The 46,328-nt window shown below is 68.9% G+C and carries 41 protein-coding genes; 21 read left to right on the top strand and 20 right to left on the bottom strand.

Features of this window, described 5'->3' with window-relative positions; translation table 11 throughout:
* Positions 1 to 118: 118 nt before the first annotated feature.
* The 9 genes from cmdF to ACZ3HL_RS30100 all read right to left on the bottom strand — a co-directional run bounded on the left by cmdF (position 119) and on the right by ACZ3HL_RS30100 (position 10,525).
* Positions 119 to 1,729, bottom strand: coding sequence for a tyrosine 2,3-aminomutase (cmdF, locus tag ACZ3HL_RS30140; protein WP_034321446.1), 1,611 nt, complete (start codon positions 1,727 to 1,729; stop codon positions 119 to 121).
* Positions 1,730 to 2,034: 305 nt separating this feature from the next.
* Positions 2,035 to 2,769 (bottom strand): class I SAM-dependent methyltransferase, encoded by a 735-nt coding sequence (locus tag ACZ3HL_RS30135; protein WP_034324463.1) that lies wholly within the window; start codon positions 2,767 to 2,769, stop codon positions 2,035 to 2,037.
* A 25-nt stretch (positions 2,770 to 2,794) separates the two neighbouring features.
* Positions 2,795 to 3,949, bottom strand: a complete 1,155-nt coding sequence (locus tag ACZ3HL_RS30130) for a DegT/DnrJ/EryC1/StrS aminotransferase family protein (RefSeq protein WP_465534933.1) — start codon at positions 3,947 to 3,949, stop codon at positions 2,795 to 2,797.
* Positions 3,949 to 4,944, bottom strand: a complete 996-nt coding sequence (gene rfbB, locus ACZ3HL_RS30125) for a dTDP-glucose 4,6-dehydratase (protein WP_126733803.1) — start codon at positions 4,942 to 4,944, stop codon at positions 3,949 to 3,951. Before rfbB ends, ACZ3HL_RS30130 begins: the two co-directional genes overlap by 1 nt.
* A 16-nt stretch (positions 4,945 to 4,960) precedes the next feature.
* Entirely contained in the window at positions 4,961 to 6,325 is a 1,365-nt protein-coding gene (locus ACZ3HL_RS30120) for a nucleotide disphospho-sugar-binding domain-containing protein (RefSeq protein WP_465418980.1), read from the bottom strand.
* A gap of 109 nt (positions 6,326 to 6,434) precedes the next feature.
* Entirely contained in the window at positions 6,435 to 7,199 is a 765-nt protein-coding gene (locus ACZ3HL_RS30115) for an FkbM family methyltransferase (protein ID WP_465534932.1), read from the bottom strand.
* A gap of 4 nt (positions 7,200 to 7,203) precedes the next feature.
* Positions 7,204 to 7,452 carry a phosphopantetheine-binding protein gene (locus ACZ3HL_RS30110; RefSeq protein ID WP_126733806.1) on the bottom strand — a complete coding sequence of 83 codons (249 nt, stop codon included), beginning with the start codon at positions 7,450 to 7,452 and terminating at the stop codon, positions 7,204 to 7,206.
* Positions 7,442 to 8,830, bottom strand: coding sequence for an FAD-dependent oxidoreductase (locus tag ACZ3HL_RS30105; protein ID WP_465418985.1), 1,389 nt, complete (start codon positions 8,828 to 8,830; stop codon positions 7,442 to 7,444). The genes ACZ3HL_RS30110 and ACZ3HL_RS30105 overlap by 11 nt, the downstream gene beginning before the upstream one ends.
* 102 nt (positions 8,831 to 8,932) lie before the next feature.
* The gene (locus tag ACZ3HL_RS30100; protein ID WP_465534931.1) at positions 8,933 to 10,525 is read right to left on the bottom strand and encodes an MFS transporter; all 1,593 of its coding nucleotides are present in this window, start codon (positions 10,523 to 10,525) and stop codon (positions 8,933 to 8,935) included.
* A 149-nt stretch (positions 10,526 to 10,674) separates the two neighbouring features.
* Between ACZ3HL_RS30100 and ACZ3HL_RS30095 the strand changes: the two genes are divergently transcribed.
* From ACZ3HL_RS30095 to ACZ3HL_RS30070, 6 genes are all read left to right on the top strand, one after another.
* Positions 10,675 to 12,009, top strand: coding sequence for an extracellular solute-binding protein (locus ACZ3HL_RS30095; protein WP_465534930.1), 1,335 nt, complete (start codon positions 10,675 to 10,677; stop codon positions 12,007 to 12,009).
* Positions 12,010 to 12,020: 11 nt separating this feature from the next.
* A complete protein-coding gene (locus tag ACZ3HL_RS30090) occupies positions 12,021 to 13,556 on the top strand; it encodes an amino acid adenylation domain-containing protein (protein ID WP_465534929.1) in 1,536 nt (511 codons plus the stop codon).
* Positions 13,557 to 13,558: 2 nt separating this feature from the next.
* Entirely contained in the window at positions 13,559 to 14,446 is an 888-nt protein-coding gene (locus ACZ3HL_RS30085) for a phytanoyl-CoA dioxygenase family protein (RefSeq protein WP_465418994.1), read from the top strand.
* Positions 14,447 to 14,554: 108 nt separating this feature from the next.
* The gene (locus tag ACZ3HL_RS30080) at positions 14,555 to 15,988 is read left to right on the top strand and encodes a tryptophan 7-halogenase (RefSeq protein ID WP_465534928.1); all 1,434 of its coding nucleotides are present in this window, start codon (positions 14,555 to 14,557) and stop codon (positions 15,986 to 15,988) included.
* Positions 15,989 to 16,039: 51 nt separating this feature from the next.
* On the top strand, positions 16,040 to 17,395 hold the full coding sequence (locus ACZ3HL_RS30075; RefSeq protein WP_465534927.1) for a condensation domain-containing protein: 1,356 nt from the start codon (positions 16,040 to 16,042) through the stop codon (positions 17,393 to 17,395).
* Positions 17,392 to 18,936, top strand: coding sequence for a 4-hydroxyphenylacetate 3-hydroxylase family protein (locus ACZ3HL_RS30070; protein WP_465534926.1), 1,545 nt, complete (start codon positions 17,392 to 17,394; stop codon positions 18,934 to 18,936). The genes ACZ3HL_RS30075 and ACZ3HL_RS30070 overlap by 4 nt, the downstream gene beginning before the upstream one ends.
* A gap of 482 nt (positions 18,937 to 19,418) precedes the next feature.
* On the opposite strand, the gene ACZ3HL_RS30065 is transcribed toward ACZ3HL_RS30070, so the two are convergent.
* The 8 genes from ACZ3HL_RS30065 to ACZ3HL_RS30030 form a co-directional block, all read right to left on the bottom strand.
* Positions 19,419 to 20,432, bottom strand: a complete 1,014-nt coding sequence (locus ACZ3HL_RS30065; RefSeq protein ID WP_465534925.1) for a methyltransferase — start codon at positions 20,430 to 20,432, stop codon at positions 19,419 to 19,421.
* Entirely contained in the window at positions 20,425 to 21,705 is a 1,281-nt protein-coding gene (locus tag ACZ3HL_RS30060; protein WP_465534924.1) for a tryptophan 2,3-dioxygenase, read from the bottom strand. The genes ACZ3HL_RS30065 and ACZ3HL_RS30060 overlap by 8 nt, the downstream gene beginning before the upstream one ends.
* A 13-nt stretch (positions 21,706 to 21,718) precedes the next feature.
* Positions 21,719 to 22,585 carry a tryptophan 2,3-dioxygenase gene (locus ACZ3HL_RS30055; protein ID WP_465419006.1) on the bottom strand — a complete coding sequence of 289 codons (867 nt, stop codon included), beginning with the start codon at positions 22,583 to 22,585 and terminating at the stop codon, positions 21,719 to 21,721.
* On the bottom strand, positions 22,563 to 23,672 hold the full coding sequence (locus ACZ3HL_RS30050) for a serine hydrolase domain-containing protein (protein WP_465419008.1): 1,110 nt from the start codon (positions 23,670 to 23,672) through the stop codon (positions 22,563 to 22,565). Before ACZ3HL_RS30050 ends, ACZ3HL_RS30055 begins: the two co-directional genes overlap by 23 nt.
* Before the next feature lie 132 nt (positions 23,673 to 23,804).
* Positions 23,805 to 25,073 (bottom strand): acyltransferase family protein, encoded by a 1,269-nt coding sequence (locus ACZ3HL_RS30045; protein ID WP_465535031.1) that lies wholly within the window; start codon positions 25,071 to 25,073, stop codon positions 23,805 to 23,807.
* A 32-nt stretch (positions 25,074 to 25,105) separates the two neighbouring features.
* On the bottom strand, positions 25,106 to 26,017 hold the full coding sequence (locus tag ACZ3HL_RS30040; RefSeq protein WP_465534923.1) for an arylamine N-acetyltransferase family protein: 912 nt from the start codon (positions 26,015 to 26,017) through the stop codon (positions 25,106 to 25,108).
* Positions 26,010 to 27,530: a benzoate-CoA ligase family protein gene (locus tag ACZ3HL_RS30035; protein ID WP_465419014.1), complete on the bottom strand. Its 1,521-nt coding sequence runs from the start codon at positions 27,528 to 27,530 to the stop codon at positions 26,010 to 26,012. The genes ACZ3HL_RS30040 and ACZ3HL_RS30035 overlap by 8 nt, the downstream gene beginning before the upstream one ends.
* An 86-nt stretch (positions 27,531 to 27,616) precedes the next feature.
* On the bottom strand, positions 27,617 to 28,846 hold the full coding sequence (locus ACZ3HL_RS30030) for an epoxide hydrolase family protein (protein ID WP_465534922.1): 1,230 nt from the start codon (positions 28,844 to 28,846) through the stop codon (positions 27,617 to 27,619).
* Between the two features lie 100 nt (positions 28,847 to 28,946).
* Between ACZ3HL_RS30030 and ACZ3HL_RS30025 the strand changes: the two genes are divergently transcribed.
* Positions 28,947 to 29,930 carry an SMI1/KNR4 family protein gene (locus ACZ3HL_RS30025; RefSeq protein ID WP_465534921.1) on the top strand — a complete coding sequence of 328 codons (984 nt, stop codon included), beginning with the start codon at positions 28,947 to 28,949 and terminating at the stop codon, positions 29,928 to 29,930.
* A 154-nt stretch (positions 29,931 to 30,084) separates the two neighbouring features.
* Here the strand turns inward: ACZ3HL_RS30025 and ACZ3HL_RS30020 are convergent, their stop codons facing one another.
* Positions 30,085 to 30,429: an oxidoreductase gene (locus tag ACZ3HL_RS30020; protein WP_240594107.1), complete on the bottom strand. Its 345-nt coding sequence runs from the start codon at positions 30,427 to 30,429 to the stop codon at positions 30,085 to 30,087.
* Positions 30,430 to 30,643: 214 nt separating this feature from the next.
* Between ACZ3HL_RS30020 and lpdA the strand changes: the two genes are divergently transcribed.
* The 7 genes from lpdA (at position 30,644) to lipB (ending at position 37,906) form a co-directional block, all read left to right on the top strand.
* Positions 30,644 to 32,017 carry a dihydrolipoyl dehydrogenase gene (gene lpdA, locus ACZ3HL_RS30015; RefSeq protein WP_005164222.1) on the top strand — a complete coding sequence of 458 codons (1,374 nt, stop codon included), beginning with the start codon at positions 30,644 to 30,646 and terminating at the stop codon, positions 32,015 to 32,017.
* 56 nt (positions 32,018 to 32,073) lie between these two features.
* Positions 32,074 to 33,843, top strand: coding sequence for a 2-oxoglutarate dehydrogenase, E2 component, dihydrolipoamide succinyltransferase (gene sucB, locus ACZ3HL_RS30010; RefSeq protein WP_465534920.1), 1,770 nt, complete (start codon positions 32,074 to 32,076; stop codon positions 33,841 to 33,843).
* Positions 33,844 to 34,046: 203 nt separating this feature from the next.
* Complete coding sequence (locus ACZ3HL_RS30005; protein WP_465534919.1) at positions 34,047 to 35,129, top strand: serine hydrolase; 1,083 nt, start codon at positions 34,047 to 34,049, stop codon at positions 35,127 to 35,129.
* A 21-nt stretch (positions 35,130 to 35,150) separates the two neighbouring features.
* Positions 35,151 to 35,642: an ArsR/SmtB family transcription factor gene (locus ACZ3HL_RS30000; protein ID WP_465419027.1), complete on the top strand. Its 492-nt coding sequence runs from the start codon at positions 35,151 to 35,153 to the stop codon at positions 35,640 to 35,642.
* A gap of 14 nt (positions 35,643 to 35,656) precedes the next feature.
* Entirely contained in the window at positions 35,657 to 36,541 is an 885-nt protein-coding gene (locus ACZ3HL_RS29995) for a TIGR01777 family oxidoreductase (RefSeq protein ID WP_465534918.1), read from the top strand.
* A complete protein-coding gene (locus ACZ3HL_RS29990; protein WP_465534917.1) occupies positions 36,538 to 37,152 on the top strand; it encodes a phosphatase PAP2 family protein in 615 nt (204 codons plus the stop codon). The genes ACZ3HL_RS29995 and ACZ3HL_RS29990 overlap by 4 nt, the downstream gene beginning before the upstream one ends.
* Positions 37,153 to 37,162: 10 nt before the next feature.
* On the top strand, positions 37,163 to 37,906 hold the full coding sequence (gene lipB, locus ACZ3HL_RS29985; protein ID WP_465534916.1) for a lipoyl(octanoyl) transferase LipB: 744 nt from the start codon (positions 37,163 to 37,165) through the stop codon (positions 37,904 to 37,906).
* Positions 37,907 to 37,957: 51 nt separating this feature from the next.
* Here the strand turns inward: lipB and ACZ3HL_RS29980 are convergent, their stop codons facing one another.
* Both ACZ3HL_RS29980 and ACZ3HL_RS29975 read right to left on the bottom strand, forming a co-directional pair.
* Complete coding sequence (locus ACZ3HL_RS29980; RefSeq protein WP_465419035.1) at positions 37,958 to 38,893, bottom strand: LLM class F420-dependent oxidoreductase; 936 nt, start codon at positions 38,891 to 38,893, stop codon at positions 37,958 to 37,960.
* Positions 38,894 to 38,918: 25 nt separating this feature from the next.
* Complete coding sequence (locus tag ACZ3HL_RS29975; protein WP_465419075.1) at positions 38,919 to 39,536, bottom strand: TetR/AcrR family transcriptional regulator; 618 nt, start codon at positions 39,534 to 39,536, stop codon at positions 38,919 to 38,921.
* A gap of 132 nt (positions 39,537 to 39,668) precedes the next feature.
* Here ACZ3HL_RS29975 and ACZ3HL_RS29970 point away from each other — a divergent pair, with 132 nt between their 5' ends.
* The 7 genes from ACZ3HL_RS29970 to ACZ3HL_RS29940 all read left to right on the top strand — a co-directional run bounded on the left by ACZ3HL_RS29970 (position 39,669) and on the right by ACZ3HL_RS29940 (position 45,873).
* Positions 39,669 to 40,199 (top strand): hypothetical protein, encoded by a 531-nt coding sequence (locus tag ACZ3HL_RS29970; RefSeq protein ID WP_465419037.1) that lies wholly within the window; start codon positions 39,669 to 39,671, stop codon positions 40,197 to 40,199.
* Between the two features lie 42 nt (positions 40,200 to 40,241).
* Positions 40,242 to 41,198, top strand: coding sequence for an oxidoreductase (locus tag ACZ3HL_RS29965; protein WP_465534915.1), 957 nt, complete (start codon positions 40,242 to 40,244; stop codon positions 41,196 to 41,198).
* Positions 41,199 to 41,235: 37 nt separating this feature from the next.
* On the top strand, positions 41,236 to 42,237 hold the full coding sequence (gene lipA, locus ACZ3HL_RS29960; protein WP_465534914.1) for a lipoyl synthase: 1,002 nt from the start codon (positions 41,236 to 41,238) through the stop codon (positions 42,235 to 42,237).
* Between the two features lie 61 nt (positions 42,238 to 42,298).
* Positions 42,299 to 42,961 (top strand): DedA family protein, encoded by a 663-nt coding sequence (locus ACZ3HL_RS29955; RefSeq protein WP_465419043.1) that lies wholly within the window; start codon positions 42,299 to 42,301, stop codon positions 42,959 to 42,961.
* Between the two features lie 9 nt (positions 42,962 to 42,970).
* Positions 42,971 to 43,837 (top strand): patatin-like phospholipase family protein, encoded by an 867-nt coding sequence (locus ACZ3HL_RS29950; protein ID WP_465534913.1) that lies wholly within the window; start codon positions 42,971 to 42,973, stop codon positions 43,835 to 43,837.
* A gap of 92 nt (positions 43,838 to 43,929) precedes the next feature.
* A complete protein-coding gene (locus ACZ3HL_RS29945; protein WP_465419047.1) occupies positions 43,930 to 45,120 on the top strand; it encodes a L,D-transpeptidase in 1,191 nt (396 codons plus the stop codon).
* A 15-nt stretch (positions 45,121 to 45,135) separates the two neighbouring features.
* Positions 45,136 to 45,873 carry an SIR2 family NAD-dependent protein deacylase gene (locus ACZ3HL_RS29940; protein WP_465534912.1) on the top strand — a complete coding sequence of 246 codons (738 nt, stop codon included), beginning with the start codon at positions 45,136 to 45,138 and terminating at the stop codon, positions 45,871 to 45,873.
* Positions 45,874 to 46,328 lie beyond the last annotated feature (455 nt).

Raw genomic sequence — 46,328 nt, 5'->3', positions numbered from 1 at the left:
CCGGGCGCCCCCGCCCCCCCCCCGGGGGCCCCCCACAACCGGCGCGGTTCCCCCCCCCCACCAAAAACCTCGCCGTGGCCCCCCCCCCCCCCCCCCCCCACCCCCCGGACCGGGGCACTCAGCGCAGTTCGACGCCCGCGGACTCGACCGCTTCGAGGAACTCGCCCCGCGCCAGCGCGGCGGCGACGGCCTCGATGTCGTCGGCCATGTAGCGGTCCTGGTCCAGCGTCGGCACCAGCTCGCGCACCTTCTCGTAGGTGGCCAGCGAAGCCGGGCTGAGCCCGTCGCGCCGTCCGGAGATGTCGACCGCCTGCGCGGCCGCCAGGAACTCCACGGCCAGGATGTACTGGTTGTTGGCCAGCACGCGGCGCGCGTTGCGGGTGGCGATCAGGCCCATGCTGACCACGTCCTGGTTGTCGCCGTTGGACGGCACGCTCTGCGTGCTGGCCGGGGCGATCGTGCGGTTCTCCGCCACCAGCGCCGTCGCCGGATACTGCGCGCCGGCGAAACCGCTGTTGAGGCCCGGGTCACCGGCCACCAGGAACTCCGGCAGACCGTAGTTGAGGTGCCGGTTGAGCACCCGGTTGGTCCGCCGCTCGGAGAGCACGCCGAGCTGGGTCAGCGCGATCGTCGTGTAGTCCATGACGAACGCGACCGGCTGGCCGTGGAAGTTCGCGCCGTGGAAGATCTCCTGGCCCTCGAAGAACAACGGGTTGTCGTTCGAGGAGTTCAGCTCGACCCGCACGGTGTCCGCGGCGTGGTTCAGCGTGCTGCGCACCGCGCCGAGCACCTGCGGGATGGCCCGCAGCGAGTACGCCTTCTGGAGGTACACCTGGGTGCGGGCGACGCCGTCACCGGTCTCGTCCGCGCCGGCGGCGACCTGGTCGCGCAGCCGGGCGTGCTCGACGGTCAGCTTGCTGCCGCTGGTCAGCGCGCGCATGTTGGCCGCGGTGTCGATCTGGCCGGGGTGCGGGCGGGCCAGGTCGTGTCCCTCGGCGAGGAACGGGCTCTTCGACCCCTGCAGCGCCTCGACGATCAGCGCCGTCACGATCTCGGCCTGGCGCAGCTGGGCGAAGGCGCGGTCGAGGACGAGCGAGCCGACGCCGGTCATCGCCGACGTGCCGTTGATCAGCGCGAGGCCTTCCTTGAACTTCAGGCTCAGCGGCTCGATACCGCGCTCGCGCAGCACCCGGCCGGTGGGGACCTTGCCGTTCGGGCCGAGCACGTAGCCCTCGCCGATCAGGGTGGTCGCCACATGCGAAAGCGGAGCCAGGTCACCGCTCGCGCCCAGCGAGCCGATCTCCGGGATGGCGGGGACGATGCCCTCGTTCAGGTACAGGGCGAGGCGCTCCAGCACCTCGGGACGGACCGCGGAGTAGCCGCGGGCCAGCGCGTTCAGCCGCGCCGTGACGATGGCGCGGGACTCGTCCTCCGCGAACAGCGGGCCGACACCCGCGCTGTGGCTGCGGACCAGGTTGGTCTGCAGCTCGGTCTCCTTGGCCGTGGAGACCAGCATGTAGATCATCTCGCCGTAGCCGGTGGTCACCCCGTAGATCGGGATGTCCTGGCGGGCGATGTCCTCGAAAACGCGGCGGCTCTTGGTCGCCTTGGCCAGTGCCTCCGACGTGACCTCGACCGGGCTGCCGTCCTCGGCGATCTTGCGCACACCCGGGATGTCGAGCGTCTCCCCGTCGATCTGCACAGGCACCGCAGTCTCTGCTGTCGTCACTTGTGTTCACCTTTCGTCGCTCGGGTCCCGCATGGTCGCCGCGGTGTCGCCGCCTGGTCTCTCCGGCGCCCTCATCACTACGGTCGCACCGGGACTCGTCGTGGGTCTTCTCTAGCGTTGCGTGAGTTTTTCCTTGTCAGCACACGGTTTCGCCCCGGTCGCGCGTGGAGCGCGGCCGGGGCGGGACGGGTGGGGCGGGCGGGGACTTTCCCCGCGTCGGATGTGCCGCGAGGTGTGTTGCGAAAGCCACTTTCGCAACCATCAACGTTGCGAAAGTGGCTTTCGCAACACCACGCCTGTCAGGACTACTTGCGCACGCCGACGAACAGCCCCGGCGCGTTCGCCCGGCCGTCCGACAGCTGAAGCGGGTCCGAGAGGAACTCGACCGTGCAGCCGGCGCGTTCGAACGCGAGCTCGTACTCCTCGCGCGTGAACAGGCTGGTCACCAGCTCGTCGGTCCAGGCACGCATGCCTTCGGGTTCCGAGACGGTGAACCGGATCTCCATCCGCGTCGTCAGTCCCTCGCGCACCGACCTGGTCAGCCGGGAGACGACCCGGCGGTCCTCGCGCACCACGTGCCCGCCGACGTAGCCGTCGATGAAGTTCTCCGGGAACCACCAGGGTTCGACCACGAGCACCCCGCCGTGGTCGAGGTGCTCCGCCATCCGCGCGACCGCCTTGTCCAGGTCGTGGCTCGACAGCATGCAGGCGACCGCGTTGCCGATGCAGATCAGCGAGTCGTACTTCTTCCCGAGATCGAAGTCCCGCATGTCACCGGGGTGGATGTCGATGTCCGGCAACCGCAGCTGCGCGAACTCCCGCATCGCCGGCGCGATCTCCACCCCTTCGACCTCGTCGAACAGCCCGGCGAGCCGTTCGAGGTGGGCGCCGGTCCCACAGGCCACGTCGAGCAGCGTCGCGGCGCCCGGCTTGCGGTCACGGATCAACGCGGCCAGTTCCTCGGCCTCGGCCCCGAAATCCTTGCCCCGGCTGCGGAAAACCAGGTCGTACAGTTCGACGTGATCGTGCCCGTATGTCATGTTCGCTCCCTGTTCTCGGATCGGGTCAGCCGTGAGTCCGGTCCCGCACGGCCCGTGCGAGCGTGTCGACGACCCGCCCGATATCGCTGTCGCTCAGCGCCTGGTGGATCGGCAGGCACAGCGTCGAGGCCGCGGCCTTCTCGGCCGAGGGCAGCTCGGCGTCCGAACCGTAGGCGTCGACCTTGTGCAGCAACTGATAGCGGAACGTGGTGTAGATCCCCTCGTCGAACAGTTGCCGTGCCACGGCGTCCCGGATCGCCGGATCCATCTGCACCCAGTAGATGTAGTACGAGCTCTCGTGCCCGTCCGGCAGCGGCGGTGGGGTGCGGAGCCCCGGCACCTCGGCGAACGCGGAATCGTAGAACTCCGCGATCAGCCGCCGGCGCTTGACGAAGTCGCGGAGCTTGGCCAGCTGCGTGGTTCCCACGGCGGCCTGGACGTCGTTCATGATCGACCGCCGGGAGAACGAGGAGACCTCGAACTCCCACCACCGCGTCTGTGTCCGGTGCGCCTCGGAGAAACCGCTCGACTGCGCCATTCCCAGATACGCGCGTTTCGCCGCCTCGGCCGTGACCGCGGGGTCCTTCGCGTACAGGATCCCGCCGTCCAGCGCGACGGCGATCTTGCCCCAGTCGAAGCTCCACGCCGAGATGTCGCCGAAGGTCCCGACCGCCTTACCGTCCACAGAGGACGATTGCGCGTTGGCCGCGTCCTCCATGAGCCAGATCCCGCGATCCTGGCACAGCTTCGCGATCTCCACGATGTGCCCCGGCCGCCCGCCGTAGTGCAGCAGCAGGACGCCGCGGGTCTTCGGGGTCAGACAGCGCTCGATGTCCTCCACCGTCGGGTTCAGCAGTTCGGGATCGACGTCGCAGAACACCGGGCGGGCACCGTGCGCGGCGACGGCGTTGGCCGCGCCGACGAAGTTCACCGTCGGCAGCACCACTTCGTCGCCCGGCCCGATGCCGAACAGCTCCATCGCGAGGAACGTCGCCTCGGTGCACGAATTCGTCGAAGTGACGTGCGAACGGCCGACGCCGAGGTGCGCCGCCCAAGCCTCCTCGAACTCCGCGACCTTGGTCCCGCGCCCGATCCACGAGGTCTTGAACACCTCGCCGACGGCGGCCAGTTCGTCGTCCCCCAGCGACGGCTGGAAGACGTTGATCATCTTCGGGTCCATCACGCCGCCCTGGTCACGGTGGCGTCGGCCTTCAGCGGCTCCCACCAGCTCCGGTTGTCGCGGTACCACTCGATAGTCGTCGCGAGGCCGTCCTCGAACCGGACCTGCGGCTCGTAGCCGAGTTCGTCGCGGATCTTGGTGATGTCCAGGGAATAGCGGCGGTCGTGCCCGAGCCGGTCCGGTACGTGCCGCACCCGGTCCCAGCCCGCGCCGCAGGCCGCGAGCAGCCGCTCGACCAGACCGTTGTTGTCGAGTTCGGTACCGCCGCCGATGTGGTAGACCTCGCCGGCGCGGCCGCTGTTCAGCACCATCGCGAGCGCGCGGCAGTGGTCCGAGACGTGCAGCCAGTCACGGACGTTGCGGCCGTCGCCGTAGAGCGGGATGGACTTCCCGTCGAGGAGATTGGTGATGAACAACGGGATCACCTTCTCCGGGTACTGGTAATGCCCGTAGTTGTTCGTGCACCGGGTGACGATGACGTCCAGCCCGCGCGTGCGGTGGAACGCCAGCGCCAGCAGATCCGAACCGGCTTTCGCGGCGGCGTAAGGGACATTCGGGTCCAGCGGCGACTGCTCGGTCCACGAGCCCGAGTCGATCGAGCCGTAGACCTCGTCGGTCGAGACGTGCACGAACCGGCCGACGCCGTGCCGCTGGGCCGCCTCCAGCAGCAGCTGGGTCCCGGCGACGTTGGTCTGCACGAACTGCGCCGCACTCACGATCGAACGGTCGACGTGGGTCTCGGCGGCGAAGTGCACGATGGCGTCGTGCCCGGCGACGATCTCGTCCACGGCACGCGGATCGGCGGTGTCCCCGCGGACGAACCGGTACCCCGCCGCTTCGGCGACCGGAGCGAGATTGGCCAGATTCCCCGAATAGGTCAGTTTGTCGAAGACGGTGATCTCGGCCTCGGAAAGCCCCGGCAGTTCACCGCGCAACGCCGCGCGGACGAACTCCGAGCCGATGAATCCGGCCCCTCCGGTCACCAGGATCCTCATGTCGCTTCCTCTCGTCTCAGGCGCGGTTCTCGGCGGTCAGCCGTTCCAGGACGCCGACGATCTCCGTCGGCCCGGGCGTGGCCAGCCAGCCCCGCCGCAGAGCCGCCGCGCCTTCGGCGTGTGACGGCTCCTCGAGTACGCGGCGGACGCGATCCCGGATCTCCTCCGCGCTCTGCTTCTGGTGATCGACGCGAAAACCGGCGCCGTGGCGGGTGACCACCTCGGCGGTCTCGGTGGCGGTGAGCTGCTTCTGGCAGTCGAACCGCCATTCGATCCCGTCCTCGGTGGGCTTCCCGTAGCACCGCACGGGCTCGTCGGTGTCGCAGATCAGTTGCGGCACCCCGAACGCCGTCGCCGAGGCGAAGGTGCCGGTCGAGCCGTGATGGATCAGCGCGGCACAGGTCGGCAGCAACTGGTTGAGCGGGATGTAGTCCACGGTGCGGACGTTCGACGGCACGCCGGCCGGGCGGTCGGCGAGCTGGTTCTTGTCGAGGGTGGCGATCACGTCGACGTCGAGATCGGCGACGGCGTCGAGCAGCTTCGCGGTCCGTCCCCAGTCGCCCTTCATGAACTTGCGGACCGAGACCCCCAGCGACAGGCCGATCCTCGGCCGGTCGGAGGGAGTGTGCAGCCAGTCCGGCGCCGGCGCCGCGCCGTTGAACGGCACGTTGCGCACCGACACCGACGGAACCCGGCTCGGCAGCCGGAGACCGTCGGGGAAGGGATCGACCGTCCACTGGCCGAGCAGCAGTTCCTCGTCCAGCGTGAGACCGAAGTGCTCGGCGAGTGGCCGGACGGTCGCGGTCAGCGGGTCCTCCGGCACGTCGACGCCTTCGGCCCGCCGCCGCGCGATCCGGTCGAGCACGAAACCGGAGTAGTCGGGGGCGTTCAGCACCCGGGCGTGCGCCGCGCCGGAAACCCGCGCCGCCACGGCACCGCCAGGGAGCCACGGATCCCACAGCACCAGATCCGGCCGCCACTCGACGGCGAAGTCCACCAGCGCCAGCACATCCTGCCGGGGCTTCGGCGGGTGGTAGTCACGAGCCGCGAGCACCTGGAAGCAGTGGAACATCTCCCAGACGTGGAGGCCGGCGGCGTCGAGGTCGAGCACCTCGGAGAACCGCTCGGTCTCCGCTTCGGTCGGCAGCAGGTCCAGCCACCCCGGATGGCCGCGGTCGTGCACCGCGAGCGGCTCCGGCTCCCCGCACACCGCCGGGATCAACCCGGTGGCCGTGACCACCCGGTCGAAATCGACCGACGTGATCCCGGTGTCCTGCCCCGACGGCGCGGCGATGCGCACCTCGTGTCCCGCCGCCTGGAGCGCCCAGGCGTAGGAGACCAGCGGCAGGAAATGCGCCGGTGCGGGGAAAACGCAGAACATCACCCGCATCGTGTTCCCTTTCCGTGTCAGAACTGTTGTCGCACAAGCATTCCTGCTCTATCCTCGGATAGGAGCACCCGCCGGGACGTCTCCACGTTTGCGGCGGGATTCACGCCGGTTTCGTCGCGTAGATCATGAAGATGTCGGAGGCCGAAAGCTCGGTCTCCTGCTCCGTCTCGCAGGTGAAACCGCGTTCCTTCAACAGGGTCAGGACCTGGTGCAGCCGATCGTCGAAATCGTGGATCTCCATGACGACATTGCGGATCCGGCCCCAGTCCGGCTCCGCGATCCCCGCCAGTACCTCGATCTCGCTCTTCTCCACGTCGATCTTCAGCAGATCGACGTGGTCGACCGAGTGCTCGCGCATCAGCGCGGACACCGTGGTCGTCCGGCAGTCGATGTAGGACAGCTTGTGCCGGGACTCGGCGACGGCCTCGGCCTGCGCCGGGGAAAGCCCCCGCTCCACCAGGAGACGGCGCGCGAGCTCCGTCTCGCTGTCCTGGTCGGCGTAGAACCCCGATTCGGCCGTGGCGTTCGGGTAGTAGCCGAGCCGCCGCGTGCCCTCCCCGTCGGCCAGCGCCACGTTGTGCGTGACCCCGCCGGGCACGTGCCTGCGGAAGTTCTCCGTCAGCGCGGCGAACGGCTCGGGGGCCGGCTCCGCCGCGACGATGAACGCGTCCGGGAAGGTCTGCGCGAAGAACATCGAAGCCATGCCGATGTTGGCGCCGATGTCGAAGATCACTTCCGGCGTGGGATTCGGGAACCCGTCACGGAGATAGGACCGCTCGACGAAGATCTCCCGGTAGAGGAAAGCGGCCTCGCCCGGATCGACCTGCGCGACTTCCAACCCGTTGGGCAGCCTTCGCAGCGGCATGCCGTCACGCCGCTTTACGGCTGCGGGAAAGCACGTCCTGGGTGAACGTGGCGAGATCCGGGTCCTCGAAGAGGTCGCCGATGTCGAGGGAGACCCCGAACTCGGCCTCGATCCGCTCGACGACGAAGACCGCGGTGACCGACTGCCCGCCCAATTCGAAGAACGTGTCCTCCTGGCGGATGTCCTGGACGTCCAGCACGTCCTTCCAGATCGCCTCGATCCGACCGGCGGCGCTGACGTTCTCACTGGTCATTTCTGCTCCCACTTTCGACGTGAACCTGCTCGGAGACGGGCGGCCGCCCGGTGTCGGCGGCCGGCTTGGAATTGCGGAGGACGCGGAGGATCATCGACGGGCGCATCAGCGCCTGCGGCGGATCCACCAGCCCGGCGACCCGGAAGAAGGCCTCGGTGACGCGAGGGTCGCGCGTGGCGGCGGTGTGCAGCTTGCCCATGAACGCGTTGCCCATGCGGACCTTCAGCGTGCGCGGCCCTTCCACGCCCGGGAAGTTCAGGTCGCCGCCCGCCGAGATGTCCCACGGGGAGTCGATCAGCGGCGCGATCGCGCGGAAGAACTGGATCGCGTCCGGCTCGATCCCCTGGGCGAGCTGCTCCCGCAGTACCGTCGCCTCCAGCGCGGCGACCGTCATCCCCTGCCCGTAGACGGGGTTGAAGCTGCACACGCCGTCGCCGATCACCAGGAACCCGCGCGGGAAGTCGACCAGCCGCTCGTAGCGGCGCCGCACGCTGGCCGGGTACTTGAAGGTGACCGGGTCGTCCAGCGGTTCCGCGTGCTTGACGGCTTCGTAGATTTCAGGCGCGGCAAGGGTTTTCGCGAAGGCGAGGAAACCTTCGGGGTCGGTGGGCGGATGGTCGCCGAGCATCCCGGTCAGCGACAGCATCGAGCTGCCGTCGTGGAGCTTCGGGAAGAACCCGCCACGCGGGTTGTCGAGCGAGGCCACCGGGTTGATCGAAAGGTCCGCGCCGTACGGGTCGGAGTTCAGCAGGAACCGCCGCGTCGTGTACGCGAGGTTGATGACGATGCGGTCCTCTTCGGGCGGAGCGAAACCCAGCTCCCGCAACCAGACCGGCGACCGTGAGCCGCGGCCGGTCGCGTCCACCACGAGATCGGCGGCGAGTTCCTCGACCTCTCCGTCGTCACCGGCGATCGTCACCCCGATGATCCGGCCCTGGCCGCCGGTGCGCAGGCCGCGCACGGCGAACGGCGTCTTGAAGCTGACCTGGGGCAGCGCCGCGACCCGGTTGCGCACGTGGAGCTCGAGCACCGGACGGGTCGAGGAGACGCTCATCAGCCCGGACCGCGCCGGAGCCAGCCGCTGCCCGTTGAAGTACCAGCGCAGATCACCCGCGAGGTCACCGGCGGGCACGTTGGACGCGGCCAGTTCGTCGTCCAGGCCGGGGAAGAGCTCCTGCAGGATCTGCTGTCCCTTGGCGAGCAGCGCGTGCGCGTGCCGCCCCTGTGGCACACCGCGGCGTGCCCCTTCGACTCCCTCGACCTCGTCCCGGTCGACGATGACGACACTCCGGTAGGACTCCGACAGCACCCGCGCCGTCAGCAGTCCAGCCATGCCAGCGCCGAGCACGACGGCCCGGTCTCCGATCAGTTGCCCCATCCGGATTCGCCTCCACCATTGGCCGTTCGACCGGCCGATCCTTGACGCGGGCAGAGTTCACCCGCGACACCGTGCCCACTTGGTCGTGCTGTCGCCGACGGCTCAGCCGCGGGTCGGCACCGAGTCGGGCGACCGACCCGCCTCCACCTCGTCCCCCGCTTCGTTCCCCGGCTCCTCGTGTTCGACGGGCCGGACGTTCCGAAGCAGGAAGGCGGCGAGCGCCCCCAGCGCGAGGAAGAGGAAAACGCTCAGCCCGGCGATGGTCGTCAGGCCGCTGGTAAAGGCTTCCCGCGCGGAATCGAGCAGCGAAGCCCCGACGGCGGGCTCCAGCTCGCCCGCGACCGTGACGGCCCCGCTGATGCTCTCCTCCGCGGCGCTCACGGCCGGCGCGGGAACGCCGTCCGGGATGAGCAGAGTGCTGCCGTACACGGCCGCGCCGATGCTGCCGAACACGGCGATCCCGCCCGCGACGCCCAATTCACCACCGGTCGCCGAAAGCGACGCCGCGGAACCTGCCTTCTCCGGCGGGGTCGAGTCCATCACGAGGTGGTTCAGGAGCGCGGAAGCCGGCCCGACACCGAGGTAACCGACGCTCACGCCGATCACGAGCAGCGCCAGGCCGTCGGCACTGTCCACCTGGGTCAGCAGGAACTGACCCAGCGCCGAGACCGCCAGTCCACCGGCGAGCACGTAACCAGGCCGGAAACGCTGGGCGAGCTTCGGCGAGACGTTGATGCCGATGACGAGCGCCACGTTCGGGACGAGCAGCCACAGCCCGGCCTGCAGCGGGCCGAATCCCTCGACCGTCTGCAGATACAGCGCGATGTACAGCCCGGTGCCGCTCTGGACGGCGCCCACGATCAGCCCGATCAGCACCGCCGCGCTCAGCTGGCGGTTGCGGAAGAGTTTGAGGTCCAGCAACGGATCCGCGAGCCGGCGCTGACGGAGCACGAACAGGGTCGCGGCGGTCGCGCCGATCACGATGGCGACGATCGGCAGCACGACACCCGCGCCCGTCCTGGTCAGCTCCTTCAGGCCGTACACCAGCGGCAGGATCGCCAGCAGCGACAGCGCAACGCTGCCGAGGTCGATCCGTCCCGCTTCGGGTGCGCGGCTTTCCGGCAGCAGCAGCGGCCCGGCGATCAGCAGGATCGCCAGCAGCGGCACGGCCATCAGGAACACCGAGCCCCACCAGAAGACCGAGAGCAGGATGCCGCCGACGACCGGGCCGAGCGCGACGCCCGCCATGAAGGCCGTCCCCCAGATGGCCATCGCGACGCCCATCTGCCGCGGCACCTGGAACATCGTGCTGATCAAGGCCAGCGTCGACGGCAGCAGGGTCGCGCCGGCGAAACCGAGGATCGCCCTGGACACGATCAGCATCTCGGGGCTGCCGGAGAACGCGGCGAGCACCGACGCGGCACCGAACCCGGTCGCGCCGATCAACAGGAGCTTGCGCCTGCCGATCCGGTCGCCGAGCGTACCCATGGTGACCAGGAAACCCGCGATCAGGAACCCGTAGATGTCGGTGATCCACAGCTGCTCGGTGGCACTGGCGCCGAGGTCGGCGGACAGATGCGGGAGCGCGAGGAAGAGGACGCTGATGTCCAGCGAAACGAGCATGGTCGGCAAGGCCAGGACGGCGAGGCCTATCCACTCGCGGCGCCCGGCGGCTCGGGGGGCAGCTGTATCCATAGTCACTCCCCCACTATGAGCGCGCCGCTCGGCCGCACGCACCTTCAGACTTGCGCCTCCGTCCGGCTTTGTCCGCAAAGGAAAAGTAGCCCTGAACAGGTGAGAACGTATGTGCTGGAGCGGCAGCGTAATCGCACTTGGAGGGATACATGCGCCCGATCCGCAGAACGCCGGACGGCCGCGTCGTCGTGCGCGTCTGGTTCGCGGACTACCCGTTCCAGACCTACGACGGCAGGGCCTTCCTCGATCCCGTCCGGGATCGAGCCGAGGACTTCGGCCAGGCGCATCCGGAGTACCTGATCGAGGTGACCGGGCATCCCTTCCCCGCGATGGCGGAGGAGGTCGCCCGCGCCGCCGAACCACCGGACGTGGCGGGCTATTACGCCAGCGCGAGCAGGCTCGCCCTCGACACGCTCGACCGGGACGGCCTGCCGATGTTCACCTCGGTGGAGCGGGCCGTCGCCGGCCGCGAGGAGATCCTCGGCGAGCCGGTCGTGCTGGACGACCTCGAACCGGCACTGCGCGAGGCGTACACCGGAAGCGGCGGAGAACTCCTGTCCCAGCCGTTCAGCGTGACGACGTTCCTGTTGTACGCCAACCTGGATCTGCTGCGCGCGGCGGGAATCACCGAAATTCCTCGCACCTGGGCCGAAATCGCCGCCGCCTGCCAGAAGATCGGCCCCGGTTCGATCACCTGGCCGATCCACGGCTGGCTGATGCAGCAGGCCGTCTCCGCGCAGGGCGGGGTGTTCGCCGACAACGGCAACGGCCGTGACGGCCGCGCGAGCCGGGTCGAGCTGGACTCGCCGGAGATGCTGGCGTGGGTGGACTGGTGCCGCCGCCTGCACAAGGACGGGCTCTACCACTACACCGGGACCCAGGGCGACTGGATGGGGAACTTCCAGGCGTTCGCGAGCGGCCGGACGGCGTTCGTCGTCGATTCGTCGAAGGCGGCGTGGGATCTCGTGCGGACCGGACGCGAACAGGGTTTCGAGGTCGGCGTCGGCCCGATGCCGCGCAACGAGAACGCGCCCTACGCGGGGAATCCGGTCTCGGGCGATTCCCTGTGGCTCGCCAGGGACATCGACCCGATCACCCGGGACGGCGCGCTGGCCTTCCTGCAGTACCTCGCCAATCCGGTCAACGCCGCCGCCTGGCATCGCGCGCACGGGTTCGTGCCGGTCACCGGGACCGCGGACTTCCTGCTGGCGGACCAGGGCTGGTTCGCCGAGCACCCATACCAGCGTGCGGGCACCGAGCAGCTCCGCGCCGGCGACGGCTCGGCCGCCGCGCGCGGCCCGGTCATCGGCCCGTCGGCAGGCGTGAACGCGGCGATGACGCAGGCGCTGGAGGACGTGCTCGTCCGGGACGCCGTTCCGGGCGAACGGTTCCGGCTGGCCACCGAAGAGGCGCAACGGCTGCTCGACGACTACAACGCCGACTGCGACGTGCCGCGTACCCCTAGTTCCCTTTCGATCGGCTGAGAGCGGGCGAAATGGTGTCCGAACTGGTCCACGAGCTCGTCCGCGCCCACGCCGACCGGACGCCGGAGGCCACGGCGATCCACTGGGAGGGCGAAGATCTGTCCTATCGGGAACTGGTGGACCGGGCCGCGGCGGTGACCGCCGCCCTCGGCGGCACCGACGAAGCCGTCGCGGTCCGCCTGCCGCAGGGCGGGACGCGGATCGCGGCGCTGCTCGGCGTGCTCGGCGCCGGCGCACACCTGTCCTGGCTCGGCACCGGCGATCTCGGCGAGCGGGGCCGGGTGATCCTCGGCGATCTCCGCCCGGCGTACCTGCTGATCGACGGCGACGGCACGGACGACGCGCTGGCGTCGTGGTACCGGGACGAATGCGGCGGCAAGCTCGTCGACGCCGGCGGGCTCGGCACCGAAGGGCTCGCGGCACCGTCCACAGTGGAACCGTCCGGCCGGGCCTACGTCGCGCACACCTCCGGGTCGACCGGGGTGCCCAAGGGCGTACCGCAGACCCACGCCGCGTTCGCACAGTTCACCACCTGGTTCGCCGCGGAGTTCGGCATCGGCCCGGGATCCCGGGTCGCGCAATGGGTCACCCCGGAACACGACCCGGCGCTGATCGAACTCTTCGCCACCTTGGTCGCGGGCGGGACCGTCCACCCGGTACCGGATGGCGTCCGGGCGCATCCGGTGAAACTGGCGGAATGGCTCGGGGACAACGGGATCACGCATATCCAGACGATCCCCAGCTTCGCCGCCGAGATCGTGCGCGCGATCGCGAAGCACGGCCTCGCCGCCGGGCTGACGTCGCTGGAGCAGTTCGTGCTCATGGGCGAGGCCGTGTCCGGCGACCTCGTGCGCGGGCTCCGCGCGGCGCTGCCCGCCGCCCGGCTGGTCAACCTGTACGGGCCGACCGAGACGATCGCGGCGACCTGGCATCCGATCACGGAGCCGGACACCGAGGCCGTCCCGATCGGGCGGGCCATCCCCGGACGGCGGATCCTCGTCGTCGACGAGCACGACCGGCCCTGCCCGGACGGCGTCACCGGCGAGATCGTCGTGCTGAGCCCGTACGTCTCGCCCGGCTACACCGGCGCCGCCGCCGACCGGGACGCCGCCTTCCGGCCGCTGCGCACGGAATCCGGGCTCGACGCCGGCGTCCGCACCTACCGGACGGGCGACCTCGCCCGCCGTCGCGCCGACGGCGCGCTGGAGTTCCGCGGCCGCAGCGACAACCAGGTCAAGGTCGCCGGCCATCGCATCGAGCTCACAGACATCGAACTGACCCTTTCGGCGCAGGAGACCATCGTCGAATGCGCCGTCGTCGCCAAGACCGACCACCACGGCCTGGCGGCCCAGCTGGTCGCCTATGTGGTGCCCGCGCCCGGCGCGGCACCGGACGGACGGCCACCGCGGGCTTGGCGGACGGCACTGCGTGAACGGCTCGGGCGGGACATGCCGCCGATCCTGTTCACGGTCCTGCGGGAACGGCTCCCGCGCAACGCCATCGGCAAAGTCGACCGGCGGCGACTCCCGGCACCAGAAAGGCGATGAACATGGCTGAGCTGCAGTACGTGGGTCCGGACGCGGATCTCGACCACGTCACCGAGATCATGGAACGCGACGGCGCGATCATCATCGAGAACTTCGCGGATTCCGAGACGCTGGCGGGACTCTGGGAGGACCTCGGCCCCGATCTGCAGGACTCGGACTACTGCGAGGTCGGCTACGACGGCCACCGCACGCGCCGGATCTCCTCGCTGTTCGCGCGCACCACGCGGCTGACGCCGATCGTGACCCAGCCGCTCTACCTCGGCGCGTCCCGCCGCCTGATCCAGAAGCCGGTCCCGATCTGGATCGGCCGGTCGCAGATCGAGATGACGCCGAGCATCCAGATCAGCGCCAGCCAGGCGATCCAGATCGACCCCGGCCAGGGCAAACAGCCCCTGCACCGGGAGGACACCCTGTACCTGCGCCCGCACCCCGGCCCGGTGATCCGGATGCAGCTCATGCTCGCGATGAGCGACTTCACCGCGGAGAACGGTGCCACGCTGGTCATCCCGGGCAGTCACCTCTGGGACGACAGCCGCGCCCCGCGCTACGCCGAGTGCGTGCCCGCCGCGATGCCCGCCGGATCGGGCCTGATCTTCCAGGGCGGGACCTATCACAGCGGCGGCCGCAACGACACCGACAAGGCGCGCACCGGGCTGACCCTCTCCCTGGACCTCGGCAGCCTGCGGCAGGAGGAGAACCAGTACCTCGCGGTGCCGAAGGAAAAGGTCCTGGCGTACCCGGAGGAGGTGCGGCGGCTGCTCGGCTACGACCGCTGCGCGCCGGGCGTCGGCTGGTTCGAACTGCAGGACCCGCACATGGTCCTCGAACACGACGACATCGACGCCGCCCGCGCCGCGGCCGACCGGCTCGGCCTCAACGCCGCGGCCTGAATCTCCTGCCCTGCAACGTAATCGGCAATCCGGAAGTCGTGATCCGGCCTGACCACCGGCGACGATGGTGGTCAGGCCGTCCCCTGAACGGAAAGAGGTGGAGAACCGGTGAGTTCGCCGCAGTACGACGTCATCGTGGTTGGAGGAGGGCCGGCCGGTTCGACCGTGTCCACCCTCGTGAGCAAGGCCGGACACCGGGTTCTCCTGCTGGAGAAGGAAAAGTTCCCCCGCTACCAGATCGGTGAGTCGCTGCTGCCCGCGACGGTCCACGGCGTGATCCCGATTCTCGGCGTCGAGAAGGAGGTCGCCGAAGCCGGTTTCACCATCAAACGCGGTGGCACGTTCAAATGGGGCAAGCGCCCGGAGCCGTGGACCTTCGAGTTCGCGGTCTCCAGCAAGATGCCCGGCCCGACGTCGTTCGCGTATCAGGTCGAACGGATGAAGTTCGACGACATCCTGCTGCGCAACGCGCGCAAGCACGGCGTCGAGGTCCGCGAGGAAAGCTCCGTCGTCAAGGCGATCACCGACGAAACCGGCCGGGTCCGCGGCGTCCACTACAAGGATTCCGACGGGAAGGTCCACGAGGTGTTCGCGCGCTACGTCGTCGACTCCTCGGGCAACACGAGCCGGCTCTTCAAGGCGTCCGGGGCGGAGCGCCACTACTCGCCGTTCTTCCGGAACCTCGCGCTCTTCACCTACTTCGAGGGCGCCGGGCGGCTTCCGGAGCCGAACGCGGGCAACATCTTCAGCGTCGCCTTCGAGCACGGCTGGTTCTGGTTCATCCCGCTGAGCCCGACCCTGACCAGCGTCGGCGCCGTGGTCCACCAGGACTCCGCCGAACTGGTCCAGGGCGACCCCGACGAGGCGATGCGGCGGTTCATCGACGCCTGCCCGCGGATCAAGGACATCCTCGGCGACGCCAAGCGGATCACCGAGGGGCCGTACGGTTCGTACCGCGTCCGCAAGGACTGGTCGTACTGCAACTCCCGTTTCTCCGGCCCGGGCATGGTGCTGGTCGGCGACTCCGCGTGCTTCGTCGACCCCGTCTTCTCCTCCGGCGTGCACCTGGCCACCTACGGCGGTCTGCTCGCGGCCCGGTCGATCAACGGCTGCCTCGCCGGAACGGTCGACGAGGAAGCCGCCTTCGACGAGTTCGAAAAGCGATACCGCCGCGAGTACGGCCTTTTCCACGAGTTCCTCATCGGGTTCTACGACATGAACAAATCCGAGGACTCCTACTTCTGGCAGGCGCGCAAGGTCTCCGAGAGCGCTTCGAACGACGTCGAGGCCTTCGTGGAACTGGTGGGTGGCGTCGCTTCGAACGATCTCCGGCTCACCGCCGACGACCTCGCCGCGACCGTCGAATCGGTGGAGCACAAACCCGGCGGGGCCGCGAACGGCACGGTCCTCACCCGGATGCTCAAGGCGGGCGCCGGCCTGCAGGGCAGGGCTTTGCTCGGGTCCAGGTCCGGCGAAGGCGCGGCGCTCGAACCCGGCGGCCTCCGCGCCTCGGACGACGGCCTCAGCTGGGTCCGTTCCTGACGTCCGAAAAAGCACTCCCATCCATCGCGGCCGCCAACGAAAGGTGCAGCCATGTCCGTCACGGACGCCCCCACGGACCGGATTCCGCTCACCGCGGCACAGGAATTCCTGCGCATGTTCGACGCGGGGCCCACCGACGGTCCGTTCGGCCCGCTCTACCACGTCGTCGGCGCGTGGCAGGTCGAGGGAAGCCTCGACCTCGACCTGCTGCGCCGGGCGCTGTACGACGTCGTCGCGCGGCACGAGGCACTGCGCACGGTGGTCGTCCGCGACCAGGATCCACCGCACCAGTCGATCCAGCCGCCGACGCAGCCCCGTCTCACGGTGCGCGAGCTCTCGCCGTCCGGGGACCGTCAGCGGCAGATCGAGGAACTGCTCAACGAGGTCGAAGCCGAAGGCAACGACGTCAACGAACTCCCATTGGTCCAGGCGGTCCTCGGCCGGTTCGGTGAACGCGACTCGGTCCTCATGCTCAACGCTCACCACACCGCGGCCGACGCGTGGGCGATGGACCGGATCGCCGGCGACATCGGCGCCTGCTACCGCGACCGGAGCGCGGGCAAGCCGCCCGAGCTGCCGGAAACCCTGCAGTATCAGGACTACGCGCGCTGGGAGGGCGAGCACCTGGCGAGCCCGGCGGCGGACAAGGCACGTGCCTACTGGCGCGAGACGCTGGACGGCGCCGGCGTCACCACGCTGCCCACCGACCTGCCGAGGTCGAGCGGGATCCCGAAAGAGACGGCGTGGCACCGGTTCCGGATCGACGCCGATCTCGTCGCCGCGACCACGGAGCTGGCGAGCAGGACGAAGTCGTCGCCGTTCATGGTCCTGTTCACCGCGCACCAGCTCCTGCTCCGGAAGCTGACGGGGGTGACCGACGTCGTCACCCCGACCTTCACGCCGGGCCGCGGGCACAGCAGGTTCCGCGACACCGTCGGGTCGTTCGTCAACTTCATGCCGCTGCGCACGGATCTGCGGGACTGCGCCACGGTCGGCGACGCGATCGCACTGACCCGGCGCGTCTGCGTCGAGGCGTACTCGCACGACATCCCGTTCATGCACCTGATGGCGGAGGCCCCGCAGCTGATGGTGCCCGCGATGGACGAGCACCGCCAGGTCGGCGCGTTCCAAGCGCTCCGGTCGCCGCATATGATGAAGGCGGTCGAGGTGGGCGACCTCAAGTTCACGAAGCTGTGGCGCCGCGAGCTGTCGCAGCCGGTGGGCTCCGACGTCCCGGACGGCATCCTCTGGACGCTGCACCTCGGCCCCGGCACGGACGCGGTCGGCAGCCTCGGGTTCAACACCAACCGGTTCACCGCCGACACGATGTCGGATCTGCTGGCCGACTACCTGATCGTGCTGCGCAAGGTCGTCACGAACCCCGACGCGACACTGGGTTCGCTGTGACCGCGCCCGGCACCCGCCCCTTCACCGGGGACGAGTACATCCAGAGCCTCCAGGACGGCCGGGAGATCTACCTCTACGGCGAGCGGGTCAAGGACGTGACGGCCCATCCCGCGTTCCACAATCCCGTGCGGATGATCGCGCGGCTCTACGATTCCTTGCACGCGCCGGAAACGCACGACGTGCTGACCCGGCCGACCGATTCCGGCGACGGCTACACGCACCGGTTCTTCACCACGCCGCACAGCGCCGAAGACCTCGTCGCCGACCAGCAGGCGATCGCGACCTGGGCCAGGGCGTCCTACGGGTGGATGGGCCGCAGCCCCGACTTCAAGGCCTCGTTCCTGGGCACGCTCGGCGCCAACGCCGACTTCTACGAACCCTTCGCCGACAACGCGCGCCGGTGGTACCGGGAGTCGCAGGAGAAGGTGCTCTACTGGAACCACGCGCTGGTGCATCCGCCCGTCGACCGGGACCGCCCGCCGGACGAGGTCGCCGACGTCTTCGTCCATGTGGAGAAGGAGACCGACGCCGGCGTCGTGGTCAGCGGCGCCAAGGTGGTCGCGACCGGATCGGCGCTCACCCACTACAACTTCCTCGCGCACGTGGGCCTGCCGATCAAGGACCGCAAGTTCGCCATCATGGCGACGGTGCCGATGAACGCGCCGGGCCTGAAGCTGATCTGCCGTCCTTCCTACAGCGCGTCGGCCGCGGTGATGGGCAGCCCGTTCGATTACCCGCTGTCCTCGCGGATGGACGAGAACGACACGCTCATGGTGCTGGACAAGGTGCTCATCCCCTGGGAGAACGTCTTCGTCCACGGCCACCTCGGCAAGGTCCAGGTGTTCTCCAGCCAGTCGGGTTTCATGGAGCGCGCCGCGTTCCACGGCTGCACCCGGTTCGCGGTCAAACTGGACTTCATCGTCGGGCTGCTGATCAAGGCCCTCGAACTGACCGGCACGCTGAACTTCCGCGGCGTGCAGACCCGCGTGGGCGAGGTTTTGGCCTGGCGCAACCTCTTCTGGGGACTTTCGGACGCGGCCGCGCGCAATCCGGTGCCGTGGAAGAACGGCGCGGTGCTGCCCAACCCCCAGTACGGCCAGGCCTACCGGTGGTTCATGCAGCTCGCGTATCCGAAGATCAAGGAGATCATCCAGCAGGACGTCGCGAGCGGGCTGATCTACGTCAACTCCACCACGGACGATTTCCGTAATCCCGAGGTCCGGCCCTATCTGGACAAGTACCTCCGCGGCTCGCACGGCGCCGACGCGGAGGAACGGGTCAAGGTGATGAAACTGCTCTGGGACGCCGTCGGGACCGAATTCGGCGGCAGGCACGAACTGTACGAACGCAACTACTCGGGCAACCACGAGTCGGTCCGGCTCGAACTGCTCGCCGGCCAGCGCGCGGGCGGGCAACTCGACGAGTACCGCGAGTTCGCCGAGAAGTGCCTCGGTGAGTACGACCTGAACGGCTGGACGGTGCCGGACCTCTCGTCCTTCGACGACCTGGCCCGGCTGCGCTCCACGATGTTCAACGGCTGACCCTTCCCTCCAGATCCCCTCCGGCCCCCCTTCGCCGGAGGGGATCTCTCACGTCCACCCCATCACGCGAGTCGTCCGCTCAATCACACGTGTCGTCCGCTCAATCACGCGAGTCGTCCACCCCATCACGCGAGTCGTCCGCTCAATCACGCGAGTCGTCCGTCCGATCACACGTGTCGTCCGTCCGATCACACGTGTCGTCCGAGCCGAACTCGTAACTCGCGTGATCAGAGACGGAACTCGCGTGCTTGAACTCGTAACTCGCGTGATTGAAGAGCGAACTCACGTGATCAGACGGACGACACGTGTGATTGAACGGCCGACTCGCGAGTTACGGCTCCAATCACGCGAGTTACGGCTCTGATCACGCGAGTTACGGCTCTGATCACGCGAGTTACGCCCGCTTCGGCGCCGCCGCCAAGTACATGAAAGGCCCCCTTCCTTGCGCCGAGCGCTAGGAAGGGGGCCTTCATGTACTTGGGTCACGTACCGGCGGCCACCAGCAACGAAGACCGCGGGCCCCGGTGGACCTCCACCAGATCGAAACCGCCCTCGACGAGCAGCTCCCGCCATTCCGCCTCCCCGCGTTCGCGCCCGCCGAGCAGCACGAGCATGTGCAGGTCGAGCAGCTTCTCGGGATGCGGCCGGTCGTCGTCGGGGATGATCTGTTCCAGGATCAGCAGCCTGCCGTGCGGCGGGATCGCCTCCCGGATCCGGCGGAGGATCAGGACGGCGTCCTCGTCGCTCCAGTCGTGCAGGATCTGCGCCAGCAGGTAGACGTCGGCGCCACCGGGGACCGCGGCGAAGAAGTCCCCGCCGACCACCTCGCAGCGGTCGGCGACGCCGGCGCCGTGTCCGGACAGGTCGGCGTGCTCGACGACGTGCGGCTGGTCGAACAGTCGCCCGGCCAGGTGACCGTGGCGGGCCAGCAGCGCACCGATCAGGGCGCCGTTCCCGCCACCGACGTCCACGACGGACGACGTACCGCTCCAGTCCCACCAAGCGGAGCCCAGGAGCGGCTCCATCCGCTTCGCCACCAGGCCCGCCTGGGCCGCGTCGAAGTCGGCCGCCTGGCCGGGATGCGCGGCCAGCCATTCGAACAGCGGCTTGCCGAACACGGCGTCGAAACCCGCTTCTCCGGTGCGGAGGGAATGCCCGGCGTCCTGCCAGGCCAGGTACGACTCACCCCGCATCAGCGTCACCAGGTGTCGCAGTGAACCCGGCTGGTCGGATCGCAGAAGTTCGCCGCCCGCGGTCAACCCGAACGTGCCACGCGGCTCTTCGACGAACAGATCCTCGGCGACGAGGACGCGCAAAAAGCGGGTCAGCGCGTCCACGTCCACCCGGGCTTCGCCGGCGAGGGTCTCCACCTCGACCGGCCCTTCGGCGAGTAGGTCGACGACACCGGCCTCGGTCACCGCGAAGATCGCCTGGGAAACGATGTATCCCATGATCTTCCGGCGCAGCGCGCGGTAGTCGCCCTCGTGTTCAGGCAATCCGGTCCCTCCGCTCGTCTTCCTGCGTGTGCAGCACAGGGAACAGCGGACGGGCCGCCGCCTGCTCGAGGTAGGCCGCACCGGCCGTCCCCCCGGTGCCCCGCACCCTCCCGATCACCTTGAGGGTGATTCCCCAGTGGGTGCGCTTCATCAACCGCCACGCCGAGTCGAGGCCGCGCATCGTCTCGGTGAGATAGCTCAGTGACGCCGGCCCCGCGGTGGCGAGCCGCGCCTCGTACACCTCTTGCAACGACGGTCCGGAAAACTCGATCCCGGCCGGCGGGGCACTGTACTGCTCCACCAACCGGAACGACCGCGACTGCACGGCACTGCGGCCGTTCGTGTAGGCGCGGATGATCGCGAACGCGTCCGGCGGCATGGACGTGAGGATCCGGTACAGCATGCTCGTGGCGGTGATCCGCCTTGTCGCGTCCCGCAGTTCGTCCGACGCCGCGGCCGGACGGCCCGCGTCCAGCGCCGCGGTCGCGCGTTCGAGGCAGCGCGCCACCTGCCGGTAGACCACTTCGAACGACTGGATGCTGCGGATGAACATCACTTCGTCGTGCAGCCAGGTCGTCGGCAGCATCGCGAATTCGACCGCGTCCCGCATCGCGGGGGACGCCACCGCTCGCACGGCACGGGACAGTTCGGCGCCGCGCGCCAGGAGATCGTCCCTGCCGAGATCCCGGATCGCGTTGTCCCCCAACGGATTCGCCGGTACCAGGCCGCGGGCTCGCGGGGCGAGCTCGTCGGCCCGCGCCAAGGCGCGCAGACACGCCTTGACGCGGACCTGCTGACGCAGCAGATCGGGTTCCTCGACCAGCGCCGACGTCTCGTAACGCAGCAGATCGGCCAGGATGACGACCTGCACGGCGTCGAGCGTGTCGTCGACCACCTCGCCGGAGCCGTACGAGTCGGCCAGCAGATTCAGCAACGAGACACCGGCATAGGTGTCGTAGTCGCCGTCTTCCTGGTCGACCGTACTGGGCAGCCACTGCCGGAGGACCAGCGCGCGGACGTCGTCGTGGCCGGCGGGCAGCACGTCGCGCGCCGCACGCAGCGTGGCGACGAGGCCGGGGTCCGCGTGGTTGCGGCCCACCGCCTGGAAGTGCCCGAGGACCGGCCGGTAGGGGAAGGACGCCGCGGACGCGCCGCCCCGCCACCACCGGTGGAGACGATTGAGCGCCTTGACCGGAGACCGGTGCCTCCCCGGGCGCCTGACGCCCCCAACACCGACACCGTCCCTTATGGACGACGCATCCACCGCATCCACCTGACGTCCTCTCCTAGTCCGCCGCCCACCCGGTGTCCCGCACATGCCACAGCGCGGGAAAGGACGGCTTGAAAACGGATTCGCGCAGGTACGCCGCGCCAGTGGAGCCACCTGTGCCGGTCTGGTCCCCGATGACCCGCCTGGCGAGCACGGAGTGCCGGAACCGCCATTCCTGCAGCAGCTGGTCCAGATCCACGAAACGCTCGCAGATCTGTGCCGCCACCCCGTCGTCGCGATACGCGGCACGCAGCGCCTTCTGGATCTCGGGGCTGTCCGGAGCCACCCGCGCGCCCCGCGGCGCCGGGAGATAACCCGACGCCGCGAGGTAACGAAGGAGGGAATCGAACAACGCGGGCTCCCCGAGCCTGCCCTCGATCCGCTTGCGATCGGGGCTGCCCGGCGCGAACTGCTCGGCGGCGAACCGGTCGCTTCGGCCGAAGACGACCTCGATCTCCCGGAACTGCGCGGACTGGTGCCCGCTTCCACCGAGCAACTCACGGAACGCGTCGAACTGTTCCGGTGTGATCGACTCGAGTACGTCGATCTGGGTGATCAGGACCCGGATGATGGACCGGGTGCGCCTGAGCGCCCGGAGGGCGGGGCCGTCGGCCGCCGAGGCCAGGCTCCTCTGCGCGTTACCGAGCTCGTGCAGCAACTGCTTGAACCACAGCTCGTGGATCTGATGGACGATCACGAAGAGAAGTTCGTCGTGCTGTTCGGTTTTCGGCCGCTGGATCGCGAGGAGCGTGTCCAGCGCCAGGTACGTGCTGTACGCGGTGTCGTGGGAACCCTCGGCGGTCGGTGCCTCGCCCGGAGTGGTGACGGCGACGTCTTCCGCGTCGCCGTCACCACGGGGTTCAGCTGACGTGCTCGCGGACAACTTCCGCAACCTTTTCGAAGAGGCTGTAGTCACCCATCGTGATGCGGTTCTTGTTGACCGCGATGGCCGTACCGGTCTCGATGTCGATCGAGGCCGCCGACCCGTTGAGGCCGCCCGCGCCGAACTCGTGCGGGGTCTCGGTGGCGTTCTTGAACGGCATGCCGAAGTCGTAGCCCAGCGTCTTGGTGGCGGGGAAGCCGAAGATCTGGTCTTCGTCCGTCGCCGCGGGCTTGGCGACCTCGTGGAGCCGCTCGTCCGAGATGAGCCGGACGCCGTCGACCTCGCCCGCCAGCGCCGCGAACACCCTGGCCACGCCGCGCGCGGTCATGGTGCCGCCACCGGGGACGTTCGCCCTGAGGTAGCCGGGGCGGTTGTAGATGTCGGCCTGCGGCGCGACGCCCAGCGGGACCGCCTTGAACAGCGGCATGTCGGCGGGCATGGAGGCGAGGGCCTCGGCGGCGCCTTCCACGTCCTCCAGCTTGGCCACCCGGCCCAGCTCCGACTCCGGCACCCCGAAGAAGACCTCCTTCGAGATCCCGAGCGGGCCGGCGACCACCTCGTCCAGCACCTCGTCGATCGGCTTGCCGGTCTTGCGCCGCACGACCTCGCCGATGATGTAGCCGAAGCTGAGGGCGTGGTAACCGGTCTTGGTGCCCGGCGTCCACCACGGCTCGGAGCCGGCGATGAAGGAGCAGACCGCGTCCCAGTCGGCGAGGCCCTCGGGGGTGATGTCGCCCGGCATCTCCGGCAGCCCGATGGTGTGGGAGAGCGCCTGGCGCAGCGTCGCCTTCTCCTTGCCGTGCGCCGCGAACTCGGGCCACGACTTCGCGATCGGCTCGTCGTAGTCGATGACGCCGCGCTCGGCGAGGACGTGGACGATGGTGGAGGTCAGGCCCTTGCCGGTGGAGGTGGCGAAGAACAAGGTGTCGGGCGTGACCGGCGTGTTCGACTCGGCGTCGGTCACACCGGCCGCGGCGTCGACCACCAGCTTGCCGTTCTGGTAGACGGCCGCCTGCACGCCTCGCTCCGCGCCGGATGCCACGGCCTCGTCGAGTACCTGCTGGACTTTCGCCTGGATGTCACTCATCGGTTTCCTCTCTGAAGATTCCCGAAAATAGGAGTCCGAATCAGGACGACCTCATAGGCCGCCTCGAAGCGAACGATAGGGTCGCCCGATTCGGTGAAGCATCTCCTTGGTTGCTGCATTCCGATCCACACTTCAGGCGGCGCGGGTGTCCGTCTGCGGCTGCTGGTCACCGGTAACACTCAACTGGGTGACAGGAGCCTTGGTTCGACGGTGCCGCAACCGCTGCGCCGGACGTTCGATCAGGTAATAGCTGAGCGTCGCCGCTATCACGGTGAAGCCGAGAACGAACGCGAGCATCGGCCAGAAACCGGTCGTACCGCGGAAAACGATGTCGTGCACGGCTTCGACACCGAAAATGCTGCCATTGGCGAACCAGTATTCGACGATAACGACGTGCCAGAGGTAGATACCGAACGAAATCTTGCCCGCGAACCGGATCGGCCGGTTGGCCAGCACCCGCTCCTGGAACTTCGAAGTGGCACCAGGCACCGAAAGCGGCAGCACGAGCAGCACCGCGAAGGCGAGACCGAGGAAGAAGCCGAGGAACTCCTGCAGCATGGCGGGAACGTCGCCCATCCCGGGAATGCCGATCGGCTTCCAGGTGTAGACCGCGAACAGCACCAGCGCGACGACCCAGAACAGGTTCGGCCGCTTGAGCACCATGCGGTAGATCGCGGGCTTCCGCGGCGCGACCTCCGCGTAGGCCGCCAGCACCGCCAGCGCCATGCCGACCGCGAACACCGGGAAGAAGTAGATCGGCCAGAACCACAGCTGGGACGGCGCGGTGAAGCCCGGGAAGTTGGTCAGCAGGATCCAGCCGAATCCGATCAGCGAGAAACCGGCGAGCGGGATCAGCATCCGGCGGGCGCGCTGCGCCGGCGTGGCACCATTGCGCGCGAATCGGTGCGCCATCCACCCGAGAATCGGCATGAGCAGATAGAACGTGAATTCGGCGGGTACCGTCCAGGTGTGCTCCAGCCCGATCACCGGCTGGCCTTCCCACCAGAAGAAGTGCAGCATCGTGAGCGGACGCAGAATGTCACCGGCGCTGTCGATCGCCGTCAGGTTGATCGTCAGCAGACCGACGATCACCAAAACCCAATACCCGGGCAGAATGCGCAGCGCGCGTCCCCAGAGAAAGGACTTCGTCGACGGCTTCTTCGTCCCCAGAACGGTGTTCCGCGCATGCGCCCGGAAAAGGAACATGCCGGACATCACGAAGAACGGCGGCAGGAGGATCATCAGGCCGTCGATTAAGACACCCCAGAACGGGTGGCCGGGCTGATCGATGAAACTGGCTACTCCGGTCATGAACGCGACGTGATAGAGCAGAATTCCGAGTGCGAGCACTCCGCGAAGTCCCTCTAACGTCCCGACACGCCCGGCCTTTCCACTGGACATGATTATGGCCCCTCTGCTGATCGGCCCGGTTATTACGCGATTAATCCTGTCCGAATCGCCGGATTGGTGACGTCTTCTGGACTGCGCCCTTGGCGCCATACCCCATGTGCCGTGCGGACCCTGCGCCACAACCGCTCACGGTCCGCACCGGAAAGGTCACCGAGACCTATTCCGAAGAGGTCACCGAGCGCGTCGAACCATTCCTCGCGACGGGCCAGTTCGGTGGAACCGGCATCGGCGCCGGCCCCGGTCCGGGAGAGCACGCAACCGCGGAGCGCGTCCGCCCCGGTCGCGTCCCGGCGATGCGCCGAGAACACCTGGACGAACCGGGAGTTCGGCGCGGACGAGAGTTCGATGTGCCGGGCCGCGAAGTCCGCGGGCACGGCGGGTTCCGAGATGAAGTCCATCGCCACGAAGGCACCGGCCGGGTCGTGGCCCAGCCGCCACCCGTCCGGGTGCACCGGCGACGGCCGGAGGTCGTAGGTGAACGGACCCTGCCGGTACTCGCCGGCGACCAGCGGCAACGGTTCGTGGAGCGCGTCACCGAGGCCGACGTCGACCAGCCATTCCCCGCCCGGGTTGTCCTCGCTCGGCAGGTCGCGCACGGTCAGCGCGTGATGGTTGCCGAGCGCGGGCGCGGGGCGGTCCGGACGGATCAGGACGGCGCCGCGATGCCGCCGGAACCGGTAGCCGAGCGCGCCGAGCAGCGCGCCGAACGCCCCGTTGAGCACCAGGCAGTACCCACCCCGGCCGAGCCGGACGATCCGGTCCGCGCTCGCCCGGGGATCGACCGAGGTGAGCCTGCCGAGGTGGATGTCGACCGTCTGATAGGCCACGCGCTCGACATGGGCGCGGTGCAGTGCCCGCAGTCCGTGCGGCGAAGGATGGTGCTCGTCGAGCACCCCGAGCCGGGCCAGGTAGCCGGCGACATCCACCTCAAACATCGAGAGGCTTCCTTTCCCCGCGCAGCGCGCGCCGGTCGAGTTTGCCCGACGGGGTCTTCGGGATGACGTCGACGAACCGGAAGTCGTGCGGGCGCTTGTGCGGCGAGAGGTTCGCCTTGGCGAAGTCCCGCAGATCCCCGGCCTCCAGCGGTTCCGAGGTGATGACGTAGGCGCGCAGCTTCGTCAGTCCCTCTTCCTCGTAGCCGACCACCGCGCACGACACGACCGCCGGGTGTGCCTGCACGGAGTTCTCGACTTCGGCGGGCGCGACCCATACGCCCCGGATCTTGAGCAGGTCGTCCGCCCGGCCCCGGTAGTAGAAGTAGCCTTCGGCGTCCCGTTCGAAGAGATCCCCGAACCGGATGGTGTTCTCCGCGACGAAGGTCTCCGCGGTCTTTTCCGGCGCACCACGGTATTCCTTCGCCGACGTCGGGCCGACGAGCTCCAGCCGTCCGATCTCGCCGTCCGGCACCGGTTCACCGGAATCGTCGACCAGGCTGGCCTGGTACCCGGGCACCAAACGCCCCAGGCTGCCGCTGCGGATCTGCCCCGGCTGGTTGGAAAGGTAGGCGTGGTAACCCTCCGCCGACCCCAGGCAGTCGATCACCTCGACGCCGAAGACCTCGTTCCACCGCCGGTGCAGGTCGGGTGGCAGCCCCTCGCCCGCCGAAAGACAGGCGCGCAGCGAACTGAAGTCCTGTTTCGCCGCGTCGGGATGGGCGACCATCGCGCTCATCATCGTCGGCACGTTCACCAGGATCGTCGGCTTGTGCCGCGCGACCAGTTCGAAGATCTTCTCCACGGTGGTGCGCTCGTTGAAGATGATGCCCGTCGCGCCGACCCGGAACGGATAGAGCGCGACCATGTCGCGCGCGTAACCGAAGAAGAGCTTGGGCACGGCGAGCACGACGTCGTCCGGGCCGATGTCCAGCACGCCGCGGGCGAACCAGTCGTAGTTCAGCAGCGGGCTGCGCGTCGGATGCGGGCAAGCCTTCGGCGCGCCCGAACTGCCCGAGGTGAACTTCCAGATCGTCTCTTCGTCGCTGCGGGTCGCGACGGGCTCGAGTTCGGCCGGCCAGTCCGCGGCCATCTCGTCGAAGGCGCATTCCTCGTCGCGCAGCTCCTCGGCGGCCACCCCGGCCACGAGGAGATTCTTCGCGCCCGCCTCCCGCATCTTGTCCACTGTGGACGCGTCAGCCACCACGACGGCGGGCGACACGTAGTCCAGGTAGTAGCGGAAGTCCTTCGGGTGCAGGAAACTGTAGATCTCCGCCGTCACCGCGCCGATCTTCTGCGCGGCGAACCAGCTGGCGACGAACTCGACGCCGTCGTTGAGCGCGAGCAGGACCCGGTCGCCCCGGCGGACCCCCATGTGCCGGAGCGCGTGGCCCACCTGATTCGTCACGGCCTTGAGCTCGCCGTAGAACACCGCTTCGCCGTCGTCGATCAAGGCGACCCGGTGGTCCTCGGCGTGATCGAGGAAGTACTCGGTGACGTTGAATCGTTCGGGCACGTCTTCGAAACGTATCCGGTCGCTCATAAGTGTTTCCGCTCTCTCCCCTAGATGTGGATCGGTCATTCCCCCCAGGCCCCCCAGGCCTAGCCCCCCAGCGAGATCACGAACTTCCGCACGTCCTCCACCAGAAGCCCGGGCTGCTCCAGTGCGGCGAAGTGGCCGCCCTGGTCGAATTCGGTCCACCGCGCCAAAGTCGGCAGGCTGAGCTCCGCGAACTTGCGGACCGGACGGGTGGCGTCGGCGGGGAACACGGCCACCCCGACCGGCATGGTCAGCGGCCACGGGCCGCCCCACGTGCTGATGAACTGAGGGGTGAGATGTGTTGTCTCGTAATAGATCTGCGCGCTCGAACCGGCGGTCCCGGTGAGCCAGTAGAGCATCACGTTGGTCAGCAGGTCGTCCCGGTCGAAGACCTCTTCCGGCACCGTCGCCGAGCCGCTCCACTCCTGGAACTTCTCCACGATCCAGGCCAGCTGCCCGACCGGCGAATCGGTCAGCGCGTAGGAAAGGGTCTGCGGGCGGGTGGACTGGATCTTCTGCCAGCCGATCCCGTCGTCGGCGAACCACTGACCGTGTTCCAGGCGCGCGAGATCCTCACTGTCCAGATCCGCCATCGCCGCGGGGTCCGGCGGAGGGAAGGTGACGAGCATGTTGAGGTGTACGCCTGCGACGTGCTCCGGGTCCGCGAGCCCGACCTGCAAAGAGATCACGCTTCCCCAGTCGCCGCCCTGCGCGATGTACCGGTCGTAGCCGAGACGGCGCATCAGTTCCGCCCAGGCCCGCGCGACCCGCGGCACGTCCCAGCCCTCCTGGCCGGTGGGGCCGGAGAAACCGAAGCCGGGGATGGTCGGGATCACGAGATGGAAGGCGGGATCCCCTTGCGTCAAAGGCTCGACGATGCCGAGGAATTCCACAAAGGACCCTGGCCAGCCGTGGGTGAGCAGCAACGGCGTCGCGTCGGGCCGCGACGAGCGGATGTGGAGGAAGTGGACGTTCGCGCCGTCGATCTCGGTGGTGAACTGGGGATGGCGGTTCAATCGCGCCTCGGCCGCCCGCCAGTCGTAGCGGGTACGCCAATACTCGGTGAGCTCACGCAGGTAGTCCAAGGGGACACCGCGTTCCCAACCGGAGACGGGGCCCGCGTCGGGCCAGCGGACGTTGTCCAGCCGCCGGGAGAGATCGTCGAGCTGGGACTGCGGAACATCGATACGGAAAGGACGCACGGCTCGTACCCGTCTGTCTGGGAGCTGGCCGGTGGGGAAGACGGCGCTCGGTTCGAGGTCTGCGGGAACGGGATTCCCTGTACTCACCATGATTCCGAGCGTCCGGCGGCCGTGCGTCTTCATTCCTGCCTTTCGGCGCGGGGCCGGTCCGCCGAATTCGCGGGCCGCTCGTTGTGGCACAGTCGGTCCCGTGGACAGGGACGCGTACCTCGAAGACGCGATCAGGGACGTGCTGAGCGGTGACGACGCGGCGCTCGACGAGCGGATCGCGCACGCGGCGCTGTTGTTCGCCGCCTCCGGGGCGATGGCGGAGGCCGACCGGCTGATCACGCATTGGCACGCGCTCACCGAACGTCCCGCCACCGCGCTCGTCCCCGGCGCGGTGCGGGCCCGCGCGTGGGCGATGCTCTTCGAGGCGCGAGGGACCCGGCCGGAGTGGGCCGCGGCGCTGACTCCGCTCGATCTCGAGGCCGAGGAACGCGCGCACGACGAGTACCTCGCCCGGCGGGCGTCCGATCTCGACGGTCTGCTCGGCGGCTCACCGATCGGCGAGGCCGTCTCGCATCTCGGGCCGTCGCGCCCGGACCGGTTGCGCGAGGCCGTCGCGCGAGGCGACCTGGACGGCTGGGCGGAGATCGCGTCGCGCCAAGGCCGCCCGGACGTCGCCGTGCTCGCCGCGACCCGGCGTCTCGCACCACGTCTGGTCGCGGGAGCCGACCCGCTCGGGCTCGGCGAGTGGCCGGAAGTCTGCGCCGGGGCCCTGGTCGCCGCGCTGTACGAGCGCTGTCCACCGGACACCGGCTCCTGGCGCGAGATGATCGCGGGCATCCTGCGGCTGCGCGGCGGCGGCACCGCTCCCCCGGCCGCGTCACTTCGCACCGTCGGCGCCACCGAAGCGCGGCTCGGCCTCCGGCTGCCCGACGACTATCGCGAGTTCCTCCAGACCTGCGACGGCCTGCCCGCCGACGTCGTCTTCCCTCGCTTGCTCGGGACGGCGGAACTCCGCGCGGAAGGCGGTGTCGTCGTCATCGCGGATCCGGCCGTCGTGCTGCTGACGGCCGCCGGCGACGAGTGGCGGACGGTCGAGATCGACCCGGCGCTGGGCACGACGGTGCATCCGACGTTCCGGGCGCTGCTGGAGCGGCACCTACTCCTTTTGGCGCAATCCGCGTGAAATCCGTGAAGGGCGACCGTGGTCGTGTCGTCCATCCAGTCACGCGTGTCGTCCGCCGGATCACGCGTGTCGTCCGTCCAGTCACTCGAGATCGCCGTGCCGGACCTCGTGAGTGGTAAAGACGGTTAGAACCGTCCTAGCCACTCACGAGGCGTCAGGCTTCGCCGCGCTTCTTCCGCTCGGTGTACTCTCGCATCCGCTTCGGGTAGCCGACCCGCGCCACCTCGTACACGGGGATCGACCGTTTGTGACCGAACTGCTGCGCCGCGTCCAGGCTCTCGATCCGGCGTCGGGTCCACTCGCCGTCGTGGGCGATGAGGACGACGGTGGTCTCCGTGACGTTGGTCTTGGGCTCGACATAAGCCTCGACGCCGGTCCGTGAAGAGGCCCACTCCTCAAGATGCTTGAAGTCGGTTGAAGAGGCTTTCCGCAGCGTACCGGGCTTTTGCCCGCCTTTAGAGCGCCGGCGCAGCGAGTCGAACAGACCCACTCCGACCACCTCACTTCCCAGTCGCGTCCAGTGTCCATTATCCCGACTCGGGTGTGTGCTCACCGTGGTGACCCTGGCGGGTCGTGTCCCGTGGGTCACAGGACGCGGCCTAGGTCGCAGCCTCTCCACACGTAGTGACAAGATGGCAAGTGTCCGCGCGCGCGTATACCGCGCGAAGCGGCGCCAGAGCACCACCCCTACCGCTTGCCGAGGAGTTATTGAAGTGACCGACACCTCCGCCGACCTTGTGATCCTGGGTGGCGGATCGGGCGGCTACGCCGCCGCGTTCCGCGCGGCCGAGCTGGGCCTTTCCGTCACCCTGATCGAAAAGGACAAGCTTGGCGGGACGTGCCTCCACCGAGGCTGCATCCCGACCAAGGCCCTCCTGCACGCGGCGGAGGTCGCCGACGAGACCCGCGACGCCGAGACCTTCGGTGTCAAGGCCGTGCTGGAAGGCATCGACATCGCCGGCGTCAACAAGTACAAGGACGGGATCGTCTCCCGCCTGTACAAGGGCCTCCAGGGCCTGGCCAAGGCGCACAAGGTGAACCTCGTCGAGGGCACCGGGACGTTCGTCGGCGGCACGACCGTCGAGGTCGACGGCACCCGCTACACCGGCAAGAACGTCATCCTCGCCACCGGCTCGTACTCGAAGACGCTGCCCGGCCTGGAGCTGGGCGGCCGCATCATCGCGAGCGAGCAGGCGCTTTCGCTGGACTACATCCCGAAGAAGGTCATCGTCCTCGGCGGTGGTGTCATCGGTGTCGAATTCGCGTCCGTCTGGGCGTCCTTCGGCGTCGACGTCACCATCGTGGAGGCGCTGCCCCGCCTGGTCCCGAACGAGGACGAGTACGCGTCCAAGCAGCTCGAGCGTGCCTTCCGCCGTCGCAAGATCGCCTTCAAGACCGGGGTCCGGTTCACCGGCGCCAAGCAGGACGACAACGGCGTCAGCGTGTCGCTGGAGTCCGGCGAGACGCTCGAAGCCGACCTGCTGCTGGTCGCCGTGGGCCGTGGCCCGAACTCGGCCGGGCACGGCTACGAGGAGGCCGGCGTCAAGATGGAGCGCGGCTTCGTCCTCACCGACGACCGCCTGCGCACCAACCTGCCGAACGTCTACGCCGTCGGTGACATCGTCCCCGGCCTGCAGCTCGCGCACCGCGGGTTCCAGCAGGGCATCTTCGTCGCGGAGGAGATCGCCGGCCAGGAGCCGCGCGTGATCGACGAGAGCGGCATCCCGCGCGTCACCTACTCGCACCCCGAGGTCGCTTCGGTCGGCCTCACCGAGTCGCAGGCGAAGGAGAAGTACGGCTCCGACGTCACCACCTTCACCTACGACCTCGGCGGCAACGGAAAGAGCCAGATCCTCAAGACCTCCGGTGGGGTCAAGCTGATCAAGGCTCCGGAAGGGCCGGTCGTGGGCGTGCACATGGTGGGCGACCGCGTCGGTGAGCTGATCGGCGAAGCGCAGCTGATCTACAGCTGGGAGGCGTTCCCCGAGGACGTGGCTCCCCTCATCCACGCCCACCCCACCCAGACCGAGGCCCTCGGTGAAGCGTTCCTCGCCCTCGCGGGCAAGCCGCTGCACGTCCACAGCTGACGTCTCACCGTCGAAGAACCAGACCAAGCAAGACATATCAAGGGAGTCAGCGAACGATGGCCTACTCCGTCACGTTGCCGGAGCTCGGTGAGAGCGTCACCGAGGGCACCGTCACCCGGTGGTTGAAGCAGGAGGGCGACACCGTCGAGGTCGACGAGCCGTTGCTCGAGATCTCCACGGACAAGGTCGACACCGAGGTCCCGTCCCCGGTCGCCGGCAAGGTCGTGAAGATCAGCGCTCAGGAGGACGAGACCGTCGAGGTCGGCGGCGAGCTCGCCGTCATCGACGACGGGACCGGCGGGGTGCCGGAGTCCTCCGGTTCCGCCGAGCCGGCCGCCGAAGAGGCGCAGCCCGAGCCGGAGCCGGAGCCCGCGAAGGAAGAGACCTCCGCGCCCTCCCAGCCGGACACCGCGCCGGCTTCGGGCGGCGAAGGCACCGAGGTGAAGCTGCCCGAGCTGGGCGAGAGCGTCACCGAGGGCACCGTCACCCGGTGGCTCAAGCAGGTCGGCGAGAGCGTCGAGGTCGACGAGCCGCTGCTCGAGATCTCCACGGACAAGGTCGACACCGAGGTCCCGTCCCCGGTCGCCGGCACCGTGCTGGAGATCCGCGCCGGCGAGGACGAGACCGTCGAGGTCGGCGGTGTGCTCGCGGTGATCGGTGCCGCCGGTTCCGCCCCGGCGCCGAAGGCCGAGCCCAAGCCGGAACCCAAGCCCGAGCCGAAGCCGGAGCCGAAGCCGGAACCGAAGCCCGAGCCCAAGGCCGAAGCGGCTCCCGCGCCGAAGCCCGCCCCGGCTCCGCAGGCCGCCCCGGCCCCCAAGGCCGAGGCCCCGAAGCCGGCGGCGAGCAGCGACAACGGCTCGGACAACGCGCCGTACGTGACACCGCTGGTCCGCAAGCTCGCTTCGGAGCACGGCATCGACCTGTCGTCGCTGTCCGGCAGCGGTGTCGGTGGCCGTATCCGCAAGCAGGACGTGCTCGCGGCCGCCGAGGCCAAGCAGAAGGCCGCCCCGGCTCCCGCCGCGCAGCCCGCTGCCGCCGCCCCGGCCCCCGCCGCCGCCCCGTCGGCTCCGCGCAAGGCCGCGGTTTCGCCGGAGCTCGCGGCGCTGCGCGGCACCGTGCAGAAGGCCAGCCGGATCCGGCAGATCACGGCCACGAAGACCCGCGAGTCGCTGCAGGTTTCCGCGCAGCTCACGCAGGTCCACGAGGTCGACGTCACGAAGATCGCCAAGCTCCGCCAGCGGGCGAAGGCGGCCTTCAAGGAGCGCGAGGGCGTCAACCTGACGTTCCTGCCGTTCTTCGCGAAGGCCACCGTCGAGGCGCTCAAGCAGCACCCGAACGTCAACGCGTCCTACAACGAGGACACGAAGGAGATCACCTACCACGGTGCGGTGCACCTGGGGATCGCGGTGGACACCGAAAAGGGTCTGCTGTCGGTGGTCATCCACGACGCGGGTGAGCTCAGCCTCGCCGGTCTCGCGCACCGCATCGCCGACCTGGCGGGCCGCGCGCGTTCGGGCCAGATCAAGCCGGACGAGCTGTCGGGTGGCACCTTCACGATCACGAACATCGGCTCCAACGGCGCCCTGTTCGACACGCCGATCATCGTGCAGCCGCAGTCCGGCATGCTCGGTACCGGCGCGGTCGTGAAGCGCCCGGTCGTGATCGCGGACGCCGACGGCAACGACACGATCGCCGTCCGGTCGATGGCGTTCCTGCCGCTGACCTACGACCACCGCCTGGTGGACGGGGCCGACGCGGGCCGCTTCGTCACGACGATCAAGCAGCGTCTGGAAGAGGGCAACTTCGAGGACGAGCTCGGTCTCTGATCCTCCGGTAGTCCGGGAAGGCCCTCGCTCCGCTTCGGCGGTGCGGGGGCCTTCCTCTTTCCCTCTTCCCTCCGCGTTTCGTCCTCTGGATGCGGTAGTTGGCATCGCGAACTACCGCATCCAGAGGACGAAACGCGGGGTTTGACAGGCACCTCGAACTCTAGTATTCCGGAATTACGGAAAACAAGAGGGAGGATGTCACCATGCTGACCAGACGCCATCTGCTGGCGGGCGCCGCCGCGGGGTCGGCCGCGCTGCTGCTGCCGGGAACCGCGACCGCGGCCCAGCCGGACACGACGACCGGACCGGGCTGGCTCGACTGGATCGCCGCCCACCGGAGCGACGTCTCCGTCCTGATCGACGACGGCGCCGGCCGCCGTGCCGCGCGCAACCCCGACATCCGGCGCGTTCTGGCCTCGTCCGTCAAGGTCGTGCATCTCGGCGCGTACGCCGCCGCGGTCGCCCGGGGCAGGCTCGATCCGAAGGAACAGATCCGGGTGGGCGACTGGGACGCCCACCACCCCTTCGTCTCCGACGGCCGCGCGCATTTCCAGGCGCTCAACTGGCTGGGCGTCCCCTGCGACGACTTCGGCATCGCCAAGGACCCCGAACAGCGTGTCCCCCTGGCAAGGCTCGCCGAAGCGATGATCTTCTTCAGCGACAACGCCGCCGCGGACTATCTCCGCACCCGCCTCGGCGATCTCGCCCTCCGGCGGGCGGCGGCGCGTGGCGGCTGGCCGAGGCCGGACACCCGATCGCTCGGCGGCGAGGTCCTGATGCTGATGATGCCGGAGTACGCGCCCCCGCCCGGCAGTCCGGTCGCCGTCCGGCGGGCGATGGGCGACGCGGTCGCGCGCCGGTTCGTCCGTGATCCGGGGTTCCGCGCGGAAGCCTTCAAGCGCTGGCCCGACATGCCGGCCACCTCCGACGCCCAATGGCCGTGGGTCAAGGGGCACGGCCAAGGCTCGGCCACGGATTTGTTCTCGCTTCACCGCAGTATCGCGAAGGGCCTGTACGCGCCCGCGCGCGAGATCCTCGCGAAGCCGCTCGCGGACCGCGTACCTCCAGGAGCGAGCGAAGTGCTCTTCAAGGGCGGAAGCCTGCCGCGCTCGCTGACCCTCGGGCTTTCCGTCCGCTGGCCGGGCGGACGTTCGGGCACGGCAGCAGTACTGCTCACCGGTGTGAGCGACCAGGACCTGCAGAACGCCCTGCCGCTCATCGACCTCGTGCTCGCGGCGCTGTCCGACCCGGCCCAGTTCGGCGCCCTGGAACGAGCGCTCCGCTGAGCGACGGTATAGATAACCGGTATGGACGCTGAGCTCGCCGACCGGATCGCCGCCCTCGAAGCACGGGTCGCCGCGCTCGAAGGCGACCAGCAGACGGAACCGGTGGCGGGCCCCGGCGGCCTGGTCGGCTATCACGGCGAGCTGACCGAGCCGTTCGAACTGAGCTGGGCGATCAACGTCACGCCCGGCCCGATGCTGGCGTTCGCGGACGGGCCGCGGGTCGAAGTGCTCGCGGCCCTGTCCAGCACCGCGCGGGTAGCGCTCGTGCGGACGCTGGCCGAGAAGGGCGCGCAGTCCGCGCCCGCACTCCAAGAGGCAGCCGAGCTCGGCTCGCCGGGCCAGCTGTACCACCACCTCAAGGCACTGACCGGCGCCGGGATCGTCGAGCAGGACAAACGCGGCAGTTACCGGCTCCGGCCCGCCGCGACGATCCCGGTGCTGGTGCTGCTCACCGCCGCGTCCGACGTCGCCGGGCAACTGAAGAACCTGAGCGTGCGCCCGGATCGCGGATAGGACACGATCGGATCATGCGAGTTCTGATCGCGGGCGCGAGCGGACTGATCGGCACCTCCCTCACGAGACGGTTACGCCGTTCCGGGCACGAAGTGGTCCGGCTCGTCCGACGGGAGGAGCGGGCGGCCGACGAACGCCGCTGGGATCCCCCGGCCGGCGAGATCGCGGACGGCGCGCTCGACGGAGTCGACGCCGTCGTGAACCTCGCGGGAGCACCACTGCTGCCCGGACGCTGGAGCGCGGCCCGCAAACAGGTCCTCCTCGACAGCCGGGTCGAACCCACGGAGGTCCTCGCGGAAGCCGTCGCCGAATACGGGATCCCCGTGCTGGTCAACGCCTCCGCCGTCGGCTACTACGGCGACGCCGGTCCGTCCCTTGTGGACGAAACGAGCCCGGTGGGCCGCGGTTTCCTCGCCGAGCTCTGCACCGCGTGGGAAGGCGCCACCGAGACGGCGGCCACCGCCGGCGCCCGGGTCGTGCGCATCCGCACCGGCCTGGTGCTCGCGCGCGAAGGCGGGCTACTGGACGTCCTGCGGCCGCTGTTCCGCCTGGGACTCGGCGGCAAGCTCGGTGACGGCAAGCAATACATGCCGTGGATCTCGCTCGACGACGAGGTCGGCGCGATCGTTTTCGCGCTGGAGAACGAAACGCTGTCGGGCGCGGTGAATCTCTCTGGCCCGCAGCCCGCCACGAACGCCGCCTTCACGAAGGCGCTGGGCCGCGCCGTGCATCGGCCGGCGATCTGGCAGGTGCCCGGTTTCGCCATGAAGATCGCCCTCGGGCAGGCGGCCGAGGAGATGGCGCTGTTCGGACAACGTGCCCTGCCGCGTGCGCTGGAGGAGGCGGGATACGCGTTCCGCCATCCGACCCTCGAGGACGCGCTGGCCGCCGCGACATGACCGTGCGGCGCGGTCTGCACACCCTCGCCGGGTTCATCCTGCTGATCGGCTTCGTCGTCCTCGGGCTGTCCGTCGACGAGCGGCCGCCGCCGGTGGACGTCGCGCTCGCCGACGCGTTCCGCGGCCAGCACACCCGGCCCGCCGGTCAGGTGGCGGGCCTGGTCACGAACGTCCTCGGCCCGGTCCTGCCGTTCGCGCTGGGCGCGGTACTGGCGGTCCTCGCCTGGCGCCGCCGGGAACTGACCGTGCTGTGCGTCAAACTCGCCGTCGTCCTGCTGCTGTGCCGGATGACCAGCCTGATCGCGAAACCGGCCTTCTACCGGGAACGGCCGCGCGAATTCCCCGATCTGAGCTATCCGAGCGGGCACGTGGTCGCCGTCGCGTGCACCGGGTTCGTCGCGGTACTGCTGTGCGCGTGGACCCGCCCGCATCTGACGCGCCTGGCGATCACGATCGCCGCCGCGGCGACGGTGGCGGGTGCCCTCTGCCGCATCGTGCTGGGCGTCCACTGGCTGACCGACACCGCGGGCTCCGTACTGGCGGTGGGCGGCGTCGGCCTGATCGCGGCGGCCGGACTGGGCCTGCTCCCCCTGCCGAAAGACCCGGCGTAGTGTCGCTGACGTGAGCTCTTCGACCACGTCATGCCGCGTCTCCACCGAGCCCGTCGACGTCCGCGAGATCGGGACGATCGACTACACCGAAGCCTGGGAACTCCAGCGAAAGCACGTGACAGCCCGTGCCGACGGTGACGGCCCGGACACCATGCTGCTGCTGGAGCACCCGTCGGTGTACACCGCGGGCAAGCGCACCGAAGCCGAGGACCGGCCGACCGACGGCACCCCGGTGATCGACGTCGACCGCGGCGGCAAGATCACCTGGCACGGACCGGGCCAGCTGGTCGGCTACCCGATCATCAAACTCGCCGACCCGATCGACGTCGTGCACTACGTGCGGCGTCTCGAAGAGGCCCTGATCACCGTCTGCGACCAGCTCGGCGTGCACACCGGCCGGGTCGAGGGCCGCAGCGGCGTCTGGATCCCGGCCGACGACCGCGGCCCGGAGCGGAAGATCGCCGCGATCGGCATCCGCGTCCAGCGCGGCGTGACGATGCACGGTTTCGAACTGAACTGCAACGCCGACCTCGGCGCCTTCGACAAGATCGTCCCGTGCGGCATCCGGGACGCCGGCGTGACGTCGCTTTCCTACGAGCTCGACCGCGAGGTCACCGTGGCGTCGGTGCTGCCGATGGCGCGCGACGCCGTCCTCGCGGCGCTCGAAGGCGACCTACCGGTGAGCGACGAGCGCTGGCTGCCGCGCCCCGAGGCACCCGCGGCCCCCGGCGTCACCTTCGCCCTGCAGAGCTAGCGACTCGTGAGTGGTAAGGACGGTTCTAACCGTCCTTACCACTCACGAGGCTCAGTCCAGCTGAGGCGCGACCTCGGAAGCGATCAGCTCGACCTGGTCCAGATCCGAGAGATCCAGCAGCTGCAGGTAGAGCCGGGTGATCCCGGTCTTCTCCCGCCACTGCCCGACCTTCTCGACGACCTCCGACGGCGTCCCCGCGAGCCCGTTCTCCCGCAGCTCGGACACCTCGCGCCCGAGCACCGAAGCGCGCTTCGCGACCTCTGCATCGTCACGGCCCACTGCGACGACGAGCGCGGCCGAGCGGATGATCTCCTTGGGATCGCGGCCGATTTCGCGGGCGGCGTCGTCGACGCGGCCGAACTGAGCCGCGGCGACGTCCGGTCCCACGAACGGCAGGTTGAACTCGTCCGCGTAGCGGGCGGCGAGCGCCGGCGTGCGCTTCTTGCCGCCACCGCCGATGATCACCGGCGGCCGGGGCCGCTGCGCCGGCTTCGGCAAGCCCGGCGAGTCGACGAGCTTGTAGTGCTCGCCGTCGAAGGAGAACGTCTCCCCCTCCGGCGTCTCCCACAGCCCGGTGACGACGGCGAGCTGCTCGGCGTAGCGGTCGAACCGCTCCTTGATCGGCGGCAGGTCGAGCCCGTACGCGGTGTGCTCGTCGTCGTACCAGCCGGAACCGAGGCCGAGTTCGACCCGGCCGCCCGACATCTGGTCGACCTGCGCGACCGAGATCGCGAGTACCGACGGATGCCGGAAGGTGGCCGCGGTGACGAGGGTGCCCAGCCGCACGCGGCGGGTCTCACGGGCGAGCCCCGCGAGGGTGATCCAGGCGTCGGTCGGCCCCGGCAGCCCGGTCGCCGAACCCATCTTCAGGTAGTGATCGCTGCGGAAGAAGGCGTCGTAACCCGCGTCCTCGGTGGCCTTCGCCACCCGGAGCAGGTCTTCGTAACTGGCCCCCTGCTGGGGCTCGGTAAAGATCCTGAGGTCCACGAACGCCACCCTAGCTACGGCGCGATCAGCTCGCTTTCCCGTGCTCGGCGGGCGGAACACGGCGGAACCCGACGAGCAGCCGCACCAGGACCTCCTCGACCTGGGCACTGACCTTCTTCGGCTCCGGAGACGAAGCGATCTCGATCGCGGCGCTGGACAACGCGCCGAACAGCAGTCGCGCGGTGACGTCCACCGGGACGTCGTCGACCTCGCCGACCTCGATGAGTGACTGGATCCCGGTGCGGACCAGGCCGAAGCTGCACCGCTCCTCCGCCTCGCGCCAGCGCTCCCAGCCCATCACCACCGGCGCCTCGTGGATCGCGATGCGCTGGTACGCCGGGTCGAGGCAGCTCTGCAGGAAGCCGCGCAGCCCGGCGAGCGCCCGCTCCCACGGCGAATCGGGGCCGTTCATGATCTTTTCGAGCCGGTCGAAGACCTGGCTCTCGACCGTGTCGAAGGCGGCCTCGAACAGCGCCTGCTTACCACTGAAATGGTGGTAGAGCGCACCTTTGGTCACCCTGGCCCGTTTGGCGATCTCGTCGAGAGACGTGCCGGCGTACCCACGTTTGGTGAACAGCTCCACGGCACTCTCGACGAGCGCCGTCCGGGTGGACTCGGAATAGTCCAGCCGCCTTGACCTCAATGTCGCCACCTTCACAACTTTACGCCGCCGGTCCCACTCCATACCCATGGTATGTTGACTGCTGTCAGGTCCGTACCGGGAGTATGCGGCAAACCTGCGGTATGAACCGGGTCACGGAGGGGAGCCCACATCATGAGCTGGAACGACTTCTACCAGCGGCGCGACATCCTCGAAGCCGCACTGCGCCAGGCGGGTCACCACCCGTCCGACGCGATCTCACTCGAAGAAATCCCTGGCGCCACCAAGTACTTCGCGACCGAGGAAGAGCTTCTGGTCGCGCTTCGGTACAAGTGGAACCAGGTGCTGGCCGGTCGCCTCCGCGCCGAGTTGACCGATCCGGACTACGCCGACCAGGACCTCGCGCTCGACAGGGTCGAGGCCGTCACCCGTGCCTGGAACAGCGCCACCGCCGAACACGAGACCCTCCGCGCCGTTCTCGACGCGGCTCTCGACCGGTGCCCCGCGCTGATCCCTGGCCACGAGGCCGAACTGCGCATGCTCGCGCTGACGGCGGGGCTGGCCGACGGCAACGAACCCGCCGACGAGATCACCAAGGTCGGCAGCGCGTTCGCCACCCTGCTCCGGCACGGACGGCACGCGAAGCCCGCCCGCCGCCGCAGCCCCATGGGTCACCTGCTCCGTTTGCTCGCGCCGAGCGCCTGATCCGGCGTAGCGGCCCCGCCGGCGATGTAGTTAGGTACCGACATGGCTGCTCACGCGCGCTGGACCGAGGCCGACATCCCGGATCAGACCGGCTGGACCGTGTTCGTCACGGGGGCGAATTCGGGGCTCGGGCTGCGCATGTCCGAGGTGCTCGCGGGCAAGGGGGCCCGCGTGCTGCTCGGCTGCCGATCACCGGAGCGAGGCGCCAAGGCGCTGGAACAGGTGCGCGCGGCCGCGATCGGGGAAGCGCCCGAACTCGTGCGGCTGGACCTCGCCGACCTCGACTCGGTCCGCGAAGCCGCGAAGAAGGTCCAGGAGTTGTCGAGCGACAAGCTCGACGTCCTGGTCAACAACGCGGGCGTGATGGCGACCCCGCGCGGCCACACCAAGGACGGTTTCGAGACCCAGTTCGGCACGAACCATCTCGGGCACGCGGTGCTGACCTGGCTGCTGATGCCGTCCCTGCGCAACGGCTCCGCGGCACGTGTCGTCACCCTGTCGAGTGTCGCGGCGACCGGCGCGCGCATCGACATCGCCGACCCGAACTTCGAACGCCGGATGTACAACCCCGGCTCGGCGTACGGCCAGTCGAAACTCTCCAATCAAGTGTTCGCGCTCGAACTGGACCGCAGGCTGCGGGCCGCGGGCGAAGGCGTCATCAGCGTGGCGGCGCACCCGGGCTACACGTGGACCGGACTCGGTTCGGGGATGGCGCGTTCCTATCGCAACCCCGTGGTGCGCGCGCTCGTCGCCGGCGGCAACCGGATCGGCGAGATCTTCATCGCGCAGAACGCCCGCCAGGGCACGCTCCCGCAACTGTTCGCGGCGACTTCCCCCGAGGTCGAAGGCGGCGATTACATCGGCCCGCGCGGGCTCGGCGGGCTTCGCGGCGCGCCGGTCAAGGTGCGGCCTTTGGCCGCCGCGAGGAGCGAGTCGCTCGGCGCCGCGTTGTGGGACGTGACCACCAAGTTGACGGGCGTCACCCCCGACCCCGCGTGAGCGGCGGGCACTACTCCGGCGGGCGTAGGGTGGCGGTGTGAGTGCTGCCCCAGATGGCCGCAAGTTGTTGCGGCTCGAGGTCCGGAATTCTCAGACTCCCATCGAAAAGAAGCCGTCGTGGATCAAGACGCGCGCACGGATGGGTCCGGAGTTCACCGAACTCAAAGGCCTGGTGCGCCGCGAAGGCCTCCACACCGTCTGCGAAGAAGCCGGTTGTCCCAACATCTACGAGTGCTGGGAAGACCGTGAGGCGACGTTCCTGATCGGTGGGGATCAGTGCACACGGCGCTGTGACTTCTGTCAGATCGACACGGGCAAGCCGTCGGCTTTGGATCGGACCGAGCCGCGCAAGGTCGCCGAGAGTGTCCAGGCGATGGGCCTGCGCTACTCGACGGTCACCGGTGTCGCGCGTGACGATCTCGAAGACGGCGGCGCGTGGCTGTACGCGGAGACCGTGCGCCAGATCCACGCGCTGAACCCGGGCACCGGTGTCGAGCTGCTGATCCCGGACTTCAACGCCGATCCCGACCAGCTCACCGAAGTCTTCGGCTCCCGCCCCGAGGTGCTCGCGCACAACGTGGAGACGGTGCCGCGGATCTTCAAGCGGATCCGGCCGGGTTTCCGGTACGCACGGTCGCTGGAAGTCATCACCCGGGCGCGTGAGGCCGGTCTGGTGACCAAGTCGAACCTGATCCTCGGTATGGGTGAGACGCCCGAAGAGGTCGCGCCCGCGATGAAGGACCTGGTCGACGCGGGCTGCGAAATCCTCACGATCACCCAGTACCTGCGCCCGTCGCCCCGACACCACCCCGTGGACCGCTGGGTCAAGCCCGAAGAGTTCGTCGAGCACTCGAACGCAGCCGAGGCCATGGGCTTCGCCGGCGTGATGGCCGGGCCGCTGGTCCGTTCCTCGTACCGCGCCGGACGTCTGTTCGCCCAGACGAAGGCCCACCGCGGGGAGCCGCTGTCGGAGAACTTGGCCCATTTGGCCGCCGAAGGTCCCGCCGCGCAGGAAGCCAGCTCGCTGCTGGCAAGGTGACTCCGGTCACCCTCTTCGCGACATCGCCACCCACCAGGTCACGAATCAGTAAAGTGACCTGGTGGCGTTGGTAACTGATCTTCTGAACTGGCTGCAGAGTCTCCCGGAACCGGGACTGGTCGCGGCGACCGGCGGACTGGTGTTCGCCGAATGCACCATCGGGCTCGGCTTCATCGCCCCCGGTGAATCGGGGCTGCTGGTCGCGGCCACGACGGCGACCTCGGTCTCCCGTTTCCTGACTCTGTGGGCCGTCGTGACGGTCTGCGCCGCACTCGGCGACTCGCTCGGCTACGCGATCGGCAAACGCTTCGGCCCGCGTCTGCGCGAGACGAAACTGATCCGCAAGTACGGCCTCGACGCTTGGGACAAGGCGACGGACGTGCTCGAACGGCGAGGCGCGTGGGCGGTGTTCTTCGCGCGGTTCCTCCCGGTGATCCGCACGCTGACCCCGGCGGCGTCGGGCACGTCGGGCCTGCCCTTCCGCAAGTTCCTGCCCGCCGCCGCGGCGGGCGCGGCCTGCTGGTCGGCCATCCACATCGGCATCGGCGCCGCTCTCGGCGAGGCCGCCAAGAAGGTCGAGGGCGTGCTCAACACCGGCGGCCTGGTGATCGTCGGCGTCCTGGTCGGCGTCGCGGTGTTCTTCCTGCTGCGCTACAAGAAGAAGAAGGCGCTCGGCGTCACAGCCGAGGAAGCCACCCCGGCGAAGGTCGGCGCGGAGGACTAGATTCCGGGCATGGCCGCCCTGAACCTGCCCCAGCCTATCGGTTTCGTCCTCGGTGGCGGCGGCAGTCTCGGGGCCATGCAGGTCGGGATGCTGCGCGCCCTGACCGAAGCCGGGATCACCCCGGACCTCGTCGTCGGCACCTCGGTGGGTTCGCTGAACGCCGCCGTGCTCGCCCTCGGGGGTGAATCGGGCGACCGGCTGGACCGGATCTGGTCCCGGATGACACGGCACGAAGCGTTCCCCGGCGGCGTGTTCAGCCAGGTGCGGACACTCCGGCACAGCAAGACCAACCTGTTCCCCAATACCGGTCTCGCCGCGATCGTCGACGAGCACATCGGCGAGAGCGCCCGGTTCGAGGACCTCGCGCTGCCGCTGGGTGTCGTCGCGACGGACGTCGACACCGCCGAGCCGCTGCTCATCCGCTCCGGGCCCGTTCTGGCGCCCCTGCTGGCCAGCTGCGCGATTCCGGGCATCTATCCGCCGGTGCCGTTCGGGGAGCGCATGCTCTACGACGGCGGTCTGGTCGCCAACGTGCCGATGCGCCAGGCGCTCGCCATGGGCGCGAAATCGCTCGTCGTCCTCGACTGCGCCTTCCCCGGCAAGATGCCCGGCACGCCGCAGACCTTCGCCGAGGTGCTGATGTTCACCGCGATGATCAGCATGCGGAATCAGGCTGTCCTGGAGGCGCCGATCGCCGCGGCCGAAGTGCCTGTGGTGTACGTGCCCGGACCGAAGCCGGTGCGGGTGAGCCCGCTGGACTTCAGCCACACCACCGCGCTGACCGCAGAGGCTTACGAGGCCGCGAAGACCTATTTGGGCGAATTGCGTGTCGATGGCCCCGGTCTTTATGGTGCCCCCGGTCTCGTCGTGGCCTGACGGGCAACCATCCGGCATCGATCACGTCTTCTTCGTCGCGTAGTTTTGAAAAAGAACTTTCCGCTGACAGCGCGACATAAAAAGAGAACCATATGTTTCCCAAGAAGACATTACTTTCGACGGCCGGAATACTCGCCGCGGTGGTGCTGATCTCGTCCTGCTCGCCTTCGGGCGACACCGATTCACCCGGCACCAGCTCCGAATCGGACACGAGCCCGGTTTCGGTGACCATCGATCCGGCAGGCGGGACGAACGTCAATCCGGCGACGCCGGTGGTGGTCAAGGCCGAGCACGGCAAACTGATCGACGTCACCGTCAGCAACGCCGACAAGGGCAACCAGGTGAAGGGTGAGCTGGCGAGCGACGGGCTCAGCTGGAGGACCACCGAACCGCTCGGCTACGGCAGCACCTACAAGATCGTGGCGCATGCCCAGGGCATCGACGGGAAGCCCGTCGAGCAGCAGAGCAGGGTCTCCACGCTGAGCCCGAAGCAGCAGGCGAACCCGAACCTCATCCCGGCCCCCGCCGCGGTGGCGTCCGCCGGCGTCGGCGTCGGGCAGCCGATCGTGTTCGCCTTCGGCCAGCCGGTGAAGAACAAGGCCGAGGTGGAGAAGAAGCTGTCCGTGGAGTCCACGCCCAAGCAGGAGGGCTCCTGGTACTGGATCGACGACAAGAACGTCCACTACCGCCCCAAGGTGTACTGGCAGCCGGGGACGACGCTCAAGGTGTCGGCGATGATCTACGGCGTCGATTTCGGCAATGGCGTGTACGGCGCGACCGATCGCACCGAAACGTACAAAGTGCACGATTCGTGGGTCGCGAAAGCCGACGGCAACACCGAACAGATGCAGATCTTCCACAACGGCCAACTCGCGAAGTCGATGCCCATTTCCATGGGCAAGGACGCCACGCCCACCCATTTGGGTGCACACGTCATTTCGGACAAACACGAGAACTACGTGATGGACTCGTGCACCTACGGCGTCTGCCAGGGCCAGCCGGGGTACTACAAGACGAACGAGAAGTGGTCGCTGCGCATCTCCAACGACGGCGAGTTCGTCCACGAGAACCCGAACAGCGTCGGCGCGCAGGGCAGCTCCAACGTGTCGCACGGCTGCATCAACCTCAACGCCGCCAACGCCCAGTGGTTCTACCAGAACATGGGGCTCGGCGACGTCGTCGAGGTGACCAACTCCGGTGGCCCGCAGCTGCCGGTGTGGGACCTCTACGGCGACTGGTCGAAGTCGTGGGCCGACTGGCAGGCGGGCAGCGCGCTCAAGTAGAGGCATGATGGGCCGGTGACCAGCACCCTGAGCACCGCTCGCTCACTCGTGGCCGGCGCCGGCCAGGTCGTCGCACTGACCGGCGCCGGGATCTCCACGGATTCGGGGATCCCCGACTTCCGCGGCCCGCAGGGTCTGTGGACCCGCGATCCGGCCGCGGAGAAGATGTCGAACCTCAAGGCGTACCAAGGCAGCCGTGAGGTCCGAGAGCGGACCTGGCAGGCGCGGCTGGTGCACCCCGGCTGGGACGCGACCCCGAATGCCGCGCACTACGCGCTCGAGCGCCTGTCGCCGACGCGGATCATCACCCAGAACATCGACCGGCTGCATCAGAAGGCGGGCTCGCCACCGGAGCGGGTGCTGGAACTCCACGGGACCATGTTCGAGTCCGTCTGCCTGTCCTGTGACGACCACCGGGACATGCGCTCGACCCTGGAACGTGTCCGAGCAGGCGAAACCGACCCGCCCTGTCTGGTGTGCGGCGGAATCCTCAAGTCGGCCACCGTCTCGTTCGGTCAGCACCTGGACCAGAACCTGCTCCGCGCCGCGCGAGCCGCCGTCTCCGACAGTGATCTCCTACTGGTGGCCGGGTCCTCGCTGCGGGTGCAGCCGGCCGCCTCCTTGGTGAGCGTCGCTTCCCGGTCCGGATCCGCCGTCGTGATCTGCAACGGCTCCGAAACGCCTTACGACTCCATGGCCACCGCTGTCGTCCGCGGCCCCCTCAGCGACACCCTCCCCGCTCTGACCCCGTAACCCCCGGGCCACCCCGCCACGCCCATACCCACTCCCGCCCGCGCCCCACCCTTCCGCTCGCGCCAATCGCGCTCGTGCCCAATCCCGTCACTCGCGTGCCTGAACCCGTAACTCGCGTGATCAGAGCCGTAACTCGTGTGTCCAGGCCCGTCATTCGCGTGTCCAGGGACGTAATTCGTGTGATCAGGGGGACGACGCGCGTGTTTGTGTGGACGACACGCGTGATCAGACGGACGACACGGCACATGGCCCCGGGCAACATCGTGTCGTCCGTCCGATCACACGTGTCGTCCGTCTGATCACGCGAGTGACGTGTCTGGTTACGTGTGTGGCGGGTGTGGTCACGTGGGTGGCGGGGGTTGTGGGTATGGAGAAAGGGTCCAGGCCCCGGGAGAACTCGTGGTTCTCGACCGGGGCCTGGACCCTTCTTTTAATGTTAGTCCGGCGGTGTCCTA

The sequence above is a fragment of the Amycolatopsis sp. NPDC000009 genome (assembly GCF_055563465.1).
Note: the sequence above shows the minus strand (reverse complement) of the source record. Positions and strands in the feature narration are given on the sequence as shown.

Coding starts and splice junctions, on each gene's coding strand:
- ACZ3HL_RS30135 (WP_034324463.1), bottom strand. CDS start 2,769: ATGACATACGGGCACGATCACGTCGAACTGTACGACCTGGTTTTCCGC.
- ACZ3HL_RS30130 (WP_465534933.1), bottom strand. CDS start 3,949: ATGGACCCGAAGATGATCAACGTCTTCCAGCCGTCGCTGGGGGACGAC.
- rfbB (WP_126733803.1), bottom strand. CDS start 4,944: ATGAGGATCCTGGTGACCGGAGGGGCCGGATTCATCGGCTCGGAGTTC.
- ACZ3HL_RS30120 (WP_465418980.1), bottom strand. CDS start 6,325: ATGTTCTGCGTTTTCCCCGCACCGGCGCATTTCCTGCCGCTGGTCTCC.
- ACZ3HL_RS30115 (WP_465534932.1), bottom strand. CDS start 7,199: ATGCCGCTGCGAAGGCTGCCCAACGGGTTGGAAGTCGCGCAGGTCGAT.
- ACZ3HL_RS30110 (WP_126733806.1), bottom strand. CDS start 7,452: ATGACCAGTGAGAACGTCAGCGCCGCCGGTCGGATCGAGGCGATCTGG.
- ACZ3HL_RS30105 (WP_465418985.1), bottom strand. CDS start 8,830: ATGGGGCAACTGATCGGAGACCGGGCCGTCGTGCTCGGCGCTGGCATG.
- ACZ3HL_RS30100 (WP_465534931.1), bottom strand. CDS start 10,525: ATGGATACAGCTGCCCCCCGAGCCGCCGGGCGCCGCGAGTGGATAGGC.
- ACZ3HL_RS30095 (WP_465534930.1), top strand. CDS start 10,675: ATGCGCCCGATCCGCAGAACGCCGGACGGCCGCGTCGTCGTGCGCGTC.
- ACZ3HL_RS30090 (WP_465534929.1), top strand. CDS start 12,021: ATGGTGTCCGAACTGGTCCACGAGCTCGTCCGCGCCCACGCCGACCGG.
- ACZ3HL_RS30085 (WP_465418994.1), top strand. CDS start 13,559: ATGGCTGAGCTGCAGTACGTGGGTCCGGACGCGGATCTCGACCACGTC.
- ACZ3HL_RS30075 (WP_465534927.1), top strand. CDS start 16,040: ATGTCCGTCACGGACGCCCCCACGGACCGGATTCCGCTCACCGCGGCA.
- ACZ3HL_RS30050 (WP_465419008.1), bottom strand. CDS start 23,672: ATGAGTGACATCCAGGCGAAAGTCCAGCAGGTACTCGACGAGGCCGTG.
- ACZ3HL_RS30045 (WP_465535031.1), bottom strand. CDS start 25,073: ATGTCCAGTGGAAAGGCCGGGCGTGTCGGGACGTTAGAGGGACTTCGC.
- ACZ3HL_RS30040 (WP_465534923.1), bottom strand. CDS start 26,017: ATGTTTGAGGTGGATGTCGCCGGCTACCTGGCCCGGCTCGGGGTGCTC.
- ACZ3HL_RS30030 (WP_465534922.1), bottom strand. CDS start 28,846: ATGGTGAGTACAGGGAATCCCGTTCCCGCAGACCTCGAACCGAGCGCC.
- sucB (WP_465534920.1), top strand. CDS start 32,074: ATGGCCTACTCCGTCACGTTGCCGGAGCTCGGTGAGAGCGTCACCGAG.
- ACZ3HL_RS30005 (WP_465534919.1), top strand. CDS start 34,047: ATGCTGACCAGACGCCATCTGCTGGCGGGCGCCGCCGCGGGGTCGGCC.
- ACZ3HL_RS30000 (WP_465419027.1), top strand. CDS start 35,151: ATGGACGCTGAGCTCGCCGACCGGATCGCCGCCCTCGAAGCACGGGTC.
- ACZ3HL_RS29995 (WP_465534918.1), top strand. CDS start 35,657: ATGCGAGTTCTGATCGCGGGCGCGAGCGGACTGATCGGCACCTCCCTC.
- ACZ3HL_RS29990 (WP_465534917.1), top strand. CDS start 36,538: ATGACCGTGCGGCGCGGTCTGCACACCCTCGCCGGGTTCATCCTGCTG.
- ACZ3HL_RS29970 (WP_465419037.1), top strand. CDS start 39,669: ATGAGCTGGAACGACTTCTACCAGCGGCGCGACATCCTCGAAGCCGCA.
- ACZ3HL_RS29965 (WP_465534915.1), top strand. CDS start 40,242: ATGGCTGCTCACGCGCGCTGGACCGAGGCCGACATCCCGGATCAGACC.
- ACZ3HL_RS29950 (WP_465534913.1), top strand. CDS start 42,971: ATGGCCGCCCTGAACCTGCCCCAGCCTATCGGTTTCGTCCTCGGTGGC.
- ACZ3HL_RS29945 (WP_465419047.1), top strand. CDS start 43,930: ATGTTTCCCAAGAAGACATTACTTTCGACGGCCGGAATACTCGCCGCG.